The organism is Winogradskyella alexanderae, from assembly GCF_020166335.1.
GTDB lineage: Bacteria > Bacteroidota > Bacteroidia > Flavobacteriales > Flavobacteriaceae > Winogradskyella > Winogradskyella alexanderae.
Map to the genome: position 1 here is coordinate 173,014 of NZ_JAIUJR010000007.1, position 42,241 is coordinate 215,254.

General features: G+C 34.2%; 34 protein-coding genes and 1 tRNA gene (1 of these 35 cut by a window edge). 10 read left to right on the forward strand and 25 right to left on the reverse strand.

Features of this window, described 5'->3' with window-relative positions:
- The 3 genes from LBU54_RS11490 to LBU54_RS11500 form a co-directional block, all read left to right on the forward strand.
- Window positions 1–66, forward strand: the 3' portion of a protein-coding gene (locus LBU54_RS11490) for a CPBP family intramembrane glutamic endopeptidase (RefSeq protein WP_224529661.1). The gene continues 894 nt to the left of window position 1, outside the view; the window shows 66 of its 960 coding nt (coding positions 895–960); its start codon lies off the left edge, out of view; it ends in the stop codon at window positions 64–66.
- A 1-nt stretch (window position 67) separates the two neighbouring features.
- Window positions 68–1,150 carry an AMP-binding protein gene (locus LBU54_RS11495; protein WP_224529664.1) on the forward strand — a complete coding sequence of 361 codons (1,083 nt, stop codon included), beginning with the start codon at window positions 68–70 and terminating at the stop codon, window positions 1,148–1,150.
- A 90-nt stretch (window positions 1,151–1,240) separates the two neighbouring features.
- Window positions 1,241–1,852 carry a vWA domain-containing protein gene (locus tag LBU54_RS11500; RefSeq protein ID WP_224529666.1) on the forward strand — a complete coding sequence of 204 codons (612 nt, stop codon included), beginning with the start codon at window positions 1,241–1,243 and terminating at the stop codon, window positions 1,850–1,852.
- 60 nt (window positions 1,853–1,912) lie between these two features.
- On the opposite strand, the gene LBU54_RS11505 is transcribed toward LBU54_RS11500, so the two are convergent.
- The 3 genes from LBU54_RS11505 to LBU54_RS11515 form a co-directional block, all read right to left on the reverse strand.
- Window positions 1,913–2,770 carry an OmpA/MotB family protein gene (locus LBU54_RS11505; RefSeq protein ID WP_224529668.1) on the reverse strand — a complete coding sequence of 286 codons (858 nt, stop codon included), beginning with the start codon at window positions 2,768–2,770 and terminating at the stop codon, window positions 1,913–1,915.
- A 104-nt stretch (window positions 2,771–2,874) separates the two neighbouring features.
- Window positions 2,875–3,870, reverse strand: coding sequence for a glycosyltransferase family 2 protein (locus LBU54_RS11510; protein WP_224529672.1), 996 nt, complete (start codon window positions 3,868–3,870; stop codon window positions 2,875–2,877).
- Window positions 3,867–4,316 carry a type I restriction enzyme HsdR N-terminal domain-containing protein gene (locus tag LBU54_RS11515; protein WP_224529675.1) on the reverse strand — a complete coding sequence of 150 codons (450 nt, stop codon included), beginning with the start codon at window positions 4,314–4,316 and terminating at the stop codon, window positions 3,867–3,869. Before LBU54_RS11515 ends, LBU54_RS11510 begins: the two co-directional genes overlap by 4 nt.
- An 81-nt stretch (window positions 4,317–4,397) precedes the next feature.
- Here LBU54_RS11515 and holA point away from each other — a divergent pair, with 81 nt between their 5' ends.
- On the forward strand, window positions 4,398–5,402 hold the full coding sequence (holA, locus tag LBU54_RS11520) for a DNA polymerase III subunit delta (RefSeq protein WP_224529677.1): 1,005 nt from the start codon (window positions 4,398–4,400) through the stop codon (window positions 5,400–5,402).
- Here the strand turns inward: holA and LBU54_RS11525 are convergent.
- The 4 genes from LBU54_RS11525 to thrA form a co-directional block, all read right to left on the reverse strand.
- Entirely contained in the window at window positions 5,399–6,481 is a 1,083-nt protein-coding gene (locus LBU54_RS11525) for a T9SS type A sorting domain-containing protein (RefSeq protein ID WP_224529681.1), read from the reverse strand. The genes holA and LBU54_RS11525 overlap by 4 nt on opposite strands.
- A gap of 131 nt (window positions 6,482–6,612) precedes the next feature.
- On the reverse strand, window positions 6,613–7,914 hold the full coding sequence (gene thrC, locus LBU54_RS11530; RefSeq protein WP_224529683.1) for a threonine synthase: 1,302 nt from the start codon (window positions 7,912–7,914) through the stop codon (window positions 6,613–6,615).
- Entirely contained in the window at window positions 7,911–8,837 is a 927-nt protein-coding gene (locus LBU54_RS11535) for a homoserine kinase (protein WP_224529684.1), read from the reverse strand. The genes thrC and LBU54_RS11535 overlap by 4 nt, the downstream gene beginning before the upstream one ends.
- Window positions 8,837–11,311, reverse strand: coding sequence for a bifunctional aspartate kinase/homoserine dehydrogenase I (gene thrA / locus LBU54_RS11540; RefSeq protein ID WP_224529685.1), 2,475 nt, complete (start codon window positions 11,309–11,311; stop codon window positions 8,837–8,839). The genes LBU54_RS11535 and thrA overlap by 1 nt, the downstream gene beginning before the upstream one ends.
- Before the next feature lie 332 nt (window positions 11,312–11,643).
- Between thrA and LBU54_RS11545 the strand changes: the two genes are divergently transcribed.
- Entirely contained in the window at window positions 11,644–13,200 is a 1,557-nt protein-coding gene (locus LBU54_RS11545; protein ID WP_224529686.1) for an NAD(P)H-hydrate dehydratase, read from the forward strand.
- Window positions 13,201–13,225: 25 nt separating this feature from the next.
- On the opposite strand, the gene LBU54_RS11550 is transcribed toward LBU54_RS11545, so the two are convergent.
- A complete protein-coding gene (locus LBU54_RS11550; protein ID WP_224529687.1) occupies window positions 13,226–14,263 on the reverse strand; it encodes a TlpA family protein disulfide reductase in 1,038 nt (345 codons plus the stop codon).
- Window positions 14,264–14,389: 126 nt separating this feature from the next.
- On the opposite strand from LBU54_RS11550, the gene hutH reads away from it, so the two are divergent.
- Window positions 14,390–15,928 (forward strand): histidine ammonia-lyase, encoded by a 1,539-nt coding sequence (gene hutH / locus LBU54_RS11555; RefSeq protein WP_224529688.1) that lies wholly within the window; start codon window positions 14,390–14,392, stop codon window positions 15,926–15,928.
- 1 nt (window position 15,929) lies between these two features.
- Here hutH and LBU54_RS11560 read toward each other — a convergent pair whose 3' ends face one another.
- Together LBU54_RS11560 and LBU54_RS11565 are read right to left on the reverse strand one after the other, a co-directional pair.
- Window positions 15,930–16,298, reverse strand: coding sequence for a hypothetical protein (locus LBU54_RS11560; protein WP_224529691.1), 369 nt, complete (start codon window positions 16,296–16,298; stop codon window positions 15,930–15,932).
- A 74-nt stretch (window positions 16,299–16,372) separates the two neighbouring features.
- Window positions 16,373–18,925, reverse strand: a complete 2,553-nt coding sequence (locus tag LBU54_RS11565) for an ATP-dependent Clp protease ATP-binding subunit (RefSeq protein ID WP_224529694.1) — start codon at window positions 18,923–18,925, stop codon at window positions 16,373–16,375.
- 259 nt (window positions 18,926–19,184) lie between these two features.
- Here LBU54_RS11565 and gyrA point away from each other — a divergent pair, with 259 nt between their 5' ends.
- Both gyrA and LBU54_RS11575 read left to right on the forward strand, forming a co-directional pair.
- Entirely contained in the window at window positions 19,185–21,713 is a 2,529-nt protein-coding gene (gene gyrA, locus LBU54_RS11570; protein ID WP_224529704.1) for a DNA gyrase subunit A, read from the forward strand.
- Between the two features lie 30 nt (window positions 21,714–21,743).
- Window positions 21,744–23,033: a tetratricopeptide repeat protein gene (locus tag LBU54_RS11575; protein ID WP_224529708.1), complete on the forward strand. Its 1,290-nt coding sequence runs from the start codon at window positions 21,744–21,746 to the stop codon at window positions 23,031–23,033.
- Window positions 23,034–23,079: 46 nt separating this feature from the next.
- On the opposite strand, the gene LBU54_RS11580 is transcribed toward LBU54_RS11575, so the two are convergent.
- Both LBU54_RS11580 and LBU54_RS11585 read right to left on the reverse strand, forming a co-directional pair.
- Window positions 23,080–23,829, reverse strand: coding sequence for a C40 family peptidase (locus LBU54_RS11580; RefSeq protein WP_224529711.1), 750 nt, complete (start codon window positions 23,827–23,829; stop codon window positions 23,080–23,082).
- Window positions 23,830–23,839: 10 nt separating this feature from the next.
- Window positions 23,840–25,018, reverse strand: a complete 1,179-nt coding sequence (locus LBU54_RS11585; RefSeq protein ID WP_224529714.1) for an acetyl-CoA C-acyltransferase — start codon at window positions 25,016–25,018, stop codon at window positions 23,840–23,842.
- Window positions 25,019–25,133: 115 nt separating this feature from the next.
- Here LBU54_RS11585 and LBU54_RS11590 point away from each other — a divergent pair, with 115 nt between their 5' ends.
- Window positions 25,134–27,188 carry an HD family phosphohydrolase gene (locus LBU54_RS11590; RefSeq protein WP_224529716.1) on the forward strand — a complete coding sequence of 685 codons (2,055 nt, stop codon included), beginning with the start codon at window positions 25,134–25,136 and terminating at the stop codon, window positions 27,186–27,188.
- A 147-nt stretch (window positions 27,189–27,335) separates the two neighbouring features.
- Here the strand turns inward: LBU54_RS11590 and LBU54_RS11595 are convergent.
- A tRNA-Pro gene (locus LBU54_RS11595) sits at window positions 27,336–27,410 on the reverse strand.
- 261 nt (window positions 27,411–27,671) lie between these two features.
- Between LBU54_RS11595 and LBU54_RS11600 the strand changes: the two genes are divergently transcribed.
- Window positions 27,672–28,430, forward strand: coding sequence for an SDR family NAD(P)-dependent oxidoreductase (locus LBU54_RS11600; RefSeq protein ID WP_224529722.1), 759 nt, complete (start codon window positions 27,672–27,674; stop codon window positions 28,428–28,430).
- A gap of 113 nt (window positions 28,431–28,543) precedes the next feature.
- Here LBU54_RS11600 and LBU54_RS11605 read toward each other — a convergent pair whose 3' ends face one another.
- The 12 genes from LBU54_RS11605 to LBU54_RS11660 all read right to left on the reverse strand — a co-directional run bounded on the left by LBU54_RS11605 (window position 28,544) and on the right by LBU54_RS11660 (window position 41,951).
- Entirely contained in the window at window positions 28,544–30,430 is a 1,887-nt protein-coding gene (locus LBU54_RS11605; RefSeq protein WP_224529735.1) for a CocE/NonD family hydrolase, read from the reverse strand.
- Window positions 30,431–30,764: 334 nt separating this feature from the next.
- On the reverse strand, window positions 30,765–31,502 hold the full coding sequence (locus LBU54_RS11610) for a DUF6090 family protein (RefSeq protein WP_224529736.1): 738 nt from the start codon (window positions 31,500–31,502) through the stop codon (window positions 30,765–30,767).
- Between the two features lie 222 nt (window positions 31,503–31,724).
- Window positions 31,725–32,444: a DUF6090 family protein gene (locus LBU54_RS11615; RefSeq protein WP_224529737.1), complete on the reverse strand. Its 720-nt coding sequence runs from the start codon at window positions 32,442–32,444 to the stop codon at window positions 31,725–31,727.
- A gap of 204 nt (window positions 32,445–32,648) precedes the next feature.
- Window positions 32,649–33,002, reverse strand: a complete 354-nt coding sequence (locus LBU54_RS11620; protein ID WP_224529738.1) for an SdpI family protein — start codon at window positions 33,000–33,002, stop codon at window positions 32,649–32,651.
- Between the two features lie 277 nt (window positions 33,003–33,279).
- Window positions 33,280–34,449 carry an ATP-grasp domain-containing protein gene (locus LBU54_RS11625; RefSeq protein WP_224529739.1) on the reverse strand — a complete coding sequence of 390 codons (1,170 nt, stop codon included), beginning with the start codon at window positions 34,447–34,449 and terminating at the stop codon, window positions 33,280–33,282.
- A gap of 65 nt (window positions 34,450–34,514) precedes the next feature.
- Window positions 34,515–35,339 (reverse strand): carbon-nitrogen hydrolase family protein, encoded by an 825-nt coding sequence (locus LBU54_RS11630; protein WP_224529740.1) that lies wholly within the window; start codon window positions 35,337–35,339, stop codon window positions 34,515–34,517.
- Between the two features lie 162 nt (window positions 35,340–35,501).
- The gene (locus LBU54_RS11635; protein WP_224529741.1) at window positions 35,502–35,834 is read right to left on the reverse strand and encodes a lipocalin family protein; all 333 of its coding nucleotides are present in this window, start codon (window positions 35,832–35,834) and stop codon (window positions 35,502–35,504) included.
- Window positions 35,835–36,128: 294 nt separating this feature from the next.
- Window positions 36,129–37,217 (reverse strand): hypothetical protein, encoded by a 1,089-nt coding sequence (locus tag LBU54_RS11640; RefSeq protein ID WP_224529752.1) that lies wholly within the window; start codon window positions 37,215–37,217, stop codon window positions 36,129–36,131.
- Window positions 37,218–37,314: 97 nt separating this feature from the next.
- Window positions 37,315–38,673: an FAD-dependent oxidoreductase gene (locus LBU54_RS11645; protein ID WP_224529755.1), complete on the reverse strand. Its 1,359-nt coding sequence runs from the start codon at window positions 38,671–38,673 to the stop codon at window positions 37,315–37,317.
- 146 nt (window positions 38,674–38,819) lie between these two features.
- Window positions 38,820–39,575 (reverse strand): DUF6090 family protein, encoded by a 756-nt coding sequence (locus tag LBU54_RS11650; protein ID WP_224529758.1) that lies wholly within the window; start codon window positions 39,573–39,575, stop codon window positions 38,820–38,822.
- Window positions 39,572–40,267 (reverse strand): DUF6090 family protein, encoded by a 696-nt coding sequence (locus LBU54_RS11655; protein WP_224529761.1) that lies wholly within the window; start codon window positions 40,265–40,267, stop codon window positions 39,572–39,574. Before LBU54_RS11655 ends, LBU54_RS11650 begins: the two co-directional genes overlap by 4 nt.
- A gap of 199 nt (window positions 40,268–40,466) precedes the next feature.
- Window positions 40,467–41,951 carry an alpha/beta fold hydrolase gene (locus tag LBU54_RS11660; RefSeq protein ID WP_224529764.1) on the reverse strand — a complete coding sequence of 495 codons (1,485 nt, stop codon included), beginning with the start codon at window positions 41,949–41,951 and terminating at the stop codon, window positions 40,467–40,469.
- Window positions 41,952–42,241 lie beyond the last annotated feature (290 nt).

The window sequence follows — 42,241 nt, forward strand, 5'->3', positions numbered from 1 at the left end:
TGGAAAGAGCGATTACTTGGAAGAGTTACAGAACCGCCTAAAGACGACTATAAAATAATTGAGTAAAATGACTCCTAGTTACACAAAAATACATAATAGGTTTAAGCTAAACGGTCTTCATTTTAATCGTGAAGAACTTAAGGAAGTAGCCTACAGTTTTATAAAGGAAGGTGAAGACTATGAGAAGGCTTCCGGAAACTTCTTAATTGATTGGCTCAATGATAATGACTACCTATATGTAAATACATCTGGCTCAACCGGTAAACCAAAAGCAATAAAACTACTAAAACAGACCATGGTAAACTCTGCGATTGCAACGGGTGACTATTTTGGTCTTGAACCTGGAGACACTGCATTAGATTGCTTACCAAGTCATTATATAGCAGGTAAAATGATGTTGGTAAGGGCAATGATACTTGGTTTGGAAATTGATCATGTAGAACCTAGTGCACATCCAATTTTTGATTATGAAAAGAACTATGATTTTTGTGCTATGATTCCTTTGCAATTGAAGCATACTATTAACTATACGCACAATATCAAAACCATCATAGTTGGAGGTTCAATTATTACCAAGCCTTTATTAGAACAAATCTCACACAGCACCTCAAAGTTTTATGAAACGTATGGTATGACCGAGACAGTCACTCACGTGGCTGTGAGGCAACTTAAATCCAAAAATGGCAAAGGGGAACAGTTCTTTAAAGCCTTGCCAAATATTTCATTTGATAAAGATGAACGAAACTGCCTTATAATTAATGCTTCAAATTTAGTTGAAGAAGCCTTAGTAACCAATGATATTGTTGACTTAAAATCAGATACCAGTTTTAGGCTATTAGGGAGGTATGATAATGTTATTAATTCTGGAGGGATTAAATTATTTCCTGAACAAATTGAAAATAAATTGCAACCTGTTATTGATGAGCGTTTCATTTTAGCAGGTGAGGAAGACGGTACACTAGGAGAAAAGCTTATCTTAATTATAGAGAGTCCGAGGGATACCAAGGAGTCCATTTTTAATAGAATTAAGCAACTTAAGGGCTTAACAAAATACGAGGTACCGAAGGAAATATATGTTGTAGATAGATTTGTTGAAACGGTAAACGGAAAAGTCCAAAGAAGCAAGACAATTGCTAAGGCCATAGGCTAGTTAGCTCATTTAAACTGCCATTTTACTCAATAGCTCTTTCATACCAACGATTTGGTATTTAGTTTTATGTAAACGCTAAATACCAACCTTATGAAAACACTATTTCAATTTGTAATCGTACTAGGGCTGTATTGTTCTAGTTATTCTCAGGAAAAGAATATTGAAACCGAATCTATAGCGATAGAGCATTTAATTAGCTTTATGGTAGAGCAATTTTCTGTAAATTCAGATACTATACCACAGCGTAATATTACATTTTTACTAGAGACTTACGCACCTAGTTTTAACACGCAAGATAGAGTAATTTTAAGACAAGCTTTTAAATTGCTGTCTGAACGCCTTACTCAAAATGACTCAGTAAGCATAGTGGCCTATTCAAAATATAACGGGATTATACTCGAAAGAACTGATACCAAAAATGTAAAGAAACTTTTATATGCTGTAGAAAACCCAATTTCAAGTATTAGCTTTTTAGAAAAGGACGGGATAGGTTTAGCCTATAATATGGCTAAGAAAAACTTTTCCAAAAATACCGAAAATTCCGTAGTGATGATTAGAATTCCAAATAATGAATTCTCTGTAAACGATAGTAAAAGGAAGAACGTCTCAGAATCTCAAAATTTGAACCGGAGAAATAAAAATACAGTTTTACTTACTGCAATAGCATTACTTCCAGAACTCATAAAAGTTATAAAAGACTAAGCTATAATTAAAAACCCAATGCTAAAAGGCATTGGGTTTATACTTCTTATGCATTTAAAATTAGTTACCTGCAGATAGATTCTTCATTTCCTCTTCTATCATTTCATAGAATTCATCAATTTTTGGTAATACAATAATTCTGGTTCTTCTATTTTTTGCTCGGTTAGTCGCAGTGTCATTTTCTACAAGAGGCACGTGGTAACTACGGCCTGCGGCGATAAGTTGTTGTGGATTTACTTTTAGTTCCTCTAAGACTCTAACAACTGAAGTGGCACGTTTTACACTTAAATCCCAGTTATCTAATAATGGTGGTTTACTGTAAGGCACGTTATCTGTGTGAGATTCTACCATAGCTTCGAAGTTTGGTTTACTGTTAATTACTTTAGCAACCTTACCTAATATTTCTTTTGCTCGGTCAGTTACATTATAACTTCCACTCTTAAACAAAAGTTTATCTGCAATGGAGATGAATACAACACCTTTTTCTACATTAATTTCAATATCAGGGTCGTCAATACCAACTTCCTTCTTTAAACTAGTTACAATTGCAAGAGTTACACTGTCCTTTTTAGTAAGTGCATCTTGTAGTCGAGAAATTTTCAGATCTTTTTCTTTTAAACTCTCTAAGGAGCGCTCTAAATTTTCGGCACCTTTTTGTGTCAAGGTTGTTAAGTTGCCTTTTGTATCAATTAAATCTTGATTCGCTTTTCGTAAATCGGCTAACTGATCTTTCATTGTTTCGACTCTCGCATTTGCTGCGGCAGCATCAGAAAGACATTTGTTTAATTTTACCGTGGCAGAATTAAGTAAATCTTGTGTTTCTTTTTGCTTTTCCTCTAGTGCCAGATATTCTTTTTTGGACACACAGGATGTTAAAACCATCATTGAGCAAATACTTAATATCATTAATTTTTTCATAATCAGTTTACTATTTTAATTTATAATTAAATCAGCTCAAAATTATAGAAAAGTAGTGTTGAAAAAGAATAGATTAACAATTTTTTTAACAGTTTTATAAACAATTAAAAAGTCTTCTTACCTAAGAAAAAATAAGACCAAACAATGGATTTTATCTGAAAATAATTTGAACGCTTTTTTAATAGCTGTCTCTGTTTGAGTATGTAACTTAAATTTGCGTAAAATGACGCATGTGCCTTCAATACTGAAAGGAAAAATAAAGGTTTCAAAATAAATAAAAACCTAAGGCCTGCAAGGCCATCTAATAGCATTCTTGTCAGAATTCTACCAACTAAATTTTTGTCAGTATTTTTCGCAAGTGTAAAAAGACTATTTCTAAAGTTGAGGTATGTTTTTTTTGGATTAGTATTTTTAAGTGTCGCACCACCAACATGATAAACTACCGAATTGCCAGTAAATCTCGTGGTATAACCCAAATTAAAAGCACGCCAGCAAAGATCAATTTCTTCCATATGGGCAAAGTAGGCTTCATCAAACCCTCCAAGAGATTTAAATATTTTATTTTTTATAAAAAAGCATGCGCCTGACGCCCAGAAAATATCTGTATTATCATCATATTGACCAATATCTTTTTCTATATGCTTAAATAATCGTCCTCGGCAATAGGGATAACCGTATTTATCTATAAATCCACCGGCTGCGCCAGCATATTCAAAATACTGCCTGTTGTTAAAGTCTAAAAGTTTTGGTTGTACAATAGCAAGAGTTTTGTCTTTGTTAAATTCAAATAAAATGGCTTCTAGCCAATTATCGGTTACTTCAACATCGCTATTTAACAAGCATAGTAGTGGTTCAGACACGTCCTTTAAGGCTTCATTATAACCTTTTGCGTAACCTCCATTAATTGGATTTTGAATAATCTGAATGTTGGGATAAACAGTTTGAAGAAAAGCAACAGAATTATCTGTTGACGCGTTGTCTGCAACATAGATATTTGCATCTTCTGAAAAATTAATTATTGAGGGTAAAAATTTTTCTAATAATAGTTTGCCATTCCAGTTAAGAATTACAATTGCTATGTCCGTTGTGTTATACTTCAAAACGACTTATAATTTGGGATATCCTTTAAAAATGCATATCGGTTCGCCTTATAATTTATTAGACAATAATAATGATTAAAACCATTTGTAACCATAAGGTATGTAGCGTTTAACTTCATGTTATAACGTGCAATTTGATCAAACGTTGTCTGGTTGATAGCAATATTGGGAGCTTTACATTCAACAATCAAATAAATGCTTCCGTCGGAATTAAAAACCACAATGTCATATCGTTTTTTAAGATCATTTATTACCAGCTCTTTTTCAACATTTATTAAAGATTTGGGAAATTTTTTCACGTTAATAAGATAATGAACACAATGCTGTCTGACCCATTCTTCAGGCTGAAGTATGACGAATTTTTTCCTAATCACATCAAAAATAGAAACTTTATTTTCTTTACTTTTGAGACGGTATTTAAACGGTGGAAAGTTCAGCTCTTGCACAGAGCAAAATTATCACTTTATAAGTATTTCGTTTTACATTTTAAGCGAAAATTTTACCCTAAAAATTAAATTTGTTTTCAATTGGAGGACGTAAAGAAAATCGTGTCAGATATAAATAAGCGTAACCTCAAGCCCATTTATTTTTTAATGGGAGAGGAACCCTATTACATTGACAAGATTTCCGACTATATTGAAGATAACATTTTGGATGAAGCAGAAAAAGGCTTTAATCAAATGGTACTCTATGGTCGTGATATTTCGATAGAAGACATAGTGAGTAACGCAAAGCGATTTCCAATGATGGCCGACTATCAGGTTGTTATTGTAAAAGAGGCTCAGGATTTAAGTAGAACGATTGAAAAGCTCGCCAATTATGCAGAAAATCCGCAACCCACTACCGTTTTAGTCTTAAACTACAAGTATAAAAAATTAGATAAGCGAAAGGCTCTTTACAAGGCTTTAAATAAAACAGGTGTAGTTTTCGAAAGTAAAAAACTATATGAAAATCAGGTTTCTGACTGGATAAGAGGTGTTTTAGCAAGACAGAATTATAAAATTTCTCCGAAGGCATCGCAAATGTTGGTTGAATTTCTAGGCAACGATCTTAGCAAGATAGATAACGAGCTTAATAAACTAAAAATAGTACTTCCCGAAGGAACGCAAATTACACCAGAGCATATCGAAGAAAATATTGGTATTAGTAAGGACTTCAATAATTTTGAATTGCGAAAAGCAGTTGGTGATAAAGATATTAGTAAAGCCCAACGAATAGCTAAATATTTTGCTGATAATCCTAAGGATAATCCTTTGGTTGTAACCATAGCATTACTTTTTAGTTTTTTTTCCCAACTATTGCTGTTGCACGGCTTACGAGATAAATCTCCACGCAGTGTAGCTTCTGCTTTACGAATAAATCCCTATTTTGTTAATGAGTATTTGATAGCTTCAAGAAATTACCCAATGAAAAAGGTAAGTGCAGTGATAGCCTTATTGCGCGAATTTGATGTGAAGGGTAAAGGTGTAGGAGCTAATGCAGTACCTCAGGGTGATCTATTAAAAGAACTATTGGTTAAGATATTCAATTAATCAATTAATAACCGTTTAATTAGAAAATTACCTTCGGCATCCCTTATGTTCACCATGTAAATACCATTTGATAATTTTGAAATATCAATTTTAGAATTTGTAGAACTAAGCACTAGTTCTCCTTTCATAGAAAAAATTTGGGTTGAGCAATATTCTCTATTGAGTACTATTTCGGTATTTGCTGGGTTGGGATAGAAGCATAATATATCCTTAATAGTTTCAGAATCAGAAAGGGTAGAGGTATTAAAGCTGTATAAACCTTGGGAATCTCCGGATAATTCCTCCGCACTAATCAGATAAGTTGTAGAATTAATGAATGCTATACCCTCGGTTTGACTCGAATAATTTAAAGGTGTGTTTAAGGATGTTTTTAATATTGAACCGTTTGAAAATATACCATTGCTATATCCATTAAGTTGAATTAAAAAAGAACCTATGCCATCATAGCCAACCAAAACTACTTCGCCGTTTGATGAGTTATAAGCAGCACCGGTAATTAATCCTTCTGAGTTAAATGAATCTATTAAAGTAGCGGTATGATTTCCTGGACTATCCGGCAGTTCATAGATATTTGTGGTGGCATCAATCCAGTTTTTTGTGAAGATATAAAGTTTATTGTTGAAATGTATCAGTGCTTCGGCATCAAAATTCGTTGAAAACGCAGAAGGTGTAAAATCAGTTTGATCACCATAATTAAAATTAATCAATTCTGCTACTACCGTTGTATTATTAAAATAGTCATTACGAGAGATTCTGTAAATCTTCAAATCTGTACGATTACCCTGATTGTTTCCAATATCAGCAACATAAATATAGTTAGAATCATAGGCAATATCTTCCCAATCTACATTGGTTGCATTAGCAATGGTAACTGTTCGGTTAATTGTTCCATCACCATCATTTATTTCAAATAATTGATTTGTGTTACCTGAATCATTGTGTGTAATCAAGGTATTGCTTAGATGTAATAAGCCCGATGTCTCCGATAAGTTGCTGTCTAAAGGCGTTACCAAAATATAGTCTTGAGCGACTAAATACATAGGTAGTAGAAAAATCAAATTTTTGAAGATAGTTCTCATCTTAGATTGAATTATTGATAAATGTAATAAATCTATCAACTCAAGGGTAATCAATTTTTAAAGTGATTATTATTTACATTTTTTTGACGAAATATTTTTTTTAATTCGTCTAGGTTTTGCTTTAATACAAACTATCTATTTTCTTTTAACAGAAATTTCTTTAGTTCACTGTAAGACTTAATACGAAGTGAATTCTTTTTCCTACCCATAACAGACTGAATTTGAGGAGGCAATAGAACTTTTTTGTTTATGACTGTTTCAACCACATCCAAAAATTTTGTCGGGTGTGCGGTTTCAAGAAAGACTACATGAACGTTTTGGTTCTTGGCAATAAAATCTTTTGCACCTAGATAGCCTACGGCTCCGTGTGGATCTGCAACATAATTGAAATTCTTATAAATTTCCAATAAGGCATCCTTTGTTTGCCTGTCATTATAGCTAAACGAGGAAAGGTTATTTTTTAATGAATTAAAATCAAAATCGTGTAATTCTTGAATCCTTACAAAATTACTTGGATTACCTACATCCATAGCATTGCTTATCGTCGGTATTGAAGGTTTAGGATCGTATGAGTTTGTTTTAAGATAATTAACAATGGTATCATTAGCATTTGTAGCTGCAATGAAGTGTTTTACTGGCATTCCCAATTTTTGTGCAACCATACCTGCACAAATATTTCCAAAATTACCACTAGGTACAGAAAATGTTATGTCTTTATATTTTGACTTTAATTGCTTGTAAGCGAACAAATAATAGAATAATTGGGGAAGCCATCGTGCAATATTTATGGAATTAGCCGAAGTTAGTTGCATTTGGCTAATCAAGTCTTCATCTATGAATGCTTGTTTGACCATGTCCTGGCAGTCGTCAAAAACACCATCAACTTCTAAGGCAGTAATATTTTGGCCAAGTGTTGTTAATTGCTTTTCTTGAATCTCGCTTACTTTACCAGAAGGGTAGAGGATAACCACCTTAACACCTTTAACTCCTAAAAAACCATGAGCAACCGCTCCGCCTGTATCACCAGAAGTAGCTACTAGAACAGTAACGTCATTGGTATTAGATTTATTAAAATACCCTAAACAACGTGCCATAAATCGTGCTCCAACGTCCTTAAAAGCCATGGTAGGTCCATGGAATAGCTCTAATGCTGAAATCTTGTTATTAAATTCAACGATTGGAAAATCAAAACTCAGAGTTTCTTCTACAATAGTTTTTAGGACTTCTTCTGGAATTTCAGGAAGTATAAATTGTTTAATAGCTTCGAATGCAATATCCGTATTTGAAGTCTTTTCAATATGTTCAAAAAACGATTTTGGTAAGGGGGTAATGTTTTCAGGGAAATATAAGCCTTTATCAGGTGCTAGACCTCTAACAACAGCCTCCTGAAATGTTGTTGTGGGTGCTTTTCTATTTAAAGAATAGTATATCATTCTACGATTTTTATTCCTTCAACATTAATTTTAGACACGTAGGTTTCGAAGTCAATACCTGAGTTAGCATAAGTTGTTTGCATGGCTTCCTGTGCTAATTTTGCCGTGTTTTCTCCTTTGCTCAAGGCAAAGACAGATGGACCTGAGCCTGAAATGGCGCAAGTTAACGCACCAGTTTTAAGGACATTACTTTTAAGGGCATCAAAATGCGGAATTAATTGTTTTCTATGAGGTTCAATAATCACATCATTTAGAGAGCTTTGAAGTAAATTATAATCTGAACTGTGCAGTGCATGAACTAAACTGCCAACATTTGCCCATTGGATAATAGCGTCGCTTAAGGGTATATTTTTAGGTAATACTGCCCTCGAATCTGCTGTTTTAATTTCAATTTGTGGATGAATTATTGTTGCAAATAAATCTTTTGGAGTTGGTAAGGATAAAATTTGCAATGGGTTTATTGATTTAACCAAAGTGAACCCGCCATAAATTGCTGGTGCTAGATTATCAGCATGCAAACTTTTACTTGCAAGTGCCTCACCTTGCATTGCATGATGTATTAATTGTGTTTTATCTAGAGGTTCTCCAAGTAGCTTATTAATTGCATAAACAGCACCAGAAGCACTCGCGCCACTACTGCCAATACCACTTCCGGGTTTTATACGTTTATCAATTTCAATATCAAAACCACAATTAGGAGCTAACTGTCTATAAATTGATAAGGCGGCAACGCCTGCAACATTTTTCTCAGGCGCAAAGGGTAGGTCAAATCCTTTAATATTTGTGATACGTATGCCCTTATCATCCACTTTTCTTACTGTCATGTAATCACCAATAGTGTCTAGACAAAAACCTAATACGTCAAAGCCACAGGCTACATTGGCTACTGTCGCAGGAGAAAATATTTTAATTTCTGAGTTCATTAATTATTAGCTATTCTAATGATATCTGCAAATAGACCTGAAGCGGTAACATCTGCTCCAGCGCCTGCACCTTTTACAATCAATGGTTGTTCGGGATAACGTTTTGTATAGAACATTACTATATTATCCTTTCCTTCTAAATTATAGAAGGGATGTCCTTCGGGAATTTGTCTCAAACCAACATTAGCTTTACCATTTGCAAATTCTGCGACAAATTTTAACTGATATTCTTTTGATTTTGCATCTTCATATAACTTTTGGTAATATCCTTCGTCTTGTTTTAGCGTCTCAAAAAAGGCTTCTACAGTGTTTGATTTCATTGCTTCTTCTGTTAAGAAATAATTGCTTTCAATGTCATCTAATTCCATTTGATATCCGCTTTCTCTGGCCAAAATTAGAATTTTTCGGGCTACATCAATACCACTTAAATCAATTCTTGGATCTGGCTCAGTGTAACCTTCAGCTTGTGCTTGTTTCACAATCTCAAAGAATGACGTATTATTATTAAAATTATTGAAAATGAAATTTAGACTACCAGATAAAACTGCTTGAATGGAATTAATCTCATCACCGGATGTAACCAGATGGTTTAAGGTATCAATTATTGGCAAACCTGCACCTACATTAGTTTCAAAAAGGAAGGATGCGTTATAGCGTCTTGATAATTCTTTTAGCTGATTATAATAGTGTATATCACCAGAGCAGGCAATTTTATTACACGCAACCACAGATATACTTTCCTTTAAATATTTTGGGTAGATATATGCCACCTCTGTGTTAGCGGTAATATCAATAAATACTGAATTTCTTAAATTAAGGTTTTTAGCATGGTTAAAGAATTCATTTAGGCTTGCCGTTTCTCCATTATTTAAGTGCGATTTCCAGTTTTTTAAATCAATACCGTCTTCATCAACTACCATTTTTCTGGAATTAGACAATCCCACAACTCGAAGATTAATCTTGAAATTTTTCTTTAAGTAAGCGTTTTGCTGATTTATTTGTTGAATTAAACGTTCACCAACATTGCCCACACCCGTTATAAATAGATTCAGTTGCTTTGTTTTTATTTCGAAAAACTGTTCGTGCAAACTGTTTAATGCTTTTTTGACATCGTTTTTATGAATTACTGCAGAAATGTTGCGTTCTGAAGCGCCCTGTGCAATAGCTCTAATATTGACGTTGTTTTTACCTAATGTGCTAAACATTTTACCACTAATACCTTGATGGCTTTTCATATTATCACCAACAACAGCAATTATTGAAAGGTCCGTTTCTGAAAGAATGGGCTCTAATCTCTGAAGTGCAATTTCAAATTCAAAAACAGTGTCAATGGCTTCTTTTGCCCGAATAGCGTCACTTTCTGAAATACCAAAACAAATTGAATGTTCTGAAGAGGCTTGAGTTATAAGTATAATATTTATTTTTTCTTGCGCCAATGTCTCAAATAGACGTTTGCTAAAACCTGGAATACCTACCATACCATTTCCTTGTAAGGTTAGCAAAGCAATCCCATCAATATTGCTAATTCCTGTAACAGGAGAAATGCCATTAGATTTTTTAGTCGATGTAATCTTTGTTCCAATCGCCTCTGGCTTCATTGTATTCTTTATGACAATTGGAATGTTTTTGCGTAATACTGGCATTACAGTTGGAGGATACAATACTTTTGCTCCAAAATGGGACAACTCTATAGCTTCTTGATAAGAGAGTTCACTTATAGGAGATGCTTGTTTTACCAATTTTGGGTTGGTTGTGAACATGCCACTCACATCAGTCCAAATTTGAACTTCCTTGGCGTTAATAGCTGCCGCTATTATTGAAGCGGTGTAATCAGAGCCTCCTCTTCCTAATGTTGTAGTTTCACCATTTGTGGATTTGGAAACAAAGCCTGGCAATAGTGTTATAGTTTGTTTTTGATTTTTAAAATAGGATTTAATGTTTTTATTAGTCTGCTCAAAAATTACCCTTGCATTATTAAAAACAGAATCTGTTATTATCAATTCTTGTGTGTTTTTAAGTGCAGCATCAATGCGTAACGCTTTTAATATATAACTTATAATCGTTGAAGAGCAGTATTCGCCATAACTTAGTAATTTATCCTTGGTTTTGGGTGATAATTCATTGATAAGATAAATACCATTTAAAAGACTTCTTAGCTCATTTAGTTTGGTTCCTATATTTTCAACCAACTCCGTTTGCAATTCTAGAACCGTTTCATCATCTTCAATGTTTTTAAATAATTCCTCAATAATCTCATTATGAATAGACCAGATTTTGTTGTACTTCACTACATAATCTGGATTTTTATTACATGCCAATTCACCTGCTTCAATCAGCTTATCAGTAATACCTCCAACTGCAGAAACTACTACAGCGATTTTGGATGTTTCTGATTGCTGTTGCAAAATCGCGATGACTTTCTTTATATTTTCAACGGATCCTACTGAAGTTCCGCCGAATTTTAAAACTTTCATAATTTATTTTTTATACAGGACACAATTGTCTTAATCGAAATTATAATTGAGATAATGAGCTAATCAGAAAAACCCCAAAGGGTAATTGTTGTAGATAAAAATAAAAGGAAAACGAAGTACAGTTAGATATAGCTAAACTGTTTTTTGTTATATGCTTTTTTTTCTTCATTACCTCTCAAATGTATTATTTTTACGACAATAAAAAAACAATTTCGAATTTTTTGATGTTCCAGAAAATAAGGTGTTTTATACAACGAAGTTTAAATTAATTAGACCAAATAAATGGAACTATAGAAAGGTGAAACAGTATTTTATTTAACTAGTTTTCATAGATGAAATTATTTTCAAAAGAACAAATTTACGAGGGGGACAGGCTTACTACGGAACGTCAAAACATATCTTCAACCGATTTAATGGAGCGTGCAGGTACACAAATATTCAATTGGATGCATATGCGCATGCAAGGGGCTCAAGTGCCTGTTCATGTTTTTTGTGGTATAGGAAACAATGGAGGTGATGGGTTAGTATTGGCACGTCATTTAACCACCCATGGTTATAATGTTATAACTTACGTTGTTAATTATAGCGAAACCAGATCAAAAGACTTTTTAATTAACTATGATCGGATAAAAAATGTATCGAAAGATTGGCCAAAAATGATGACAAATTCTGCCAATTTTCCAAAGATTCACAAAGATGATATTATAGTTGACGCCGTATTTGGAATAGGATTAAATAGACCGCCTGCGGAATGGGTTGCGGAGATATTCCAAAAATTTAGAGCGTCTAGCGCGTTTACCTTATCTATAGATATCCCATCAGGATTATATACGGACAAAGCAATAGCAAACGAAAATGCGGTTGTTCACGCAAACTATACTCTAAGTTTTCAGTCGCCAAAACTGGTATTCTTTTTGCCCGAAACAGCAAAATTTACCGTACAATGGGAGGTTTTAGATATTGGTATAGACCGCGATTACTTGGTTAACACTGAAACCGAGGCCGAATTAATATCCAAATTTGAGATTTTACCTCTTTATAAACCTAGGGAAAAGTTTGCTCATAAGGGTAATTTTGGACACGCACTTATAATAGGAGGAAGTCACGGTAAAATTGGTGCAGTAAATCTGGCAAGTAGGTCATGCCTTAGTTCTGGTGCTGGTTTGGTAACAGCATTTGTGCCAGAATGCGGATATCATAGTTTACAAGCATCTATACCAGAGGTCATGGTTTTAACCGATAAGGAAGAACGTTATATTTCTGATATTAAATTTAATATTGAACCAAATGCGATTGGCATTGGAATAGGGCTTGACACACGAGAAGAAACCATGAAAGCGCTGGAGTCGTTTTTGGAAATAAATAAGAATAATCTGGTCGTAGACGCTGATGGTATAAATATTATTGCAAGAAAAAAATCGTTGTTAAAACTATTACCTCCACAAACTATACTAACACCTCATCCCAAAGAATTAGAAAGGTTAATTGGTAAATGGTCTGATGACTTTGATAAGTTGGATAAGGTGAAGTCATTATCATCCATGTACAATTTGATAATTGTTGTAAAAGGTGCTAATACGGTAATTGTATACAAGGAAAAGATTTATATTAATACAACTGGTAATCCAGGTATGGCAACGGCAGGAACTGGAGATGTACTCACAGGTATTATTACAGGTTTAATAGCTCAAGGTTACGAGCCTCTTCCCGCCACACTATTTGCGGTTTATATACATGGTAGATCTGCAGATATAGCAGTTGAAGATTACGGCTACCAAAGTTTAATCGCCAGTCATATAATTGAAACTATTGGAGAAGCTTACATAGATCTATTTAAGCCACCCGAACAAACGACAGAACCAGCGCAAGAACAGGAAGAACAACAATAGATTCTTGATAAATACTGGTTTATACTTAAATATTTAAAGAATTTAATAGTTCTACAAGTTCTGGATTTGAAGGTCTAGGAGCATCTGCGTTTACAATTTTCCCTTGAGGGTCTAAAATTATAAATCTCGGGATGCTATTTACTCTGTAATCTTTCATGAATTGAGAATTAAATCCGTTATCTGCTAAAAGCTGAACTCCACCAAGGTTTTTATCCTTAATCATTTTCTTCCAACCTTTATATGCTGCACGGACATCACCTTTATACCCTCTACCATCGTCTATTGAGATACTAACAAATTGTATGTTTTTATCTTTAAATCGCGCTTCCAGTTTTTTTAATGAAGGTATTTCGACCTTGCATGGCCCACACCAAGTGGCCCAAATATCTATATACAAATACTTACCTTTTAAATCCTCCAAAGATGTGTTATTACCATTATAGTTTTCATAATTGGTAAAAACCGGAGATGTACTTCCTTTAGGGAATTGAGTACGTTTCGCTAGCCTTGAATTCATGTAATTGATAATCTGTTGCTCAGTACGTTTTACATTCTCGTCTACAATGGCTAAATGCGTTGAGTCTACACTTGGATACCTCTGTTTTAAGTCTTTATAAGCTTGATTATAACTATTAACTGCTGTTTCTAAATCTTCCTTCGTACCCATTGAAAATAACTTAGGCTGAAAATGTTCTGTGGATATTAAGAATGATTTAACGGTAAAGTTATTAATATCTGAGCCATCTCCTTTATAAATGATGGATTCAGCAAAAGCATCAAAGTCGGTAGTAAAGGAAGATTCAAAACCGTTTTCTAAATAAATCTGGCCATATTTATTACCGTGTTTAAAATTATAATCACCAGATTTAATCTTTAAGGTGTCAACGAACGTACCGTCATCATTTAAACTAATGGATTTGTTGTAATTTCTACCTTGAAAAATTGTAATGGTTTTGCTTTGGTCAAAGTTTTCAATTTTACCTGAAATGGTTGCGTAGTCCTTTCGCTTTTCCTTACACGCAATTATCATTAACACAAGGCTAAGTACTATTAATCGTTTCATATTTTGGGTTTAAATTCGGCCAAATATAAAGATTTAAAAAAGGATTAACCAATCTTATGAATTATTAACAATTTGTCCAGTTCTCTGAAATTATTCCATATTTTGAACTTGAATTAAATCACTAAAATGAATGCTTATCATATAATTTCATCCCAACCACTAGATATTGTAACAATCTATAACTTGTTTAAGGATAACAAAAAGTTGAAACTGTCCCATGAGTTAAAAGAAAGAATTGTTAAAAGTAAGACATATTTAGATAATAAGTTGGCCAAAAATAAAAAACCAATGTATGGAATCAATACAGGCTTTGGCTCACTTTACAACGTAAAAATATCAGATGAAGATCTGTCTAAATTGCAGGAAAATTTGGTAATGTCTCACGCCTGTGGTACAGGTGATCGAGTTCCGGAATCAATTGTCAAGGTGATGTTGTTATTAAAAATTCAATCATTAAGTCACGGTCATAGTGGTGTGCAACTTAAAACCATTGAACGGCTTATAGACTTCTTTAATAATGATATATTTCCTTTTGTTTACACACAAGGATCTCTGGGTGCATCGGGCGATTTAGCACCATTAGCCCATCTTGCATTACCATTAATTGGAAAAGGCAAGGTGGTTCACAATAAGGACGAATATGAAGCACAAGACATTTTAAGCAAGTACAATTGGGAGGCCATCAAATTAGAAGCAAAAGAAGGATTGGCATTACTTAACGGGACGCAATTTATGAGTGCTTATGGTGTGTATTTACTTTTAATGTCTCATAAAACATCCTATTTGGCAGATATTATAGCAAGTATTTCACTTGACGCATTTGATGGAAGGTTAGATCCTTTTCATGATTTGGTACATTCTGTCAGGCCACATCCAGGGCAATGGAAAGTTGCTAGACGTTTTAATGAATTACTTGATGGAAGCGAATTGATTGTACGAGATAAAGAACATGTACAAGATCCTTATTCCTTTAGATGTATTCCTCAAGTCCATGGCGCCACAAAGGATACTCTAGATTTTGTTGAGAAAGTTGTGCTAACAGAAATTAATTCTGTCACAGATAATCCTAATATTTTTCCAGATGAGGATATGATTATTTCTGGAGGTAATTTTCATGGACAGCCATTAGCTCTAGCATTAGACTATCTGAAAATAGCAATGGCAGAGATTGGCAATATTTCTGAGAGGCGAATTTTTCAATTAGTTTCTGGTTTAAGAGGTTTGCCTGCTTTTTTAGTGGACAACCCAGGATTAAATTCCGGTTTTATGATCCCTCAATATACAGCAGCAAGTATTGTTAGTGCAAATAAACAATTAGCCACACCAGCAAGTATTGACAGTATAGTTTCAAGTAACGGTCAGGAAGATCATGTGAGTATGGGTGCAAATGCTGCCACACAAGCTTATACTTTGATTCGAAATGTTGAAAAGGTTATAGCAATTGAATTAATGAATGCCTCACAAGCTTTGGAGTTTAGAAGACCATTAAAAACTTCGCCATTATTAGAGTCTTTTTTAGAACACTATAGAAAAGTTGTGCCATTCATTAAGGTAGACGAAGTCCTGCATGACTATATTGAGGCCTCCGTTCAATTTTTAAAGGATGTGGATATCGAGGTGGAGGAATTGTTCTTGAATCATTATGGTCTTAAAAATAAGGTGTAAATTATATCTTAACCATTTTGTTGGCCCACTCATAAGCTTCTTCTAATTCCGAGAAGATACCAAAAGGTTTGCTTAAAAACATTTTTTCAACTTCAGCGTTGCTCCTTGCCTTATAATCCTTTGAAACGACTGCAAATCCTCTAAGATTATCAATTTTAGATGTTTCGATATAAATGTTTGGATCAACAGAATATGAATTTAATCGGTGCGTAATATAGACAAATGGCTTATTCTCAAAATAATCTTTAGCTAATTCTGCTAAGATATTGTTGTGTTTTAAAAGTACGGTAACCCCCTCGTTAATAACGACTACCATGTAGTTGTCATATATACTAACGTTGCAAAAATCGAGTGTTAGGGATTCTCTCATTTCGAAAAATTTATAAAAAGATAGAAAAAACTCCTTTAAAAGAAAGGAGTTTTGAATTTTAAATGTAATAAAATCTAAGATTCTGTCGTTTTACTAGAGCTTTTTATTTTGATTTTAAGCTCATTGCTTTTGGCATCTAAATCCATAGTAATGGTGTCACCTTCTTGGATTTTTGCACTAATTATTTCCTCCGCCAACGCATCCTCGACATACTTTTGAATAGCTCGATTTAAAGGCCTTGCGCCATACTGCTTGTCAAATCCTTTCTCAGCAATATATCCTATAGCAGCTTCTGTAAGCTTCAGGTTATATCCTAAATCTTTGATACGCTCTATTAGCTTAATAAGTTCAATATCAATAATTTTATTGATATCTTCTTTCTCTAATGTATTAAACACAATGACATCGTCAATTCTGTTTAAAAATTCTGGAGCAAATGCTTTTTTCAATGCATTCTCTATTACAGCCTTGGCATGATCAGGCTCCTGCGCTTGTTGCGCTGCGGTTCCAAAACCAACTCCTGTGCCAAAATCCTTAAGCTTTCTTGCGCCTATATTTGATGTCATTATAATAATAGTATTTCGGAAATCAATTTTTCTTCCAAGACTGTCAGTTAAATACCCATCATCCAAAACCTGTAACAACATGTTAAACACATCTGGATGTGCCTTTTCAATTTCATCCAAGAGGACAACTGCATAAGGCTTGCGTCTTATCTTTTCAGTTAATTGGCCACCTTCTTCATATCCAACATAACCTGGAGGCGCACCAATTAATCTAGAAATGGCAAACTTCTCCATGTATTCACTCATGTCTATTCTTACAAGGGCATCATCACTGTCAAATAATTCTCGAGCAAGTACTTTTGCTAATTGTGTTTTACCAACACCAGTCTGTCCAAGGAAAATGAACGAACCAATTGGTTTATTTGGATCTTTTAATCCTGCTCTATTTCTTTGAATAGCCTTAACAACTTTAGCTACAGCTTGATCTTGACCAATAACTTTTCCTTTAATCAACTCTGGAAGTTGTGCTAACTTGTTGAGTTCAGTTTGAGCTATTTTGTTAACAGGTATTCCGGTCATCATCGAAATAACGTCTGCAACATTATCTTCCGTAACAATTTCTCTATGTTGCTTCGTTTCTTCTTCCCATTTTTCTTGAGCAGAAGCTAAATCTTTCTCTAGTCGTTTTTCGTCGTCCCTTAGCTTTGCAGCCTCCTCGTATTTCTGCTTCTTCACGACACTATTTTTAGTTTCTCTAACTTCCTCTAATTTTTTTTCTAATTCAAGGATTTGCTTAGGAACATCAATATTAGTTATATGTACACGTGATCCGGCTTCATCGAGTGCGTCAATTGCTTTGTCTGGTAAGAATCGCTCGGTCATATACCTATTGGTAAGCTTAACACATGCGGCAATTGCGCCATCTGTATAATCTACATTATGGTGATCTTCATACTTACTTTTTATATTGTTCAGGATTTCGATTGTTTCCTCAACCGTAGTTGGTTCTACAATAACCTTTTGAAAACGTCTTTCTAGAGCACCGTCTTTTTCAATGTATTGTCTGTACTCATCTAATGTTGTTGCGCCTATGCATTGAATTTCGCCTCTTGCCAATGCTGGTTTGAACATATTCGATGCATCTAAGCTACCTGTGGCACCGCCTGCACCAACAATTGTATGGATTTCGTCGATAAACAAAATGATGTCGTCATTTTTTTCGAGCTCATTCATTACCGCTTTCATACGCTCTTCAAACTGACCACGATATTTTGTGCCAGCAACAAGACTCGCCAAATCTAAAGTAACAACACGTTTGTTGAAAAGTGTTCTCGAAACCTTACGCTTTACAATTCGCAAGGCCAATCCTTCTGCAATTGCAGATTTACCAACTCCTGGTTCACCTATCAATAGCGGATTGTTCTTTTTTCTTCGACTTAGTATCTGAGAAACACGTTGAATTTCTTTCTCACGACCCACTACAGGGTCTAATTTTCCTTCTTCGGCCAAAATGGTAAGATCCCTACCAAAGTTATCTAAAACAGGTGTTTTTGATTTCTTATTTGTTTTGCCTGATTGGCCTCCGCCAAACGGATTTTGTTTTGCTTCTTCTTCTTCGTTTATGTCATCATCAGAGTAAGATTCAGCTTTTGGGCCATCTATGTAATCGTCTTCGCTTGTTATCATTGATTTAAATTCTTCTTTTACGTTATCATAATCTACCTTAAGCTTGTTTAACAACTTAGTGGTTGGATCATTTTCATTTCTCAAAATGCACAGTAATAAATGTGCAGTATTTATAGAAGTACTTTGAAAAAGTTTGGCTTCTAAAAATGTTGTTTTCAAGGCGCGCTCTGCCTGCCTCGTTAAATGTAGGTTTTTCTTTTCGTTCGAGGTTGTAATTATATTAGGGTTTGCCGGGCTTAATATTTCGACTTTACGTCTTAAATGATTCAAATCTACATCTAATGAATTTAAAATATCAATAGCCTTACCATTGCCGTCTCTCAAAAGCCCTAACATTAAATGTTCCGTGCCAATAAAATCATGACCAAGTCTCAGGGCTTCCTCCTTACTATATGCTATTACATCCTTAACTCTTGGTGAAAAATTATCATCCATAGTAATTTCCTTTCTGCATTAAAAATAATAAAACATATCAATTAAATGGCAAAAACTATACCTTAATTAATACTTACAAACGAAGAGAACAAAAAAGCAATTTAAATCAAAGAAAATCTGGAGATACTTATCAAAAAAAAGATATTAAATATTGTTAATAAAAAGTACCAAAATTAGACAGTTCAAGACCTCTAAACACTCCTAATTTACTTATATTAGCACGTTTTGAAAACCTACAAAAAACTAATTGATTAAATATATGGCAGAAGGAGAAAAACTTATTCCAATTAACATTGAGGATGAAATGAAATCAGCCTACATTGATTATTCAATGTCGGTCATTGTGTCACGTGCATTACCAGACGTGAGAGACGGCCTAAAACCTGTGCATAGAAGGGTGCTATATGGCATGCATGAACTAGGAGTTAGATCTAATACGGCCCATAAGAAATCTGCAAGAATTGTTGGTGAAGTATTGGGGAAGTATCACCCGCATGGTGATACATCAGTTTATGATACAATGGTAAGAATGGCGCAGGAGTGGAGTTTGCGCTACATGTTAATTGACGGTCAAGGTAATTTTGGCTCCGTAGATGGAGATAGTCCTGCGGCAATGCGTTACACGGAAGCGCGCATGCGAAAGATATCGGAAGACATGTTGGCAGATATAGACAAGGAGACCGTTGACCATAAGCTTAATTTTGATGATACTTTAGAAGAACCTACAGTTTTACCGACTAGAATTCCTGGATTATTAGTTAATGGTGCCTCTGGTATTGCAGTAGGTATGGCAACCAATATGCCACCTCACAATCTTACAGAGGTTGTTGATGGTACAATTGCCTACATTGACAATAATGAGATTGAGATAGATGAGTTAATGCAATTTGTCAAGGCTCCTGATTTTCCAACTGGTGGAATTATCTATGGATATGATGGTGTTAAAGAAGCATTTCATACAGGACGTGGCCGCATAGTTATGCGTGGTAAGGCTAATATTGAAGAGGTTAACGGACGTGAATGCATCATTGTCAATGAGATTCCGTACCAAGTTAATAAGGCTGACATGATAAAAAAGACAGCCGATTTGGTCAACGATAAGAAGCTTGAAGGTATATCTACTATCAGAGATGAGTCTGATAGAAACGGAATGCGCATTGTTTATGTTTTAAAGCGTGACGCTATTCCAAATATTGTTTTAAATAAACTCTATAAATATACTGCATTACAATCTTCGTTTAGCGTGAATAATATTGCACTCGTAAACGGTAGGCCACAGCTTTTAAACTTAAAAGATCTTATTCATTATTTCGTTGAACACAGACACGAGGTGGTTGTAAGACGCACAAAATATGAATTAAGAAAGGCTGAAGAGAGAGCTCATATTTTAGAGGGACTAATTATCGCATCGGATAATATAGACGAAGTTATTGCATTAATAAGAGCTTCTGCAAATGCAGATGAAGCTCGTGAAAAGTTGATAGAACGATTTAAGTTGTCTGAAATCCAAGCTAAGGCAATTGTTGAAATGCGATTGAGACAATTAACGGGCTTAGAACAAGACAAATTACGTGCTGAATACGATGAGCTTTTAAAAACAATAGAAGACCTCAAAGATATTCTTGATAAAAAAGACCGTCGAATGGATATCATTAAGGAGGAGTTAATGGTAGTCAAGGAAAAATATGGTGACGACCGCAGATCTTTAATAGAATATGCTGGCGGTGATTTAAGTATTGAGGACATGATTCCTGATGAAAAAGTTGTTATCACAATTTCTCATGCGGGTTATATTAAAAGGACGTCTTTAACAGAATACAAAACACAAAATAGAGGTGGAGTAGGCCAGAAAGCATCGACTACCAGAAATGAGGATTTTCTAGAACATCTGTTTGTTGGTACCAATCATCAGTACATGCTGTTCTTCACCCAAAAAGGAAAGTGTTTCTGGATGCGTGTATATGAAATCCCTGAAGGTGCAAAGACATCTAAAGGTAGAGCTATTCAAAACCTTATCAATATTGAACAAGACGATAAGGTAATGGCCTTTATCTGTACACAAGATTTAAAGGATGAAGAATACATCAACAGTCATTACGTAATCATGGCGACCAAAAAAGGCCAAGTTAAAAAAACTGCATTAGAGCAATATTCACGACCAAGAACTAATGGTATAAATGCAATTACCATCAAAGAAGATGATGAATTACTAGAAGCTAAATTAACCACTGGCGAAAGTCAAGTAATGCTAGCCTTAAAATCAGGTAAAGCAATTCGTTTCGAAGAGGCGAAAACAAGACCAATGGGTAGAAATGCGTCTGGTGTTAGAGGTATAACTTTAGCCAATAATCAGGATGAGGTAATAGGTATGGTCGCTGTAAACGATATGGATAGTAATATTCTTGTAGTCTCTGAAAACGGTTACGGAAAACGATCTAGTTTAGATGACTACAGAATAACCAATAGAGGAGGAAAAGGCGTCAAAACCATATCTATTACAGAAAAAACTGGTAACTTAGTGTCTATTAAAAACGTGACGGATGATGATGATTTAATGATAATCAATAAATCAGGCATAGCAATACGTATGGAAGTAGCGGATTTGCGAGTAATGGGTAGAGCCACACAAGGTGTTAAACTCATAAATTTAAAAGGCAATGACTCTATTGCGGCAGTTGCTAAGGTAATGAAGGATGAAGATGAAGCGGAAGAAATAGAAGACGCTTCTGATAATCAAGATATTAGTAATGATGGCACGGCTATTGATACAAATGATACGGATAACTAAAAATTAATAACAAAAATCAATAATTAAAAAATGAAAAAATTACTAACATTAGTATTTCTAATTGCTTTTACTTCTGTGAATTTTGCCCAAAAGAGTGAATTAAAAGCAATGGAGAAGGCAATTAAAAATTCAAATTTTGCAAGTGCAAAGAGTGCATTAAAATCTGCCGAAGCACTTATTGGTAATATGGACGATAAGTCTAAAGCAAAATTCTATTTTCTAAAAGCCCAAGCTTTATATGCAAATGGCAAAGGATCGAATGATGATATAGATAAAGCAATCCAGAGTTTAAGCGATTTAAAAGATTTGGAGTCTGCTATGGGCAAGTTAAGATATACAGAGGATGCGAATCAGATGAAGACTAATATGATGACCACTTTTTTGAATAATGCTAATGATGCTTTTCAAAGCAAGGATTATGCTACGGCATCCGTGGGATTTGAAAAAGTATATAGAATGTCACCTGCAGACACGCTCTATCTATATTATGCTGCATCTGCTGCAGTAACCGGTCAAGATTACGCTACGGCTCTAAAGCACTATATCGAACTTAAAAATATGGGCTATACAGGAGTACAAATGTATTACTATGCAGTTAACAAAGAAACTGGAGAAGAAGAGCGTTTTCCTAGTAAAGAAATGCGTGATCTTTCCGTAAAAATGTCCAAAACGCATAACAATCCAAAGGATGAAAAAAGCACCTCTAAAACGGCAGAGATTGTAAAAAACATAGCTCTAATCTATGTAAACCAAGGTGAAAACGAGAAGGCACTTGGTGCAATGGCAGATGCCAGAGCTGAGAATTCTGATGATATAGGTTTACTATTATCAGAGGCTAATGTTCACCTTAAAATGGGTAACAGAGATAAATTCAAGGCTTTAATGGAGGAAGCGACTGAAAAGGATCCTAATAATGCAGAATTACAGTATAACTTAGGAGTACTTGCTGCAGAAGGTGGTAATATTGATGCTGCCAAGACTTACTACCAGAGAGCTATTGAAATAAATCCAAATTATACAGATGCATATAACAATCTAGCTGTAGTTATTTTAGGTGGTGAAGCTAAGATTGTTGAGGAAATGAATAGTTTAGGTACCAGCGCTGCAGATAACAGAAGGTATGATGAACTTAAAGAACAAAGGTCTCAATTATATCAAGAGGCAATTCCATTTTTACAAAAAGCACTTGAATTGAGAAGTTCAAATATTGATGCGGCTAGGACGTTAATGAATATTTATAGTGCGCTAGGCGAAATGGACAAGTTTAAAGAAATGAAAGCAGCTGTTGAAGAACTGGAAGCAACTTTAGGAGGAAACTAAACTTATTTTGAAAAACAAAAAAAGCAACTTGAAAAAGTTGCTTTTTTTATATGATTTTTTTTATCACTCTCAATTTATGAGTATGGTTGTTTTTTTCTACATTATAAATGCCACTATGGTCTAATCTGTCAATTCGTACTTTGCCATGAGCATGTATAATGTGATTGTTCTCCATAATAATGCCGACATGAATAATTTCGCCCTCAGAATTATCAAAAAATGCCAGATCACCTGGTTCGCTTTCTTCAATAAAACTTAATGCCTCACCTTGCATAGCTTGTTGCGAGGCATCCCTTAAAAGTTTATATCCGTTAAGCTTATAAACCATTTGTGTAAAGCCCGAACAATCTATCCCAAATGGCGATTTACCTCCCCATAAATAAGGAGTGTTAAGGTACATAAATGCAGTTTTTATAAGGTTTGATTTTTTATTAAGGTCTTTGGATAAATTGCCGTCAAATTTGTGATTAAGCAATTTTATTCCTGTTACATCAGATCCTAAAGGAATTGGGTATAATTTGTTGCTTTGATCTGTAACGAATTCGATCAGGTCATTTGATAGTAAGGGAATAGAATCTGCAAGTAATTGATATTCCGATTCATTTATTTCCTTGTATTGTTTATTATCAATCCAACCTTCATATTTGTCAAAGGCAAATCGTATACGGCTCCATTTCTTGCGCAATTCCAATACCTTAAAATAGTCACCATATAGAGCTTGAGAAACCATCTCGCTTTTATCTGATGGCTCAAATCGTATAGGGACAATTCCAAGATTGCAAATACCGTATTGCATAAAGGTATACTTAAATGCGTTCTAACACCATCGCAGAGGCACCACCACCGCCATTACAAATAGCTGCGGCACCAATTTTTCCATTGTTTTGATGTAAAACATTGATAAGGGTTATCAAAATTCTTGCTCCAGAACATCCAAGAGGATGTCCTAACGAAACAGCACCGCCATTTACATTGACTTTTTTGTCAGATAATCCTAGTATTTTCATATTTGCTAACCCAACGATAGAGAAAGCCTCATTGAATTCAAAATAATCCACATCATCTATATTCACATCAGCTTTTGCCAAGGCTTTAGGTAATGCCTTAGCAGGAGCTGTTGTAAACCAATTTGGTTCTTGCGCAGCATCTGCATAACTCCTAATCCTTGCTACTGGCTTAAGACCTAATGCTTCCGCCCTTTCTGAGCTCATTAAAACTAATGCAGCAGCACCGTCGTTTATAGTTGAAGCATTAGCTGCTGTAACAGTACCATCTTTAGTAAAAGCTGGGCGTAGAGCTGGAATTTTTTCCATTTTCACATTAGTATACTCTTCGTCCTTACTAACTATAATTGGCTCACCACGACGTTGAGGTACCTCTACTGGCACAACTTCGTTGTCAAATTTACCGGAGTTCCATGCTTCCGCCGATCTTTGGTAAGACTGAATAGCGAAAGCATCCTGATCTTCTCTGCTAAAATTGTATTCCACAGCGCAAGCATCAGCACACACACCCATGGCATTATTATCATACGCATCTACTAGGCCATCCTTTTGCATACCGTCTTCTAGGGTAGCTGGTCCAAATTTTGTTGCGCTTCTGGCATGATAGTAATGTGGAATCGCACTCATATTTTCCATGCCTCCAGCCACAACTATATCCGCATCGCCAATTTGAATGGCCTGCGCTGCTTGCATAACAGCTTTCATTCCAGACGAACATACCTTATTTACTGTTGTACAAGGAACTGTATTCGGGATACCTGCATAGATCGCTGCTTGTCTTGCTGGAGCTTGACCAGTACCAGCTTGTACTACATTGCCCATTAAAACTTCTTCAACTAATTCTGGCCTTAAATTTATTTTATCCAATGCGCCCTTAATGGCAATTGCACCTAATTTGGGAGCCGGAATTGATGATAAACTTCCTAAAAAACTTCCAATGGGTGTTCTAGCTGCAGCAACTATTACAACGTCCTTATTCATTATGTTTGTCATTTTCTTTTAATGGATGCGAAATTAGTGATTTTTTGAGAGATTTTGGAACCTATTGCAGATTATGACTACCAAAAATTTTATTATTTAGTACATTTGATTGTATATGAACGCACTTCTAAACAAATGGTATAAAAACCACGCTCTTGTTTATAAAATATTGTTGTTTTTGGTAACAACACTTTTTATTGTCTACCTCTTTCCAAAGACCGGGAAGTTTAGATATTCTTTTGAAAAAGGAAAGCCTTGGCAGTCTGAAAACCTTTATGCGCCTTTTAATTTTGCTATTAAAAAAGGATCCGATGAAATTAGTATTGAAGAAGAAGCAATTAAAAAAGTAAGTCCAGTTTTTTTTGAATTAGATCAAGATGTTAAGGAAAATGTTCAAAACAATTATAGCACAAGTTTTAATGAAAAATTTGCAGATTCTTTAATTGCGAATAATAATACCATAAAATTATATCAACGTGGAATCTCTCTGATAGACAGACTGTATGATGAGGGCGTGTTAGATTCTCAATATCCTTATAATAAAGAAAGACCTGTTGTTTTAGTTACGGATAACAAGATTCAAAGAAGCCTGTTGTTTAATGATTTGTTTGAAATTAGTTCATTGAGGCCAACAATAGAGATGCATTTTGGTTCGGAGGTTAGTGCGAATGTCAAAAATAAAATTATCTCACTTTTCTTTGATGTTATCAAACCAAACCTCAGTTTAAATGATAACTTAACAGAAAAAGCATTACAGGAAGAGTTACAAAAAATATCCCCAACTCGGGGAAGTATTGAAAAAGACCAATTAATAATATCTAAGGGGCAAGTTGTAGAAGATGAGCAGTTTGCAATTTTAAATTCTTTAAAATCAGAGTATGAATCCCAAGTGTGGAATACGGCAAATTACAATTGGGTATTGGTAGCGTATACACTTCTTGTTGCATTAGCTCTGTTGATGTTATTATTATTTCTGAGAAAGTACCGGATTGAGGTATTTTTAAACAATACAAAAGTTACGTTTATTTTCTTCAATATCGCTTTGATGGTTGTATTGACGACTCTGGTGATTAATTACAATTCCCAATATATTTATATAGTACCACTCTGTGTTTTGCCATTAGTATTAAAAGCCTTTTTTGATGCAAGACTTGGACTTTTTGCGCATGTGCTAACGGTTTTGTTACTTGGATTTATTGTACCGAATAGCTATGAATATATGTTCCTTCAAATAATAGCTGGTATTGTAACTATCTTAACCGTTTCAGAACTTTATAAACGAGCTAATTTGTTTATATCTGTTGGTCAAATCACTTTTATATACATTATTGCCTATTTTGCTTTCTTTGTAATTCATGAGGGTCAAGTTTCAAATATAAAGTGGGAAACCTTTGGTTTATTTATTCTATGTGGACTCGCAACATTGTTTGTGCAACCTCTAATATATATTTATGAGAAAATATTCGGTCTTGTTTCTGATGTTTCACTTTTAGAGTTATCTGATACAAACACTAAACTTTTAAAAGAACTATCAAATAGGGCTCCTGGTACATTTCATCACTCGCTAAATGTAGCGAACTTGGCTGAAGCATCCGCAAATGAAATAGGGGCTAATGCCATGTTAGTTAGGGTAGGTGCCTTATACCATGATATCGGTAAAATGTTAAATCCAACATATTTTACAGAAAATCAAAGTAATGGTGTTAATCCGCATGACGAATTGTCCAACTCAGAAAGTGCAAAAGTAATTATAGACCATGTTATAAATGGTGTAGAGATTGCAAAGAAAAACAATCTACCTGATAGAGTAATTGATTTTATAAGAACACATCACGGAACAAGTTTGGTATACTATTTCTATATGAAAGAAAAGTCTTTGAGTGAAGAGGAAATCGACAGTAAGGAGTTTTCTTATCCAGGGCCAAAACCTTTTAGTAAAGAAACAGCCATACTAATGATGTGTGATAGTGTAGAGGCGGCCTCTAAAAGTTTGAAGGAGCCAACAAGCACTAAAATAAACGACTTTGTAGAGAATATCGTTAATAAGCAGATGGAAACAGGACAGTTTTTAAATGCGAATATCACATTTAAGGAAATACAAGCCATTAAAAAAGTTCTAAAGCACAAACTGGCAAATATTTACCATTTAAGGATAGAATATCCTGAGTAGTAATTCAAAAAAAGTCGGGATGACTGGATTTTAATAATCCTATTTATCGCTAATGTTGCAAATTAAAGCTTAGCTTATATTTAAGTTAAAACATCAAAGCCTACTTTAGAAAGTAAACTTTCTGAGCAGGCTTCGCGCTTTAACTTGTCGGGATGACTGGATTTGAACCAGCGACCTCTCGGCCCCCAGCCGAGTGCGCTAACCGGACTACGCCACATCCCGATTAGTTTTGAAAAAAAAGATATCTCGAAGTTGAAATAGCTTTATGTGATCGCTACAGGAGTTAAACCTACTTCGCAATTTCTTTATTCATCCTACTTTGGAGCTTCCCTGGGTTTCTTGGTGAAGCGATGGTGAAATCATACTTCGTCAATTCGAAAATTAAAATTAAAATATTTCTAAATATAAATAAGTAAATTGTTAGTTGATTTAACATTTAAAAGCGTTGTATTTCAATTAGACATAAATTAAGTTAATAATTTTATGAATTTTAATAACAAAACTGTTCTTATCACCGGTGGCTCTAGAGGTATCGGAAAGGCCACTGCTTTGGCATTTGCCAAAGCTGGCGCTAAAGTGGGCATTAATTATAAAACAAATATGACTAAGGCTGAGGAAACCCTTCAGTCATTGGATGGCAGTGGCCATCAGTTATTTCAATATGATATTGCAAATAAAGACCAGCAGCAAGAACTAATAAAAGACTTTTTAAAAACCTATGGCCATATAGATATTCTTGTGAATAATGCAGGAATTTCAATTCCTCATGACATTGATGAGGTCGGGTTTGAGGAATGGACGATTGCTTGGGAACAAACCATGAATACGAATGTATTCGCGGCCGCAAACCTTAGTTTTCTGGCAGCAAAAGCAATGATGCAGAGTGGTGGAGGACATATAGTCAATATTTCTTCACGTGGGGCATTTAGAGGTGAGCCCACTAAACCTGCCTATGGGGCGAGCAAAGCAGCCTTAAATGCCTTGAGCCAGTCTTTGGCCAAGCGCCTAGCGCCACATGGTATATATGTAGGAGCCATTGCTCCCGGATTTACGGAAACAGATATGGGTGCCAAAACGCTTACTGCAACTGAGCGTGAAAATTTACTTCGTGAATCTCCCTTTAAACGCATGGCACAGCCAGCCGAAGTGGCCCACGCCGTCCTCTTTTTAGCCTCTGACGCCGCAAGCTATTCTTCTGGCGCTATCATTGATGTTAATGGAGCGAGTTATTTGAGAAGCTGATGTAAATTGTCCAGTTGTTTTATTAGCATAGATTTTACTTGTTAATAATTGGTTGACTAGGGGTAGGTATAGTTTCATAATAGCAGACAAAATAGGTTTACTGCGTTTGTGCCTTAATTAGAGATCATCGGTATTCTTATCTGTGATGGATACTCTGAAGAATGATGTATCTTATTATGAGCGATTACACCTTCTTTTTCATCATAGTTATTGCCTCCAGTATTCAAATTACGGGCAAAGCGTGGAAAATTACTGCTGGATACTTCTATACGAATACGATGTCCTTTTTTAAAATAATTACTGGTTGCCATAGGTGTTAAGTCTACTTTGTAAACATTATCTTTCCTCATAAATACTTCTTTGTCATAGCCTTCACGATATCTCACACGTTGTATGGTCTCATCCAAATTATAAGCTTTTCCGTCTGGATGTACATCAATAAGTTTAATAGTAAAGTCAGTATCCTTAACGTCTGAGGAAACATATAAAGTAGATTCAATAAAACCTGAAACTTCGACACCTTCTTGAAGAACATCGGAGGTATATACCAAAATGTCATGTCTTGTTTCCATTTGGCGTTGATCAAATGCACCCGCTTTTATAGCATTTCCCGTACAACATACATTACCTCCATAAGATGGTACCGGATTCATGGGATCATAGGTAAAGCTATCAGGATTATCAGATTTTGCTTTGGTTGTTGATAACACACCATCACCAAAAATGCTATTGGCTTCGCCATTACTGTTTAAATAGTAGGTCGCTAATTTCGCATTTTCTGGTGGCCAATTTTCTGCGGCTTGCCATTTGTTAATTCCCATAGTATAATATTGAACTCTCGGTGTTTTTTCCTTAAAATCGTTTTGTTCGCCTTTTAACCACATATCAAACCAAGCATAAATTTGCTCATCATAGTTAAGTCTAGCATCACCAACGCTACGCTCACCAACAATAGTGTTTTCAGTTGCTCGGGTATAACCACAATGTAAGGTTGGTGCAATTACCAGATATTGATTGTCTCTGATGGTAGCATCTTTAGAATTATTTCTCACATGATTAAATAGAGCTAGATTAGGTGTTATTGACACATCGTACCAAGATGCAAACCAAAAACTTGGAACACCGATTTCCATATTGTCATGATATATTCCTCCATTAAACCAATCTTCGTCATTTGGTTTACGGCGTATCATTTTATCAAAAATTTCATGTTTGCCATTTATATTTTTAAGTATGTCCTGAATAGGTAAATGCTTCAGTGCTTCAGCCATATCTACAGGAGGATTTTCAGGAGCCAAATCATAGAACCTAGAAATTCTAATTAAATCTTCTTGACTCGCACCAGCAGGGATTCGAGGCTTAAATTTATCGTGCTCCACGCCATATAGCCAGGCAAAGAATAGCATCTGCTCAGCACCGCCGCGATACCAATTACCTTGCTCATTAATATTACCAACTCTACCAACACCTGCTCCAAAACCTTGAGGAACCATTGCCGCATGAGAAGGATGATCTAAGGCGGCGACGGCCATTTGCCACTCTGCAGTAGAAGAACAGCCTAGAGTCCCAATTTTGCCATTAGACCAAGACTGATTTTTCATCCAAGTAAATGCATCATACCCGTCAGTTAATGGTACACCTAAAATATCCCATTCACCCTCTGAAAAATAACGCCCACGTTCATTTTGTACCACATAGGCATAGCCTCGTTTTACAGCCTTTAATGCCCTTTGTGCTGTTCTCGTTCTTTGTTTTCCGTCACCCCAAGAATTAAAATTATAAGGTGTTCTTGAAAAGATAATTGGTACTTTCTTATCTGTTTTAGGACGGTAAATGTCTGTTGCCAAGCGAATACCATCTCGCATTGGCATCATTACCTTTTGGTCTATAATGGCTATTTCTTCAAGTTCTTTAAGGATGTTTTCTTGTCCATGCAGGGTAAAATCACTTAGAAAAAAATAAGCGATTACCAACGAAATCAAAAGGGTGTTTTTTTTCATTTTATTAAAATATTATGAATAAATACTGAATCGACCATATACATTTTTTGACGAATTTTTCTGAAGAATTCTATCATTGGATGGTTATTTCTTGTAAGTTAGGATAATTATTTCAATCCGATTAAGTTAGAAGCACTATCGTTCGTATAACCGTTAGTTACGGGATTAAAGTTACTGTTTTTAGGTATATCACAGGCGTTAACAATTCAGAGTGGGTTCGGATGTAATTGAATGTGCTGGACCAGGGTGTAGCCACTGACAAACGCCTTAAAAACTGAACATTAGTGAGTAAATTGCGGTTATACATTATTGTGCTCTCGTTATAATAGAGTGGTCAATTTTTATGATTCTGACATTTTCCTTCAAGTAAGCCTATGAGTTCTTCAGCTTGATTTTGAATGTCATTTAAAACTTCTTTTTCTCTCGCACATAATATAATTGACATGTTCGCAAGGTCAAGGGCACCTTGATAAATAGGGTCATTTGGATTCTTTTGCCAATCACTAGATTTCAATAACTTTTGTAGTTCATTGCTATAAATTTCACTATACTCAGGAACTTCATGGATACCAAAAGCGGTAAACCCTTTGATTTCAAAAACTAGATCAAAAAGCTGATTCTTGTTTGTCTTCATAATATCCAATGCTTGGTCTTGTTGGACATAGTAATCGAGAATAGCATTTTTATGATTTTCGTTACCAATAATTTCTAATTTTCCGGATGAGGTAATGTCTTCAATAGCTGCTCTGGTAGGGACAAAGGATCTTGAGCGTAAAACTCCAAGCCAATCTTGAATCAATAGATCTTTTTTATGATGTTTTTTGAGCAAGTTTATTAAAAACCTTTGTGCTGCCTCAAGTCTAACATCTAAGGAATTTTGAGATAACCTTATGTTTGATAAATCTGAGTTAAGATTATCAACTAATTGACAATAGTAATTGATTTCTTGTTTTCTGAGCTTTCTATCTTCGTTCCAGTTATTGATCTGCAGCGCGATCAAAATGCCAATAACCACCAGGACAATTTCCCCGATGGCATATTTAAAGTATTTGGCTGTTTTCCCTTTTTCCATAAGGTTGAATCTAATTTTTCTAAAGAATTTTAGCATTGGGTAAAGGTTGGTCTAATAATGAAGCACGACGTTTCGGCTATGATTTCGGCGTGGATAAATCCGCAGGATTTGTCCAAAGTGAAATCAGCCAGAACTAATTTGGTATTTTGTTTTAAAGTTAGGAAGTAGCGTTTAATTGTAGCCATTGTTGTGCTTTCGTTATTTTCAATGTTTTTAATTTAATCACTCCAAATAGAACTTTGAATTTAAAAGTGTTGTCGTTTTGTTTAGATTACCTTCAGTTTTATTAAGATATGCTAGTCTGACCTCAACCAACTTCCCTAGTTGGATGAGTATATTTTTAAATTCGATATTTTCAGTTAAAGAATAATAATCTATTGGCGCAAAAAGATCAGTAGCGACTTCATCGAATTCATTAAATTTTATATTTAGGTCATTTTCTGATTTAACAAATAGTTTGTTTATGAAATTTCTTTGAATAATGTCGATGCCATTTTTCATTTCGTTTTGTCTTGTTATGATATCTGGAAAATCATTTTCATAAAGAGAAAGTACACTCTTTAGAATAGCTTCATCCGAAATAAGAGATGCTTTACCATTTTGCATCAAATTATAACCAGAACTAGCATAATTGAAATCACTTTTTCTTAAGGCTTGAGATAGAAAAACTGGTACCATTATATCATAATGCTTTTTATTCAATCTTGCTGAAAGGCTATCTATACCTACTTTGTTAATATTAAGTCGTTCGTTTAATTCAACTACTTCATTTAAGTTACTGTTGATGTCTATTTGTAACTGCTTAAGAAGAAGCAACTCTTGCTTGTTGGCTTTGCGTTGCTCATTCCAGTTATTAATCTGTAAAGCGATAAGAATACCAATAACTACGAGAATAATCTCTCCAATAGCATATTTCAAATACTTTCCAGTTTTGTTTTCCATTAGTAAGTTTTGGCGGATTTTTCGAAAGAATTTTATCATTGGTTAATGGTTGGTCATAATAAAGGCTAACGGTGTTGTGTATGTTTAGACGCGTGGTTAAGCAACTAATTTAGTGAACTATCACGAGCCAATGAAAATTCCGAAGGAATTTTCCAAATAAGTAACGACAAAGCAATCAACCATAAGTCGTATTGTGGTAGTCTGTTATTTGCTATTTTTAAATTTATTTTTCAGTTTTTTCTCAACTTTTATAAAAAGTAAAACTACCGTTAAAATCATTAGTCCTAATCCCAAGGCTGTAGAGGTATTTTCATTTGGTTGGAATAGCAATCCCATTAATCCAGATATAGATAGTAAAAATCCAGATTTTATCATTTGTTTAGAGGAATAAATTTGAGCAAAATCCCATCTTTCCTGGCTTTTCATTGAATTTATTGTTCTGTAGCCATAAATCCCATTAATTTTTTTAGGTGGGAATTTGTACATAATAACACCGACAACACAAAAAATTAGTCCGCTACTTAACGGAATAAGAAATAAGGGATTTTCAATATTCATTGTATTTTGAATTTATCTGAATTTCAGAAAGTACATTTTTCCATACTTGATTACATTCCGATTCTGAGTATTATCAAAAAGACCGTAATTATAATCATTTGCCAATATTTATTTGGATTCGTAATGTTTTTTTAATGTACCACAACGGTCTCGGCTACGAACAGTGTGGGATTTCAAGTCACTTGGCTATCAAAACACCACGTTGTTTGTTATATGCTTTCTTGTTCAAATTTACTAAATTGCCCGCATTACATATATTTATTGTTGGCTGTAGTTTTTATTCTTTAACAATGATATATTTTCTCAAATCTGAACTGAGAATATCGTATAGTTCCTCTTTATTTTTTTTGTCAGTTTCTACAAAAACAAAACCAAATAGAGGATATTTATTAATATCTAAGGCTCTTATCAAAATAGGGGTTTCAAAATCATTAGCAAGTGCTTTATAATCAAACTTAGCAATATTAGCAGGCTTAATCCCTGAATTATTATCTAAAACGATAATGCTAAATATTTTGTTTTCTTTACCTTGATATAAGTCATCCCAATTTGGACAAGTGTTTTCAAAATAGTATTTATAGGAATTAAGTCCTATTGTAATTCCCGATAAATCGCCTGTTGTACACCAACCTCCAAAACGAAGCGGGTTGATTTCAATAGGAGTTATTTTGCCATTTTTATCTATTCTTACTTCTGCATGAGCTGGAAAGTTCTTTAAATTAAGCGCGCCACCTATTGTACTTAAAAACTGCTCCAATTCAGCTCTATGTTGATTGATAATTGCTTTAGAAGTAGAATAAACTCTATCACTTGTATCTGTTCCCGTAGAAAAGACGTGGTGTAAAATATTTAATATAACCACTTCACCTTTATCATTATGATAATAATCTATTGCGTATTCTTCACCTTGAATAAAATCCTCAATAATAAAGTGGGAAGTATCGAGCACATTTTTGGGGAAGATACTTTTAATATTTTGTGGCGTTATTTTCTCTTTTGCCTTAATCCAGTCGTTTTCATTTTTAATAATATAGACACCGACACTTAAAAACCCAATGGATGGTTTTATGACAAACGGAAATGACAATTCTTCGGTAGTAATATTCTGAATGTTTTCTAACTTAATTTTTTGGAATTTAAATTCAGGAAAGATGGCTTTAATCTGCTCTCTGAATTTCGCCTTGTCTTTAAGGGTATTAATTTGTTTTGATAATTCACTTTCCTCAAAGTGATTATCTATCCAACTGAGAACATTTTCTGAATTGGAATATATCCGCTGAGAAGGGTTGCTTTTTATAGTTTCTATAGCCTCTTCTTCGCTAATCCAATTTAAAGAAGCTTCAGCTACTAATTCTTTAGCCTCTTTAGTTGCAACAACGTGAAAGTTATTTTCTTTTATCGTATCAATAAGAAAATCTGAAATATATGGCTTGTCAATTAGGTACATTTTAATCTATATATTTTTTTATCTAAATTACCGCAACGGTTGGTATAAGAAAAGTAGGGCAGGTGCTAAGCAATGTTCTTTCGGTTTGGCGACTTCGCAAATACCCCCAAGTCAATGGATTCAGAACCTTTCACGTTATTTTTTTTTGCATTGTTGGGGTTAGTGTTTTTTGCCCGAATGGTGGATTTAGTAACCGTATCATAGATTATTATTCCCTCGCTTTGGCTATTTAGCTGACCAATTAATATTCCATTTTCGTCCCAAACCGATGTCTGTCCCGCTCCTTGAAAATTATCGCAAAATCCGATACAGTTAGCCATTAAAACAGGCATTGAGTATTTGACCGCTATTTTTGGAAAATGTGTATACGCTTTTTCAATTCCACTTTGCGATTTGGCTACACTCGCCAAATATAAATCTGCTCCCATTTCATTTACCTTTTCCCCATGTTCGGGTTGCAATGATTCATAACAAATCGCTGGGGCAATTTTCTTGTCCTTTATTTTAAAAATAATCTGCTCTGTCCCTTCGATGAAATATGGTTTCTCGTCCAAATGCAGTTTTTGTTTTGAATAAGTTTCTCTCGGTTGGTTCGGTTGAAAAAGGACCATACTTATTAAAATCCCAAATTCCGATTTCGTAGGCAATCCAACTCCAATTACAATTTCGTTTGTATTGCTAAATTCTTGAAACACGTCCATTCTCAAATCATTTTGGTCGGTCGCCAATTCCTCAGCAAGTTCTGGTTCATATCCTGTTAGTGATAATTCGGGAAAAACAATTATGTCTGCTTTTGCTGAAACTGCATGCTCAATCCATCTCAAATGGTTTTCGATATTGGTTTTTATATTCCCTTTTTCTGATTTTGTTTGTGCAACGCAAATTCTCATTGTATTCGATTTTGCAAAATTAACGCCAACGGTTTGGATATGATTTCGGCGTGGATAAATCTGCAGGATTTGTCCAAAGTGAAATCAGCCAGAACTAAGTTGGTATTTTGTTTTAAAGTTAGGAAGTAGCGTTTAATTGTAGCCAATTTTGTAGCCAGTTTATTAAATCTCTATATATTCTGATTTTCCACCAGATAAATCTCCATTCAACCAATTCCAGTCAAATTCTAGTTTCAGTTTTCCATTTTGTGTTTCTGAAATCTTACCTTTTGATTCTCCAGCTTTCAATTCCCCTTCGATTGTTAGACATTGATACAAAAGTTCAATTTTTGAATCTTGTGTTTGTTTTCCAATTATAAGCCCCTCAATTATTGAACCTCCTTTATATTTTCCAGTAATCGTAGTTCCGCTCTGGGAATAGTGAAAAATCGTTTCATCTGATGATAATCCACTTTTATTTTCAGTAGTCATAAATTTTTTGTCATTTAGATTCATTAGAGTCCTTGTTTTTAATGTCTTGTCCTGAAATATGGCTAACGCAGGGCTATGTAAAGTCCTACAATTGGATTTATTTAGTTGCATACCGAAGGTACATATAAAAAATAAATACAAGAAAGATGACTGGTTTACATATAAGTATTGATATGTACATCGGTCTTGGGTGCGAGTAGTTGCGTGGTTTAGCACTTAACTTTGCAAGTACACACCAAACTGAAAATCCGCAAGGATTTTAAGAAGTAGGAGAGAACAAGCAATTACTTATAGCCATTGTTGTAAGTTGCTTTAAAATTAATAATATTCAATTGTTCGTTCAATTAAATATTTTGGTTTGTTTTTTTTGTCAAAATGGATACATTTTATCCAATCTCCATTATCGTTATAATTATATTCGAGCCTGATATTTCTAATAATTTTATTCTTTTTGCTATAGGTGTAGCTTTTTATATCTCCCTTCGAATCGTATACATAGGTGGTTTTTCGGTTTAGAGAAATCCAATTGTTAGTATATTCCGTTAATTCACCTTCATTGTTTTTTATGATTCGCTCTTTTCGAGTTAATTTGCCTTCATCAAAGTATTCTATATCATGGATCAACCCATCATTTGAATATCTATGTTGTTCTGTGTTTGTCGATGTATAATTTTTCCCGAGGGAATTAATGCTATAGTTGATATTTGCTACCTTACTAATCCTATTTTCTTTATTGTATTGATATTTAATTGAATGTATTGTAGAGTCTGGTTTGTAAGGAAATGGATTTATAGTGGTTGTTAAATATTTTTCTTCGATTAATTTATTTTTCTGATTGTACAATCTGTAATAATTATTCAATTCTGGTTTTATATTTTTAATTTGGCTTCGTCCGGAAGAATCATTTTCTAATAAATAATAATTGTGGTAAAACTTGTCGATTAGAGATTCATTAGAATAATAATTTCCATCTAACACATAGTTTAAATTTGATCCGGTAGCTTTCATTTTTTCGGTTGTGATATTACCTTGGATATCATAGGAGTAATTAATGGTAATACTATCCTTTGATTTTGTGGGATTGGGATATAGAACCTTTTTAATTATTTGCTTTATAGAATTGTAGAACGTCGTATCTTTTTGGTTAGAGTTTTCTTTCTTTATTAAGCACCCATTTTCATTATAGTAAAGTGTTGTTAAAGGGTATTGTATTGGATAATAATTATAAGCCATTGTGAGCTTACTTTTAATTAAATTATCTTTCTTTGTTTTTACCTTGAAGACTTTATAAGACAAACTTTTTATAGAATCGGATTTACTCACTTTAATGTTGAGTTGAGCTCGAGACTGCAGGCCTATAAACAAAAGTGAAATAACCAATAATAATTTAGAGATTTTCATTTCCATACTACTAAATTTAAAAAGCTCATTTAGTAAAAAGGCTTGAAAATCCGAGTTGGAATTTCAGCCCTAATGAACTATAGCCATTGTAGGCATTATTATTTTATTTATCAATATTGTCTATATCATTCATTAATCTTTGTGTACCTAATGCGGATTTAGCTTTTTGATACATTAATGAATTATTATCATTACCTAAGATTAGGTCGGTAGCTAAAAGTCCATAAGCCAATGAACCTTTTGCACCAACTCCAGACATTCCACCAATAAGCACAAAACTAGAATCAACTTCTTTGCTAGGATTTATTGCCTGACTGACATAGGGTATTTCAGATTCAGTTAGCGAATAAACACAAGAATAACCTCTATCATATTCCAAATCAGATAATTCTATAGATAAATCCAGTTTGTTTAAGTAATCTGATGTATTTTTTTTACTCCATAATATTTCTTGCGCAGTTAATTCCTTTTCCCAAACTTTATCTAAATCTTCAATTTCTGTCCGTAAAAAATGTCCGCCAACTTTAAATATGGGTCTTTGTTTTTTATCATATTTTTCAATCATGGAATAGAATATCTCCGAATTTAGATATGCAACTGGATAGGAGGAAACAAGCCTGTCTTTCTGGTCACTTGTCAACATATCGTACTTATCTGATTTAATTTTTAAAAATGAAAGAAATAAACGCTTTGGACTTATCAAGTCGCTAAAATAAGGTGCTACGTCTTTTACTAAAGTACCATTATAAGGTCCGGCAGCGGCTACTACCTTTTTACTCAATATTGTATTGATTGTCCCAGTTTTAGTATCTGTAATTTTGATTTCGTAAACTCCATCCTCTTTTTTTAAACTGGTAACTTGTTGATTGTAGTTTACTCGATTTCCGGATTTTCTAATTCCCTGATGTAATTTTTGAATTAAAATTTTAGGATTAAGTGTTCCTGAGTATTGTTTAAATTCTCTGATAACTATAGTAGTATCTGGAATTTTCATTCCAAATTTTTCTTCTGCTTTTTCTTTGTTCGAGGCATATTCGTATTTGTCTTTTTGACCATCTAACAATGTTTCGACTTCATTTAATTGAGATGTAGAATACATGTAGGTTACTGGTGTAGTTGTATAGATATCTTCCATACTATGAAGGGTTCTTGTTTCTCCTTCATTTAAATAATCAATTAAGTTATTCGTTTCTTTAACAGATGTTTGTTGCAAGTATGAAAAAATATCATTTTTTGGTCCTAGACTTCTAGAAATTCTCGCTTCACCTAGACTAGAACCAAAGGTGTATATTGAGTCTTGTTGCTCAAGAAGTAAAACATTTTGTCCATATTTAGAAAGCTCCCAGGCGGTAGAACTTCCCATAAGTCCTCCACCGATTACGACAATATCCTCTATCTTTTTAGATTTTTGACAGGATAATAAATTCAATACAATAACTGATATTAAGATTAGGTTTTTCATTTTCTTCTAATAATGCCAACGTTAATGTGTGTGATTTGTGCGGGATGATCCAAAGGATTGTTCACTTAATTTACTTGTCTTTAAAGTTAGGAAAATTAAAATATGCTACGAATGGAGCATAAATTATACCTGCTGTTGTGCTTTCGTTATTTTCCGTTTAATTCAGAATTAATGAGTTTTACTAGCTCCTCGCCAATTATTTTCAATTCTTTTAATTCCTTGTTTCTGGTATTTTCTATCTCACTTAAGAATAGCAGATCCATAGTTAGGGCCTCTGAGGCAATAAATTTTTCGTTTTTGACTTTACTCGGTGCAATCTTTAGCCCGGTAAACAATTCTATATATTCCCTGGTAACAATGATCTTCAGAAATTTATCTTGAACAGAAGTTCTGGTTAGTTCTTTAGAGCGCTCGCTGTTTTCATTCTGTTCTGCAGAACGATCGTAATAATTATTCAATTCAATTCTAATGCGGTTGGGAATCAGACTCAGTTCTCCAGAACTGATCAGTGCATTGAGCCCAGTTATATTAGTTTTAAAAGGTATAAAAGAGGCTATTTTTCCCTTTGAAGCGATAAAGAAAATTGAATCGCGATAACGCATATCGCCTTCCATGCGGTAATAGAAATCTATGGTCTTAATAAGTTGCTGAATCTTGGTATTGTTGTGTGAGACAATGGAATCGATTAATTCTGCATCTACGGCCAGGTTGTTTTTGATCTCATTTATATAACCGCTTACCTTTTTATTGTTTTGTCTTTCATTGTTCAAGTTGTTTACCTGTAGCGCAATTAAAATACCTAGAACAACAAGCACAATTTCTCCTATTGCATAAATCAGATACTTATTGAACTTATTTTCAGAGAGTAGTTTCTGGCGAATTTTTCTAAAAAATTTTATCATTGATTTTCAATAGTGCCTATTAGTTTTTGGATGTCTTTTTTTGTTTCTATAAGGAGATTATTCTGAAAATCGATAACCGTATCCATAATCCATAATAAGGATAGCAGTTGTTGGTCCTTAGATAATTCTACATTTCTATTTGAAGGAATGTCTAAAGTTATTTTGTACATGTTTTCGAAGTGCTCTTTAGTAGATATCACTGGAGCGGTATAGTCAACAAAATCGCGTGTAACCAGGCGCATACGTTCTTGGATTCCGCCCTTAAAATCGAAATTGTAAAATTTAAGCAGAAGCTTCCTTAATTCATTATCACTTATTAATGTAATATTCTCAGCAGAAATAAGATTTTTAAAACCTAAGTCGTTTGGAAAAAAGTGTTCATACACACCAAGCTTAAAAACTTTATTTCTTACGATCATTACATCATTTTCTGAGGTGGAATTAGAGAAATTCTCCAAAACATTTAAAATAGCTTCTTTTTTAGTTTTGTTAAAAATTAAAGTAGAATCTATTGCAATAAGGTCTGTCTTTAAGTTTTCTTTTATTTCAATTAAGTACGTTTTTTCTTTTTTGGCATCTATTGTTTTAATGTTCCAATTGTTAATTTGTAAGGCAATCAAAATCCCAATAACTACAAGTATTATTTCGCCTATGGCATATTTTAAATATTTTCCAGTTTTGTTTTCACTCATAACATTATAACGGATTTTACGAAAGAATTTTAACATGGGTCAGCGGTTGGTTATTATGAAGCACAACATGTTCGTACATGGTTTGTGGTGTTTGAGAACCAAGTTAGCAAAAAGGTAGGAATGTGACATTGGGTTTCGATAGAAATCAGCGAACCATCTTTAAAAACCTTGAATTATTCACATTGTTGTGAGCAGTTATTTATTCCGTCTTAAATTGAGGACTTCCAATTTCTCCAAAGCAATTAGCATTTGGTTTTTCTTTTGGTTTGTTGAAAAACTTGTTTGCTAGTTCCATTGCACATTGATTTCCCCAATTGGTGGTTGGTGTATGTTTCCAGCCTTTAAAAATGAGATGATAACTGTTTGTAAAATTAACAGTCATTGATTTTGCCCACTTCGCAGGTGTTTCGTTATCGTATTCTCCACTAATAAATAAAACAGGAATATCGCTTTTTACTGCTTTATTTTCATTTTCCGACACTTTTTTTACACCCCAAATTTCGCATACTTCATTATCAAAAACTGCAGGTGACAATCCTTTCACTTCGGGATATTTTTTTGTTTCGTTTTCTATTTTGGTTATCGAATTGAACGGATTTTCTTCTGAACACCATACTGAAAGACGCATTCCAATTCCAGCTCCAATGCTTGGTTCTTGGAAAAGATATGAAAGTTGTTCTTTAACTGAGGTCAAGTCGCCATTTAGTATTTTGTTTATCTCAAAAGGTATATTTGGGACACTTCCAGTAGATGCAGATGTAAAAACAGCTATCAAATCTTCACCTTTTAAATAAAAGGCTTCTTCGTTTCCAGTTTTCGGATTTTCCACTTCAACCATTAGCGGATTTTCTGTTTTTTCTTTCAAATATTCAAAAAACCGATTTTTTAAATTGGGATAAGTAGAATTACACTTTTCATCGTTTTCACAATCTGAAAGTAACTTTGTAATTGATTCTAAAAGATTCTGTACGCTTTCTTCATCATAGTTGACTTCCAAAGGTAGTGCAGAATCCATAACCACACTTCTTATTTTATCAGGATAATCTCGCATTAGTACTTGTGCGATTTTTGTGCTGTACGATATGGTTAGTAGATTATATTGCTTAATTCCTAAAACATTAACTAAGTCATTAATGTCTGAAGCTATTTCGTTAGTATTGTAACCGTTTAGGTCAATTCCTTTATGTTCAAGTCGTTCTTTACAAGATTTTGCCGATTGTTCGAATAGTTCATCATAATTGGCTAAATCAAAATATGGCTGATTGGATTCATAGATTGCTTTTGACCATTCCGGACAATCTAAATGTGGTTTTGCATAATAGTTTCCACGTTGCTCTACTAATATGAAATCCCTATCATCAAGGTATTTGTAATAGTTCATGTACTGTGCCGTTGGCATAGTTGTAGAACCAGGACCACCAACTGTGTAAATAATTGGGTCTTTCTCTGGGTTTTCGCTACGACTTTTAAATATGTAAACTGGAATTTCAATAGTTCTGCTTTTTGGGTCTTGTCTATTTTCTTGAACTTCAAGATAACCAAAGGTGTATTTCTGACCTTTTTTTATTTTATGAGTCGTCTTTTTCGATTCTTTAAATTTGGGTTGGAAGTCAGATTTAGATTGTCCAAATGTATTGGTGTAAATGAGCAGGCAAAATATAAAAATAAGGCGTTTTATTGTCATTCTCGATGTTGGTTTTAATTACTCACAACTCAAGGGTTAAACGTAGTTCTGATTTGAGAATGAAAAGATAATAAATTCCTAATCAATAATTTGAGAAGGTAACTTTCTTATAAACTCAGATTATTGATCGTCAATTAGCTTCGCGTAGCGAAGTGTTAATTGTGGAATTTATTAGATTGGGAATTCGAGGAGCAGAGCCAAATGCGAAGCATTCATGAATACCTATTTATCACATTAGAAGTTTCATGAACTAAATTACTTTTAACCGACGATGTCGCACGTTTTGGCTC

Bases quoted from the DNA above. Each gene is read 5' to 3' on its own strand.
- LBU54_RS11495 (WP_224529664.1), top strand. From the start codon at position 68: ATGACTCCTAGTTACACAAAAATACATAATAGGTTTAAGCTAAACGGT.
- LBU54_RS11500 (WP_224529666.1), top strand. From the start codon at position 1,241: ATGAAAACACTATTTCAATTTGTAATCGTACTAGGGCTGTATTGTTCT.
- LBU54_RS11505 (WP_224529668.1), bottom strand. From the start codon at position 2,770: ATGAAAAAATTAATGATATTAAGTATTTGCTCAATGATGGTTTTAACA.
- LBU54_RS11525 (WP_224529681.1), bottom strand. From the start codon at position 6,481: ATGAGAACTATCTTCAAAAATTTGATTTTTCTACTACCTATGTATTTA.
- thrC (WP_224529683.1), bottom strand. From the start codon at position 7,914: ATGATATACTATTCTTTAAATAGAAAAGCACCCACAACAACATTTCAG.
- LBU54_RS11535 (WP_224529684.1), bottom strand. From the start codon at position 8,837: ATGAACTCAGAAATTAAAATATTTTCTCCTGCGACAGTAGCCAATGTA.
- thrA (WP_224529685.1), bottom strand. From the start codon at position 11,311: ATGAAAGTTTTAAAATTCGGCGGAACTTCAGTAGGATCCGTTGAAAAT.
- LBU54_RS11545 (WP_224529686.1), top strand. From the start codon at position 11,644: ATGAAATTATTTTCAAAAGAACAAATTTACGAGGGGGACAGGCTTACT.
- LBU54_RS11550 (WP_224529687.1), bottom strand. From the start codon at position 14,263: ATGAAACGATTAATAGTACTTAGCCTTGTGTTAATGATAATTGCGTGT.
- hutH (WP_224529688.1), top strand. From the start codon at position 14,390: ATGAATGCTTATCATATAATTTCATCCCAACCACTAGATATTGTAACA.
- LBU54_RS11560 (WP_224529691.1), bottom strand. From the start codon at position 16,298: ATGAGAGAATCCCTAACACTCGATTTTTGCAACGTTAGTATATATGAC.
- LBU54_RS11565 (WP_224529694.1), bottom strand. From the start codon at position 18,925: ATGGATGATAATTTTTCACCAAGAGTTAAGGATGTAATAGCATATAGT.
- gyrA (WP_224529704.1), top strand. From the start codon at position 19,185: ATGGCAGAAGGAGAAAAACTTATTCCAATTAACATTGAGGATGAAATG.
- LBU54_RS11575 (WP_224529708.1), top strand. From the start codon at position 21,744: ATGAAAAAATTACTAACATTAGTATTTCTAATTGCTTTTACTTCTGTG.
- LBU54_RS11580 (WP_224529711.1), bottom strand. From the start codon at position 23,829: ATGCAATACGGTATTTGCAATCTTGGAATTGTCCCTATACGATTTGAG.
- LBU54_RS11585 (WP_224529714.1), bottom strand. From the start codon at position 25,018: ATGAATAAGGACGTTGTAATAGTTGCTGCAGCTAGAACACCCATTGGA.
- LBU54_RS11590 (WP_224529716.1), top strand. From the start codon at position 25,134: ATGAACGCACTTCTAAACAAATGGTATAAAAACCACGCTCTTGTTTAT.
- LBU54_RS11600 (WP_224529722.1), top strand. From the start codon at position 27,672: ATGAATTTTAATAACAAAACTGTTCTTATCACCGGTGGCTCTAGAGGT.
- LBU54_RS11605 (WP_224529735.1), bottom strand. From the start codon at position 30,430: ATGAAAAAAAACACCCTTTTGATTTCGTTGGTAATCGCTTATTTTTTT.
- LBU54_RS11610 (WP_224529736.1), bottom strand. From the start codon at position 31,502: ATGGAAAAAGGGAAAACAGCCAAATACTTTAAATATGCCATCGGGGAA.
- LBU54_RS11615 (WP_224529737.1), bottom strand. From the start codon at position 32,444: ATGGAAAACAAAACTGGAAAGTATTTGAAATATGCTATTGGAGAGATT.
- LBU54_RS11620 (WP_224529738.1), bottom strand. From the start codon at position 33,002: ATGAATATTGAAAATCCCTTATTTCTTATTCCGTTAAGTAGCGGACTA.
- LBU54_RS11625 (WP_224529739.1), bottom strand. From the start codon at position 34,449: ATGTACCTAATTGACAAGCCATATATTTCAGATTTTCTTATTGATACG.
- LBU54_RS11630 (WP_224529740.1), bottom strand. From the start codon at position 35,339: ATGAGAATTTGCGTTGCACAAACAAAATCAGAAAAAGGGAATATAAAA.
- LBU54_RS11635 (WP_224529741.1), bottom strand. From the start codon at position 35,834: ATGAATCTAAATGACAAAAAATTTATGACTACTGAAAATAAAAGTGGA.
- LBU54_RS11640 (WP_224529752.1), bottom strand. From the start codon at position 37,217: ATGGAAATGAAAATCTCTAAATTATTATTGGTTATTTCACTTTTGTTT.
- LBU54_RS11645 (WP_224529755.1), bottom strand. From the start codon at position 38,673: ATGAAAAACCTAATCTTAATATCAGTTATTGTATTGAATTTATTATCC.
- LBU54_RS11650 (WP_224529758.1), bottom strand. From the start codon at position 39,575: ATGATAAAATTTTTTAGAAAAATTCGCCAGAAACTACTCTCTGAAAAT.
- LBU54_RS11655 (WP_224529761.1), bottom strand. From the start codon at position 40,267: ATGAGTGAAAACAAAACTGGAAAATATTTAAAATATGCCATAGGCGAA.
- LBU54_RS11660 (WP_224529764.1), bottom strand. From the start codon at position 41,951: ATGACAATAAAACGCCTTATTTTTATATTTTGCCTGCTCATTTACACC.